This is a genomic window from Bacillus sp. N12A5 (assembly GCF_026790125.1).
Lineage (GTDB): Bacteria > Bacillota > Bacilli > Bacillales > Bacillaceae > Bacillus.
Map to the genome: position 1 here is coordinate 1 of NZ_JALAMR010000019.1, position 47172 is coordinate 47172.

The 47172-nt window shown below is 45.9% G+C and carries 42 protein-coding genes and 3 pseudogenes; 27 read left to right on the forward strand and 18 right to left on the reverse strand.

The features are described 5' to 3' along the window. The first annotated feature begins 180 nt into the window (after positions 1 to 180). Together thrS and MOC09_RS17865 are read left to right on the forward strand one after the other, a co-directional pair. Positions 181 to 2097 (forward strand): threonine--tRNA ligase, encoded by a 1917-nt coding sequence (gene thrS, locus MOC09_RS17860; protein WP_268371352.1) that lies wholly within the window; start codon positions 181 to 183, stop codon positions 2095 to 2097. 119 nt (positions 2098 to 2216) lie between these two features. Beyond that, positions 2217 to 2636, forward strand: coding sequence for a MarR family transcriptional regulator (locus tag MOC09_RS17865; RefSeq protein WP_268358942.1), 420 nt, complete (start codon positions 2217 to 2219; stop codon positions 2634 to 2636). A 39-nt stretch (positions 2637 to 2675) separates the two neighbouring features. On the opposite strand, the gene MOC09_RS17870 is transcribed toward MOC09_RS17865, so the two are convergent. Next, positions 2676 to 2864, reverse strand: coding sequence for a 2-hydroxymuconate tautomerase (locus MOC09_RS17870; protein WP_003222038.1), 189 nt, complete (start codon positions 2862 to 2864; stop codon positions 2676 to 2678). Between the two features lie 108 nt (positions 2865 to 2972). On the opposite strand from MOC09_RS17870, the gene MOC09_RS17875 reads away from it, so the two are divergent. The 3 genes from MOC09_RS17875 (at position 2973) to MOC09_RS17885 (ending at position 4738) form a co-directional block, all read left to right on the forward strand. Next, positions 2973 to 3632, forward strand: a complete 660-nt coding sequence (locus tag MOC09_RS17875; RefSeq protein WP_003243167.1) for a site-2 protease family protein — start codon at positions 2973 to 2975, stop codon at positions 3630 to 3632. 13 nt (positions 3633 to 3645) lie between these two features. Next, a complete protein-coding gene (locus MOC09_RS17880; protein WP_268358944.1) occupies positions 3646 to 4164 on the forward strand; it encodes a YwhD family protein in 519 nt (172 codons plus the stop codon). Positions 4165 to 4303: 139 nt separating this feature from the next. Beyond that, positions 4304 to 4738 carry a hypothetical protein gene (locus MOC09_RS17885; RefSeq protein ID WP_268358946.1) on the forward strand — a complete coding sequence of 145 codons (435 nt, stop codon included), beginning with the start codon at positions 4304 to 4306 and terminating at the stop codon, positions 4736 to 4738. A 27-nt stretch (positions 4739 to 4765) separates the two neighbouring features. Here MOC09_RS17885 and MOC09_RS17890 read toward each other — a convergent pair whose 3' ends face one another. Then, positions 4766 to 6841, reverse strand: coding sequence for a transglycosylase domain-containing protein (locus MOC09_RS17890; RefSeq protein ID WP_268358947.1), 2076 nt, complete (start codon positions 6839 to 6841; stop codon positions 4766 to 4768). A gap of 201 nt (positions 6842 to 7042) precedes the next feature. Here MOC09_RS17890 and speE point away from each other — a divergent pair, with 201 nt between their 5' ends. Then, on the forward strand, positions 7043 to 7873 hold the full coding sequence (speE, locus tag MOC09_RS17895; RefSeq protein WP_003227543.1) for a spermidine synthase: 831 nt from the start codon (positions 7043 to 7045) through the stop codon (positions 7871 to 7873). A 60-nt stretch (positions 7874 to 7933) separates the two neighbouring features. Beyond that, on the forward strand, positions 7934 to 8806 hold the full coding sequence (gene speB, locus MOC09_RS17900) for an agmatinase (RefSeq protein WP_268371353.1): 873 nt from the start codon (positions 7934 to 7936) through the stop codon (positions 8804 to 8806). An 85-nt stretch (positions 8807 to 8891) separates the two neighbouring features. Here speB and MOC09_RS17905 read toward each other — a convergent pair. The 3 genes and pseudogenes from MOC09_RS17905 to rapF form a co-directional block, all read right to left on the reverse strand. Next, positions 8892 to 9307 (reverse strand): annotated as a pseudogene (locus MOC09_RS17905) (YbaK/EbsC family protein). Between the two features lie 96 nt (positions 9308 to 9403). Next, on the reverse strand, positions 9404 to 9523 hold the full coding sequence (locus tag MOC09_RS17910) for a PhrC/PhrF family phosphatase-inhibitory pheromone (RefSeq protein WP_024713860.1): 120 nt from the start codon (positions 9521 to 9523) through the stop codon (positions 9404 to 9406). Continuing rightward, complete coding sequence (gene rapF / locus MOC09_RS17915) at positions 9507 to 10652, reverse strand: response regulator aspartate phosphatase RapF (RefSeq protein ID WP_268367185.1); 1146 nt, start codon at positions 10650 to 10652, stop codon at positions 9507 to 9509. Before rapF ends, MOC09_RS17910 begins: the two co-directional genes overlap by 17 nt. Before the next feature lie 230 nt (positions 10653 to 10882). Here rapF and MOC09_RS17920 point away from each other — a divergent pair, with 230 nt between their 5' ends. Genes MOC09_RS17920 through MOC09_RS17930 form a run of 3 tightly spaced genes read left to right on the forward strand, consistent with a single transcriptional unit; the run spans position 10883 to position 15050 of the window. Next, positions 10883 to 12238, forward strand: a complete 1356-nt coding sequence (locus MOC09_RS17920) for a YncE family protein (RefSeq protein WP_268371355.1) — start codon at positions 10883 to 10885, stop codon at positions 12236 to 12238. Positions 12239 to 12271: 33 nt separating this feature from the next. Next, on the forward strand, positions 12272 to 13645 hold the full coding sequence (locus tag MOC09_RS17925; RefSeq protein WP_268359956.1) for a YncE family protein: 1374 nt from the start codon (positions 12272 to 12274) through the stop codon (positions 13643 to 13645). A gap of 40 nt (positions 13646 to 13685) precedes the next feature. Then, on the forward strand, positions 13686 to 15050 hold the full coding sequence (locus MOC09_RS17930) for a YncE family protein (RefSeq protein ID WP_268359957.1): 1365 nt from the start codon (positions 13686 to 13688) through the stop codon (positions 15048 to 15050). A gap of 5 nt (positions 15051 to 15055) precedes the next feature. On the opposite strand, the gene MOC09_RS17935 is transcribed toward MOC09_RS17930, so the two are convergent. From MOC09_RS17935 to sboA, 9 genes are read right to left on the reverse strand one after another with little or no spacing between them, the layout of a single operon-like run. Next, positions 15056 to 15757, reverse strand: coding sequence for a bacteriocin biosynthesis protein AlbG (locus MOC09_RS17935; RefSeq protein ID WP_268359958.1), 702 nt, complete (start codon positions 15755 to 15757; stop codon positions 15056 to 15058). Next, positions 15754 to 17034 (reverse strand): M16 family metallopeptidase, encoded by a 1281-nt coding sequence (locus tag MOC09_RS17940; RefSeq protein ID WP_268371358.1) that lies wholly within the window; start codon positions 17032 to 17034, stop codon positions 15754 to 15756. The genes MOC09_RS17935 and MOC09_RS17940 overlap by 4 nt, the downstream gene beginning before the upstream one ends. 4 nt (positions 17035 to 17038) lie before the next feature. Next, complete coding sequence (locus tag MOC09_RS17945) at positions 17039 to 18199, reverse strand: M16 family metallopeptidase (protein WP_268371387.1); 1161 nt, start codon at positions 18197 to 18199, stop codon at positions 17039 to 17041. Then, positions 18189 to 19499, reverse strand: coding sequence for an antilisterial bacteriocin subtilosin biosynthesis protein AlbD (gene albD, locus MOC09_RS17950; RefSeq protein ID WP_268371360.1), 1311 nt, complete (start codon positions 19497 to 19499; stop codon positions 18189 to 18191). Before albD ends, MOC09_RS17945 begins: the two co-directional genes overlap by 11 nt. Next, on the reverse strand, positions 19492 to 20211 hold the full coding sequence (locus MOC09_RS17955) for an ATP-binding cassette domain-containing protein (RefSeq protein WP_268359961.1): 720 nt from the start codon (positions 20209 to 20211) through the stop codon (positions 19492 to 19494). Before MOC09_RS17955 ends, albD begins: the two co-directional genes overlap by 8 nt. Next, positions 20208 to 20369 (reverse strand): antilisterial bacteriocin subtilosin biosynthesis protein AlbB, encoded by a 162-nt coding sequence (gene albB, locus MOC09_RS17960; RefSeq protein WP_003222006.1) that lies wholly within the window; start codon positions 20367 to 20369, stop codon positions 20208 to 20210. The genes MOC09_RS17955 and albB overlap by 4 nt, the downstream gene beginning before the upstream one ends. Positions 20370 to 20381: 12 nt before the next feature. Beyond that, on the reverse strand, positions 20382 to 21728 hold the full coding sequence (albA, locus tag MOC09_RS17965) for a subtilosin maturase AlbA (protein ID WP_268359962.1): 1347 nt from the start codon (positions 21726 to 21728) through the stop codon (positions 20382 to 20384). Positions 21729 to 21752: 24 nt separating this feature from the next. Then, positions 21753 to 21905 (reverse strand): bacteriocin-like protein SboX, encoded by a 153-nt coding sequence (gene sboX, locus MOC09_RS17970; protein ID WP_268371361.1) that lies wholly within the window; start codon positions 21903 to 21905, stop codon positions 21753 to 21755. Next, entirely contained in the window at positions 21862 to 21993 is a 132-nt protein-coding gene (gene sboA, locus MOC09_RS17975; RefSeq protein ID WP_003222002.1) for a subtilosin A, read from the reverse strand. The genes sboX and sboA overlap by 44 nt, the downstream gene beginning before the upstream one ends. A gap of 312 nt (positions 21994 to 22305) precedes the next feature. Between sboA and MOC09_RS17980 the strand changes: the two genes are divergently transcribed. The 4 genes from MOC09_RS17980 to fnr all read left to right on the forward strand — a co-directional run bounded on the left by MOC09_RS17980 (position 22306) and on the right by fnr (position 26538). Beyond that, on the forward strand, positions 22306 to 22734 hold the full coding sequence (locus tag MOC09_RS17980) for a DUF1934 domain-containing protein (protein WP_268371363.1): 429 nt from the start codon (positions 22306 to 22308) through the stop codon (positions 22732 to 22734). Beyond that, positions 22731 to 24401, forward strand: a complete 1671-nt coding sequence (gene argS / locus MOC09_RS17985; protein ID WP_268371366.1) for an arginine--tRNA ligase — start codon at positions 22731 to 22733, stop codon at positions 24399 to 24401. Before MOC09_RS17980 ends, argS begins: the two co-directional genes overlap by 4 nt. A 134-nt stretch (positions 24402 to 24535) precedes the next feature. Then, on the forward strand, positions 24536 to 25723 hold the full coding sequence (narK, locus tag MOC09_RS17990) for a nitrate transporter NarK (RefSeq protein ID WP_268371368.1): 1188 nt from the start codon (positions 24536 to 24538) through the stop codon (positions 25721 to 25723). A 98-nt stretch (positions 25724 to 25821) separates the two neighbouring features. After that, positions 25822 to 26538 (forward strand): fumarate/nitrate reduction transcriptional regulator Fnr, encoded by a 717-nt coding sequence (fnr, locus tag MOC09_RS17995; RefSeq protein ID WP_268371370.1) that lies wholly within the window; start codon positions 25822 to 25824, stop codon positions 26536 to 26538. Positions 26539 to 26571: 33 nt separating this feature from the next. Here the strand turns inward: fnr and MOC09_RS18000 are convergent, their stop codons facing one another. Then, positions 26572 to 27291, reverse strand: a complete 720-nt coding sequence (locus tag MOC09_RS18000) for a YwiC-like family protein (RefSeq protein WP_268371373.1) — start codon at positions 27289 to 27291, stop codon at positions 26572 to 26574. 143 nt (positions 27292 to 27434) lie between these two features. Between MOC09_RS18000 and arfM the strand changes: the two genes are divergently transcribed. The 9 genes and pseudogenes from arfM to MOC09_RS18045 form a co-directional block, all read left to right on the forward strand. Continuing rightward, positions 27435 to 27911, forward strand: coding sequence for a Crp/Fnr family transcriptional regulator ArfM (gene arfM, locus MOC09_RS18005; RefSeq protein ID WP_268359968.1), 477 nt, complete (start codon positions 27435 to 27437; stop codon positions 27909 to 27911). A 213-nt stretch (positions 27912 to 28124) separates the two neighbouring features. After that, positions 28125 to 31811: a nitrate reductase subunit alpha gene (locus tag MOC09_RS18010; protein WP_268371376.1), complete on the forward strand. Its 3687-nt coding sequence runs from the start codon at positions 28125 to 28127 to the stop codon at positions 31809 to 31811. After that, a complete protein-coding gene (gene narH, locus MOC09_RS18015; RefSeq protein ID WP_268371378.1) occupies positions 31801 to 33264 on the forward strand; it encodes a nitrate reductase subunit beta in 1464 nt (487 codons plus the stop codon). Before MOC09_RS18010 ends, narH begins: the two co-directional genes overlap by 11 nt. A gap of 25 nt (positions 33265 to 33289) precedes the next feature. Then, positions 33290 to 33844, forward strand: a complete 555-nt coding sequence (gene narJ, locus MOC09_RS18020) for a nitrate reductase molybdenum cofactor assembly chaperone (protein ID WP_268359971.1) — start codon at positions 33290 to 33292, stop codon at positions 33842 to 33844. After that, a complete protein-coding gene (gene narI / locus MOC09_RS18025; protein WP_268359972.1) occupies positions 33841 to 34512 on the forward strand; it encodes a respiratory nitrate reductase subunit gamma in 672 nt (223 codons plus the stop codon). The genes narJ and narI overlap by 4 nt, the downstream gene beginning before the upstream one ends. Before the next feature lie 82 nt (positions 34513 to 34594). Next, positions 34595 to 34945, forward strand: a pseudogene (locus MOC09_RS18030) (YitT family protein); the annotation flags it as partial. A 102-nt stretch (positions 34946 to 35047) separates the two neighbouring features. Next, the gene (gene cls, locus MOC09_RS18035) at positions 35048 to 36550 is read left to right on the forward strand and encodes a cardiolipin synthase (protein ID WP_268359973.1); all 1503 of its coding nucleotides are present in this window, start codon (positions 35048 to 35050) and stop codon (positions 36548 to 36550) included. A gap of 88 nt (positions 36551 to 36638) precedes the next feature. Then, positions 36639 to 38366 carry an ABC transporter ATP-binding protein gene (locus MOC09_RS18040; RefSeq protein ID WP_268359974.1) on the forward strand — a complete coding sequence of 576 codons (1728 nt, stop codon included), beginning with the start codon at positions 36639 to 36641 and terminating at the stop codon, positions 38364 to 38366. A gap of 9 nt (positions 38367 to 38375) precedes the next feature. Then, a pseudogene (locus tag MOC09_RS18045) lies at positions 38376 to 38546 on the forward strand (dihydrofolate reductase family protein); the annotation flags it as partial. Positions 38547 to 38643: 97 nt separating this feature from the next. On the opposite strand, the gene MOC09_RS18050 reads toward MOC09_RS18045, so the two are convergent. The 3 genes from MOC09_RS18050 to cls (MOC09_RS18060) form a co-directional block, all read right to left on the reverse strand. After that, positions 38644 to 38916 (reverse strand): hypothetical protein, encoded by a 273-nt coding sequence (locus tag MOC09_RS18050; RefSeq protein ID WP_268359975.1) that lies wholly within the window; start codon positions 38914 to 38916, stop codon positions 38644 to 38646. 80 nt (positions 38917 to 38996) lie between these two features. Then, a complete protein-coding gene (uvsE, locus tag MOC09_RS18055; RefSeq protein WP_268371381.1) occupies positions 38997 to 39959 on the reverse strand; it encodes a UV DNA damage repair endonuclease UvsE in 963 nt (320 codons plus the stop codon). A gap of 12 nt (positions 39960 to 39971) precedes the next feature. Further along, positions 39972 to 41162 carry a cardiolipin synthase gene (gene cls, locus MOC09_RS18060; RefSeq protein WP_268359977.1) on the reverse strand — a complete coding sequence of 397 codons (1191 nt, stop codon included), beginning with the start codon at positions 41160 to 41162 and terminating at the stop codon, positions 39972 to 39974. A 153-nt stretch (positions 41163 to 41315) separates the two neighbouring features. Between cls (MOC09_RS18060) and MOC09_RS18065 the strand changes: the two genes are divergently transcribed. The 4 genes from MOC09_RS18065 to pyrG all read left to right on the forward strand — a co-directional run bounded on the left by MOC09_RS18065 (position 41316) and on the right by pyrG (position 47122). After that, positions 41316 to 43433, forward strand: coding sequence for a heterodisulfide reductase-related iron-sulfur binding cluster (locus MOC09_RS18065; protein WP_268371383.1), 2118 nt, complete (start codon positions 41316 to 41318; stop codon positions 43431 to 43433). Further along, positions 43430 to 44569, forward strand: a complete 1140-nt coding sequence (acdA, locus tag MOC09_RS18070; protein ID WP_268359979.1) for an acyl-CoA dehydrogenase AcdA — start codon at positions 43430 to 43432, stop codon at positions 44567 to 44569. The genes MOC09_RS18065 and acdA overlap by 4 nt, the downstream gene beginning before the upstream one ends. A gap of 182 nt (positions 44570 to 44751) precedes the next feature. Beyond that, positions 44752 to 45273, forward strand: a complete 522-nt coding sequence (gene rpoE, locus MOC09_RS18075) for a DNA-directed RNA polymerase subunit delta (protein WP_268359980.1) — start codon at positions 44752 to 44754, stop codon at positions 45271 to 45273. 241 nt (positions 45274 to 45514) lie between these two features. Further along, positions 45515 to 47122 carry a glutamine hydrolyzing CTP synthase gene (pyrG, locus tag MOC09_RS18080; protein WP_268371385.1) on the forward strand — a complete coding sequence of 536 codons (1608 nt, stop codon included), beginning with the start codon at positions 45515 to 45517 and terminating at the stop codon, positions 47120 to 47122. Positions 47123 to 47172: the final 50 nt, after the last annotated feature.

The window sequence follows — 47172 nt, forward strand, 5'->3', positions numbered from 1 at the left end:
TTGGAGCAGCATTGGGGAACTGAAGTATCCAATGCCGTCTATGCTGCGTTACAGCACCGAGCCGACAATATATCGTTTGTCGGGAACTTGGGTGGAACCACGGGTCATCACACACTCGTCCCTTTCAGCGGGACGGGTGTGTTTTTTTATATATAACGATTGATAAGGAGTGTTTTAAAAATGAGTAAACAAGTGCACATTCAGCTTCCGGACGGTCAGATGAAGGACTTTCCGAAAGGCATCACTATCAAAGAAGCGGCTGGTTCTATCAGTTCCAGCCTGCAAAAGAAGGCGGCTGCGGGCCAGGTCAACGGCAAGCTTGTGGATCTCAGCTTCAAGCTGGAGGAGGATGCTGAGCTTTCGATTGTCACACTTGATTCGCTAGAAGGCCTGCAGGTGCTCCGCCACACATCAGCACACGTGCTGGCTCAAGCGGTGAAACGGCTATACGGCGACGTGTCCTTGGGCATAGGTCCAGTGATTGAAGACGGCTTCTACTATGACATGAAGCTGGATCGAAGCTTGACATCAGGAGATTTAGAGGCCATCGAAAAAGAAATGAAGAGCATTATAAATGAGAACCTTGAACTCAAACGAATGGAGATTTCTTATCAAGAGGCTGAAGAGCTGTTTGCCAAAAAAGGCGAGCCGTTTAAACTGGAGATGTTAAAGGATATTCCGCGCGGAGAGGTTATCACACTGTACCAGCAGGGAGAGTTCGTTGACCTGTGCCGTGGGCCGCATCTCCCTTCTACAGGGATGATCAAGGCGTTCAAACTAATAAGAGTATCAGGCGCTTATTGGCGCGGAGACAGTGAAAATGAAGTTCTGCAGCGGGTATACGGGGTTGCGTTTCAAAAGAAAAAAGATCTCGATGCACATCTGCATTTGCTGGAAGAAGCGGCAAAACGAGACCACCGCAAGCTGGGTAAACAGTTGGAACTGTTTATGTTTTCTGAGGAAGCGCCGGGGATGCCGTTTTATTTGCCGAAAGGGCAGATTGTCCGCAATGAGCTGGAACGTTTCTCGCGTGAGCTGCAAACCAATGCCGGCTATGATGAGGTGCGTACGCCATTTATGATGAATCAGCGGTTATGGGAGCAGTCAGGCCACTGGGATCATTATCGCGACAATATGTATTTTTCAGAAGTCGATGACACAAGCTTCGCAATGAAGCCGATGAATTGTCCCGGCCACATGCTCATCTTTAAAAACAGCCTGTATTCTTATCGGGATCTGCCGATTCGCATGGCGGAATTCGGGCAGGTGCATCGCCATGAATACAGCGGTGCCTTAAATGGAATGCTTCGCGTCCGGACGTTTTGCCAGGATGACGCCCATATTTTCGTTCGGGAGGATCAGATTGAGAGTGAGATCAAAGAAGCAATACGGCTGATTGATAAGGTATATCGCACATTTGGCTTCGAGTATTCAGTTGAGCTTTCAACACGCCCGGAGGACTCATTAGGCGATGACAGCCTTTGGGAAGCCTCGGAGAGTGCCTTGGCACACGTCCTTGAGGAGCTTGGCCTGTCTTATGAGATCAATGAAGGCGATGGGGCGTTTTACGGACCGAAAATTGATTTTCACATAAAAGATGCCCTCAAACGGAGCCACCAATGCGCGACAATTCAGCTTGATTTTCAAATGCCGGAAAAATTTGATTTAACATATATTAATGAACAAAATGAAAAGGTTCGTCCTGTTGTCATACACAGAGCGGTATTCGGCTCGATTGACCGTTTCTTCGGCATTTTGATTGAGCATTATGGCGGGGCTTTTCCAGTTTGGCTCGCACCGATTCAGGTTCAGATCATACCGGTATCGCACGTTCATTTGGACTATTGCAGAAAGGTACAGGCGGAGCTGAAACAGCTGGGGATAAGAGCAGGCATTGATGAGCGCAATGAGAAGCTGGGCTACAAGATCAGAGCGTCACAGGTGCAGAAAATTCCGTACGTGCTGGTGCTTGGAGATCATGAAGAGGAGGAAGGTGCGGTAAACGTCCGCCAATTCGGCCATCAGCAGAATGAACATGTTCCTTTTCAGACATTTAAAGAAAAACTTGTCAAACAGGTGAAAAATCGAGACATGTAGGAGAAAAGCAGCAAATTTTCATTTTGCTTTTTTGACTTTCCCTATTCGGAATCAGTAAAATAATAAGTAAATCATATCGTTCGTATGTTATGAATGCATCTCGAAATGGGGAAATCTACATGGACCATGACAAACTGGAAGCAAATTTGCTGGATCACGCACTTACAAAATATTTGAAAAGCACGAAGCAATTAGATGAAGCCACCGTTCCGAAACACGTAAATAATGTAAGAGGATTTATTCTGCGGATCATATACAGACATGGGAGCTGTACCATAAAGGATATTCTGAAGGAGGTCACTCTGTCTCCCTCTGCCACGACCACGGCTCTGAATCATTTAGAGCAGGAGGGGTTTATTGAGAGATCCAGAAATAACAATGACCGCCGCACAGTTTGGATTACGCTTTCTGCATCGGGCCGGGCAGCGGCTGAGCAAATGATCGAAAACCGCCAGGGGCTGATTGACGACATGTTTGAACGTTTGACAGACGAAGAGAAAAAGGCGTTATTGGCGATTATTGCAAAGCTGACCCAATAGGGATAAAAGCCGGTGCGCGAAGCGCCGGCTTTATAGAGATTATTCCATATCGCTCAGGCGTTTGCCTGCAACGGCATAATGGTCTTTTCTCATTTCTTCTATAAAGACAACAATTTTTTCTTCAGAAGCACCGGTTGTTTCCTTTACGGCTTCTGTTACTTTCTCGACAAGATTGCGTTTTTGCTCGTCTGTACGGCCTTCGAGCATTTTGACAGTTACGTATGGCATGGGTGCTGAATCCTCCTTTATCTCGTTTCCTCTCTTTAGAAAAAGAGGCTTCTTATAGTATACTGAATAAAGTAAATTCTTGCATTTTGAGAAAGAGGGATATCTCACTTGGACCGTTTTTTATATTATCCGTTATCTTTAATGCCATACCTCGTCATCACGCTAATTGTGTCGTTTACGATGCACGAGCTTGCCCACGCTTATGTCGCATACAAATTCGGTGACGATACGGCGAAAAAACAAGGAAGACTGACGCTGAATCCCATTAAACACCTTGATCCGTTCGGAACCATTTTGATTTTGGTGGCCGGCTTCGGGTGGGCGCGCCCCATTCCCGTGAATCGACGCTTCTTTAAGAAGCCTCGGCTTGCCGGTGTGCTCGTATCTATAGCCGGGCCCGTCAGTAACCTGATTCTTGCGTTTATTGGTTTCTTTTTGTTAGTGTTGATGCATGCGTACGGAATGGAAATGCTTGCGGCGTTCAGCACGGGGCTGGATCAGTTTTTTTCTATTTGGATACAGCTGAATCTTGTCTTGTTTTTATTTAATCTGCTGCCGCTTCCTCCGCTCGATGGCTATCGAATTATAGAAGATCTCGTTCCGCCGGGCGTGCGTGCCAAAATGACGCAGGCGGAGAGCTACGGCTTTATCGTATTTTTGGTGCTGTTTGTGACACCGCTAGGATCTTACGTGCTGTGGCCGATGCTCAATGCAGGAAGAGATTCGATTTTAAAGCTGTTTTCAGCGATATTTCAACCGCTTTTGTAGGAGGTAGAACTTCATGGAAGAAAAAAAGAAAAAATCAATCGGGTTTAATATTATCAAAAGTGATCCGACAGACGGACACGGCGGTTTTGGCGTAGGGGCACTCAGCCTTGACAACATTTCTCCCGTATTCGTTGATGTAGACGAAAAAGAAGCGTTCGTAGACATCGGCGCCATGCATGCCCGCAGCACCGTTGAAAAAGGAATTAAATTTTTGCCGAACAAAGAAGAAGTTCCAAACGGCAAACCATACTGGCTTGTGTGGGTAACGATTGACAGAAAAGAAGAGGGGCCTTATTACGCTGGTGTGACAGCCTGTGAAATGACGGTCGACAGAAGCATCAGAAGAGGCTACAAATCACTGCCTGAGCATGTGAATCTGATGGATAAATCCATGAAACGGAAAATTATCATTGATAAAATGGACGACAGCTCGAAGCGTGTACTAGGCGAGTTTCTGAAAAAACACGATCAGGGCCTATGGGACCGGTCCTCAGATGAATTAAAAACAGGCCTGCTTCCGGAAGACAATTAATTTGTGAACTTTCTATGAACTTTTAGAAAATTTGAACTATTTGTTGTAAACATTGAGTAAACTGGTGATACAGAAATGAGGACATGGAAAATCCCGAGCCGAAACAAGACTCGGGGTTTTTCATTTTTAGGGGGATATGATGTACGAAACCATTCGAGTCGGCGATTGGGTGATAAAAGCCGATGTAGAAGAAACGAGTAAGCAGTATAAGAAAGATATAGAGGATATGTGTGAATGCGGTAACTGTCTTAACTACTATGAGGCAGTGAATGAACTGCCGGTTCAAAAAGCTCAAGTATTAGAGGGTTTAGGTCTCATTCCGTCCAAATGCACAGATATAAATTACCATGGGATAAAAGATCATTTGCACTTTTATATAGCGAGTTATTTTATTGTAGGCAGTATTGTTGAGGGGAGACTAGAAATGAACCCGAAAAAGATTGATTTCTCATGGCATATTTCATTTTCAGTGCCGCATCACCAAATTTACATTCCTAAAGGTTTCCCAAAGCCAATTATTCAGCTTGATTGTGTTACGCTTCTTCCATGGGTCATTGACCAACCATACGAATAACCCGGCCTCCGAGCAGCCGGGTTATTTTTAATGAGTCCGCCCCAGCCATTTGTCCCACCATTTTTTCTCGGAAGCGGGTTTTTCTTTGGCTGGAAGCCGGCCTTTTGTTTGTTTAGCGGGTTCTGCCCCGTAGCAGACGTTTGATGGCTCAGTGCCTTTGACAAAATACGTGTAATGCTTGGCGGCGCAGCCGGGGCCGGATGTGTAGCCTGTTTCTGGATCAATGTACACGCCGGTTACGCCTTTTGGCGGTTTGAACGCAGTTTCCGGTTCACCTTTGAGCGCATCCTCCATGAAGTCCGCCCAAATGGTTTTGGCATAGCTTTTTTCTTCGACTGAGTCGATGGTGCTGTTTTTGTCATACCCAGTCCAAACGCCTGCGGCCAGCTTCGGGTTGAAGCCGATCATCCAGCTGTCTGCACTGGTGGTTCCTGATTTTCCCGCGTACGTTCTTGTCAGGCGGTTGGCGATCGTCCGTCCGGTTACTGATGTATAGCCGTTTAAATCCGTATCAAACATGCCTGTCATCATATTCGCCGTGACAAAAGCAGCTTTTTCATCAAGCACCTGTTTATGCTGACTCGGGTTTTCGTACAGGACATGGCCCGCCGCGTCCGTAACTCGCGAAATAAACGTCGGTTCGATTTTCTTCCCGCCATTTGCAAGCATGGCGTAAGCGTTGACCATTTCAATCGGACGCACGGGTTCGGTGCCGAGCGCCAGGGACGGCAATGCTTGAAGCTGCGCAGTAATGCCGAATTCCTTTGCCGCCTGCACAAGCTTGTTCATGCCGAGAAAGAGATGGGTTTTCACTGCGTAAATGTTGTCGGAAAGCGCCAGCGCCTGCAGAAGCGTAATCGGCTTGTTGGCGTAGTATCCGTTATAGTTGCTGGGAGAATAGGTATCTCCTTTTGCATCAATTTGAAACTCAGTTTCTTCGCTTTTCATCAAAGTGACTGGCGTAAATCCGCTCTGAATCGCTTTATAGTACAGTAACGGCTTGATCGTCGATGCAGGCTGGCGTTTCGCCTGGGTCGTCCTGTCAAACGGGCTTTTTTGATAATCCCTGCCGCCGACAAGGGCGAGAACGTTTCCTGTGCGGGGATCAATGGCCGAAAACCCGACTTGAATGTCAGAGCCGGCGTTGACGGTTTCGGTAATGGTCTCCTCGGCGATGCGCTGCATCCGTTTATCTACCGTTGTATAGACGTTTAACCCGCTCGTTTCAATTTGCTCCCGCGTCATGCCGAGCTTTTTCTCCAGCTCTCTCATCGCATTGTCATAGAAATAAGGGGCTTTCCTCTTGGAAACTTGTTTATTCAAAGGCTGATAGGAAAGAGGTTCCTTGATCAGTTCATTCGCTTTCTTATGGCTGATCATCCGCTGCTTTTCCATCATCCGCACAATCGTTTTCTGGCGCTCCTTGGCCTTCGTTTCATTAACATACGGTGAATAGCCGGATGGGCCTTTCGGGATTCCTGCCAAAAGCGCCGACTCCGCATCCGTCAGGTTTTTCGCATGCTTGCCGAAATACAGGCGGGAAGCGGCTTCAATGCCGTAGGCGCCGTGTCCGTAGTAAATCGTATTTAAATAGCCTTCTAATATCTCGTCCTTAGAATAGTTCTGTTCCAGACGGATCGTGTAGAACGCCTCATTCCATTTCCGTTTCCACGTTTTGTCGTGTTCAAGGTATAAATTTCTGGCATATTGCTGGGTGATGGTGCTTGCACCCTGAACCTTGGCAAATGCTTTCAGGTCAGCAAGCGCCGCGCCGGCCATGCGTTTATAATCAAAGCCGTGATGATCGTAGAAATTCTGGTCTTCAATCGCCACTGTCGCTTTTACGATCGTCGGATTCATGTCCTTTAAGGGGACCCAATAGCGCTTTTCGCCGTAGTTCGTTTCCCCGAGCTTTGAGCCGTCACTCGCATACAAAATTGTGGATTGCGGCACTTGCACCGAGGGAGCGCCCTGGTATTTGGCTATCAAAATGACAGTCATAAACACGGCAGCTGCCGCCAACGCCGCAAAAGCCCCTAAAAAGATAAAGGCGCGAACGGTTTTCAGCGTCAGTCTCAGCCGTTTATTTGTCATTGCATCCACAACGGGTTCCCCCTTTTTTTATGTTTCTACTATTATGAGAAAAAAAGATCATTTTTAAACATCACAGAACAGGACGCATCTTTACTTTTTCCCTGCCATCCTCTATACTTTTTCCTTAGGTGAAAATGAGATTTCAACCGAGAATAAAAGCTGATAAGACGCTTACAATAAATGAATACAGCCTTGAAAGGGAGATGACAATTGAGCGAACTTTGGTACACAGAGAAGCAGACGAAAAACTTTGGCATTACGATGAAGGTTAACAAAACGTTACATACAGAACAAACGGAGTTTCAGCATTTAGAAATGGTGGAAACAGAAGAGTTCGGCAACATGCTGTTTTTGGACGGCATGGTGATGACATCTGAAAAAGACGAATTCGTTTATCACGAAATGGTGGCGCATGTGCCGTTATTTACGCACCCAAATCCGGAGCACGTTCTTGTAGTCGGCGGCGGTGACGGCGGCGTCATCAGAGAAATTCTGAAGCATCCGAGCGTGAAAAAAGCGACACTTGTTGATATTGACGGCAAGGTCATCGAATACTCTAAAAAGTTTCTTCCTTCAATCGCAGGCAAACTCGACGATCCGCGTGTTGACGTGCAGGTAGATGACGGATTTATGCACATTGCAAAATCTGAAAATCAATACGATGTAATCATGGTAGATTCAACTGAACCTGTAGGGCCGGCTGTAAACCTGTTTACAAAAGGATTCTACGCGGGAATCGCGAAGGCGCTGAAAGAAGACGGCATTTTCGTCGCTCAGACGGACAACCCATGGTTTACGCCGGAATTAATCACAAATGTACAGCGCGACGTGAAGGAAATCTTCCCGATCACGAAGCTGTATACGGCGAACATTCCGACATACCCAAGCGGTTTGTGGACATTTACAATCGGCTCGAAAAAATATGATCCGCTTGCAGTGGAAGATAGCCGTTTCTTCGATATTGAGACAAAATATTACACAAAAGATATTCATAAAGCGGCGTTTGTTCTTCCGAAATTTGTGAGTGATCTGATTAAATAATGTTGGTATGGCGCAGGAGCGAATCTTGCGCTTTTTTACAGGAAAGCGAGGGTATTATAGATGAGATTTGATGAAGCTTATTCAGGAAAAGTATTTATTGCGAGCCGTCCCGAGTGGGAGGGAGCGGACGCCATCCTTTACGGCATGCCGATGGACTGGACAGTCAGCTATCGCCCGGGCTCACGCTTTGGCCCAGGCAGAATCCGCGAGGTGTCAATCGGCCTTGAAGAATACAGTCCGTATTTAGACCGTGATCTGGCAGATCTGAACTTCTTTGACGCCGGCGACATTCCGCTGCCGTTCGGAAATCCGCAGAGAAGCCTTGATATGATTGAGGAATATGTGGACAGCATTTTAGAAAAAGGGAAATTCCCAATGGGCATGGGCGGGGAGCACCTCGTGTCATGGCCTGTCATTAAAGCAATGCACAAGAAATACCCAGACCTTGCGATTATCCATTTTGATGCACATACAGATCTTCGCGTTGATTATGAGGGAGAACCGCTTTCTCACTCAACGCCAATCCGTAAAGCCGCAGAATTGATCGGACCGCACAATGTGTATTCATTAGGAATCCGTTCCGGCATGAAAGAAGAGTTTGAATGGGCGAAGGAAAACGGCATGCACATCTCAAAATTTGAAGTGCTTGAACCGCTGAAAGAGGTGCTTCCGAAGCTGGCGGGCCGTCCGGTTTATGTCACAATTGACATTGACGTATTAGACCCTGCACACGCACCGGGTACAGGTACGGTTGACGCCGGCGGCATCACGTCTAAAGAACTGCTTGCATCTATCCATGAAATCGCTCGCTCAGAGGTAAACGTGAAGGGCGCTGATTTAGTGGAAGTCGCACCGGTATATGACCACTCAGAACAAACGGCAAACACAGCCAGCAAAATCATCCGTGAAATGCTGCTTGGGTTTGTGAAATAAAAAAATCCAGACCATGTCTGGATTTTTTTTATTCCCAGTCTTTGCACACATTAATCCATGCTTTTAAGAAAGAAAATTCAGATAACTATTCTGGTGTTAATTCAATAGCAGAGTTTCTGCTGCCGCAAGCAGGGAAAACAGTCTTAAACCGTTTCAGCGATACATCGAAATAACTCTCCAGATTATGAGCCAATCCAAACGGGCAAACTCCTCCAATTTCATGGCCTGTCTGCTCCAGTACTTCATCAGGAGAGAGCATTCTTGCTTTAAAGCCAAATGTTTGCCTGAACTTATTGTTGTCGATCTTGGCATCTCCGGCTGCCACAATCAGAATCGCCTGATCTCCTTCTCCTCTGAAGGACAGTGTTTTGGCGATCCTTGCCGGGCTCACGCCGATCGTCTCAGCCGCTAGTCAACTGTCGCGCTTGACGTTTCGAATTCCATGACATCCTGTTCCCGATGCCGCTGTTTAAAGTGGGGTTTTGCACTTTCCAGAGACATAACACCTTGCCATCTTCCGTTATGATGTATTGAAAAATCATAGCATGATTGGAAGACTGGGCAAAGAGAGGAAAAAAAACCGCCGATGGACGGCGGTTAAATCATTCCTCGTTGTGCAACTTCAATTTGGTGTGCAGGTGCGTTTGCAATATTCGTTGCGATGAAAACAGTGCTTAGGGCCAGGCAAGAGAGTAATAATTTAGACTTCAATTTCATACAATTTCACTCCTCCTTGAATAAGTTGCCTTACTTGTTCCACCTTCAAAAAATAAGCAGAAGCTTTTTGAAAATTTTTACGTTCATGATAATATTTTGCCACATCAATAGCGAAATCTTCAAGATCAGCGTACAACATTTTACTTTCGAGAAAATCAAAAAATCCTTGAATTGCTTCTTCATCCGGGCCTGATAAGTATAAAGATTTCAAAAATTCAAACTCTGATAAATATATTGCATCTTCGGCCTTTTGAGAATAAGCCATTCCCTTACTATGATATTCACGGGCTTTATCCATTTTTCCTAATTTATAATGAATCTGTGTAATTAAAAAATATGCTTGAGGCAAGGAAGGAAGAATGTTTGATTCTTCAAAAACAGATATTGCTCTTTTGAAATAAGTTATGGCATCCTCATACTGGCTTTGGCTGTTTTTACAAAGCCCGATATTGTACAAAGTTCTTCCCATTAATTGGGGCTGATTTTCAGCTTCTGCCATAGAGTAAGCTTTTTGAAAATGTGAGATGGCATCCTCATATTGTTTTAAATCTAAGAAATTGGTGGCAAATAAAGAATGACACTGCAGCAATCTTATATTATAAGCTTCGTGTTCTTTGTATATTTCATATGCTTGCCGTGCATAGTCCATTGAAAAATATGTTTGTTTCATATAGTAATAAGATTCAGACATTTTGAAGAAAAACTCAGCTTTCTCTATCCGATCCTTAACGAATATCAACTTGCTTTCGGCCTTTTTGAAAAATTTAATAGCCGACAGATATTCCCGCTGATCCAGTTCATACATGCCCCTGAAGAAATTAAAGTAATAATCAAGGACTCCAGTTAAACGAGCCTGTTTTTTATCAATCTCAAGCAGCAGATCAGACAGTCTCGGCTGTTCCTCGATCCGCATTTTTTCTAACGGCTCAAGGTACTCAAGCATCAGGTTGTGCCGGAATTCCATCAGTGAATAGTACAAATGAAGATCTTGATCTTCTTCCATTTGATCCAGCTCTTGCTTGATTTCTCTTCGCAAATATTCTGCATCGGGTATGCTGAATCGGCGTATGTACATATACCATTCGTTAATCTTTTCTCCAACGGAAGAAGAAGATATGACACCTGTCACGTTTGTAAATCCCTCCCTTCATTATTCTATATATGTCATATTTTATCATTATCATTCTTATGAGAAGCGCAAAAAAACCGCAATCTTTTCTTTCGTTACACCGCATGCTAGAGGAAAAAAATTCAAAAAACCACTTATGTCCCCGGTGATGTGTACAAGCAAACACATCCTCCCTCCATATTCTGTTGTATCTGCGTGAGCAGTGTATGTCTGAAAAAGGAAGTGAAGGGATGAGAATAAGCAAGCTTTCCTTTAAAGAAAAAGCAGGAGCTGCACAAGAAGAATGTTTATGTTTTTGTGAGGAAGAAGCAAGCCGTGAAGCCATGTTTCAAGCGCCGATTGAATTGCCTGAGGGGTTTGTCGTTGATCCGGCTAAAGCTGTTGCAAACGTCACATGGAATGCGGACAGCCTTTCTTGTGTCAGTGAACGTTGCTTAATTGAGACGGGGCCTGAGCCTGATGAAATCGGTGTTCAATTTGCAGTCCGCCTGCAGGGAACCGTCACGCTTCTTGTCAGTGTCTCACCTGTGCGAAATCAATATGGACAAGGGGAGGGGGCTGTTTCTGTCATTCACAATGCAGAGATTGATCAAGTCGTCTATTATTCTGATGAACCGAATGATTGCCCAAATATCAGTGACATCACGATCGAGAACCTTGTTGTCGTCCCGCCGTTTTACGGTAGTCCTTTATCGGTGACGGGAACAATTGTGCTTGTTCCTGAGCCGGAGCCTGTTTATGCGTTTACAGCGAATCCAAATGATCAATCAGTTTCTGTGATTGATACAAACACTCATACTGTTGTGACAACGATTGCTCTTCCGTACGAGCCGACAGGTATTGAGATGGCCCCGGATAAAAGCTCTGTGTTTGTCTTGCATTTTAACAATAATATGATTTCTGTCATCGATTATGACACATTGACTGTTACTGCATCCATACTGCTAGATGAGCCGCCTGAAACAATTAAATTTGGGCCTGAGCACGATTTCGCTTATGTTCTCGCCGGTAATGCCATTTATGTGATCAGAATGCAAACCTCAACTGTAGAAAGGTCTATTCCTGTTGAAGGGTATGATATTGCAATTGATCCTAATGGGTTGTTCGCTTATGTTCTTGATTTTGGTTTAGTGCAAAAAGTGGATTTATCTACCGGTGACGTTACAGGAACAATTGAACGAGAGCTTATTGTCAATTCTATAGAAACAAAGCCGCCGGAGCGGTATGCCTATGTATTAGAACAAGATCTCTTCTTAAATTATTTGACGATTATTGATTTAGATACGTTTACGATCAGTAGCACCCAAGAGCTGGAGTATGAGGGTGAGTATCAAATGTTTAAGAGCGCTTCAGGATTGTATTTGTTTGATGGTTTCACTCACAATCTATATTCCGTCAGTCCAAGTGGTGCAGGCGTAATAGGAAATCTTCCGCAATCGGCAAGAGATTTTGCGTTTACCCCGAATGGTGAATTTCTGTATGCAACTCGTTTTATAGAGCAAAGCATCATTGTTTACAACACGGATGACTATTCTGTGGAAACTGTCATATCGCTTGGCGTTTCACCGAGTGATATTGCGATTTAACCAACTATTCATTTCTAAAAGGGATGTGAAATCATGAAAAAGAATGATCTTTCTGTTTTACAGGAAAATTGTTTCTGTTTTTGTGATGAAGAAGTCAGCCGTGAAGCGCCATTTCAAGTGCCGATTGAAGTTCCGGAGGGGTTTGTCGTTGATCCTGCGGAAGCAGTCGCTGCGGTTACATGGAGTACAGATCATCTTTCCTGTGTCAGTGAGCCTTGCTTAACAGAGATAGGACCTGGTACTGAGGATATTGGGGTGATCTATGGAATGCGCCTTCAAGGAACCATCACGCTTCTTGTCAGTGTATCGCCTGTACGAAATCAATATGGACAAGGGAACGGGTCTGTATCAGTCATTCACACGGAAGAAATTGATCAAGTCGTTTATTATTCGGATGAATCTAACGATTGCCCTGATTTCAGCAACATTACCATAGAAAATCTCGTCGTCGTTCCGCCGTTTTATGGAAGCTCTTTAACTGTGACGGGCACAATGGTTCTTGTCCCTGAGCCGGAACTTGGATCTTATGCGTTTACAGCTAACCAAAGCAACCAGACGGTAACAGTCATTGATACGAATACTCACACTGTCGTAAAAACAATTTCTGTTCCTTATACACCATATGAGCTTGGAGTTACACCTGATAAACGATACACCTATGTTCTGCATCATAACTATGATCTCGTAACTGTAATTGATAATACCACATTAAGGGCATCAGCATTCATCCCGATTGAGGGCAGACCGTTTCAAATCGCTTTTGATCCTGCCGGTGCATTTGCATATGTATTAACCAATTTTTCTGATTCTATTTTTGTCATTAATACCGAAACAAAATCAGTAGATCGTGTGATTGACAATGTTGCTGTTCTGCCAGCAAGTATTGCGATCGATACAACTGGACAGTTTGCCTATGTAGTGGATAATGCAAGCGGATCTATTCATAAAATTGATCTAGCAGCCGGTTCGAGCGCAGGAGTTCTGACTGGATTGTATTCTCCTAATAACATGGCGATAGCGCCAAACAATCAATTTGCTTATGTGACGACAAGAGAACCAAACGATTTGAACTTGAGTTACGTTAGTGTGATTGATTTAAATACGTTTGCGGAAAAAGCTTTACTTAGCGACTTGTTCCTTGGAAGTCCGAAAATGATCTTTTCATCTGACAGCACACGAGCATATTTGCTTGTTCCAGGACAGCTCTATGTGTTTGATACAGCCAGTTATACAGAGATTGCCGATGCCGATCTTCTTGGTACCAATGATTTCGCGCTCACACCTGATCAGGCATTTATATATACCACGCAGCCGGAGCAAAACACAGTAACCGTCTATCGGACTGACGATTTATCTGTTGAAACGGTGATCACTGTCGTAGGCGGGCCGATGGCCATAGGGATATAAAGATTTGAATTGAAAAATGCCTCTAAGGAAGTGAAGGACTATGAAGAAGGGTGTTAAAGGAAAAGCGGGGATAAATCAGGAAGGTTGTCTATGTTTTTGTGAGGAAGATAGCAGCCGTGAAGCGCCATTTCAAGTTCCTATTGAAGTGCCGCTGGGTTTTACTGTTGATCCGGCTGAGGCAGTTGGAAACGTGACATGGAATACTGATAATCTTGCATGTATCAGTGAACCTTGTTTAACCGAGGCGGGGGTTGTATATGGCATTCGCCTTCAAGGAACGATTGAATTATTGGTTAGTGTTGAACCCGTACGGAATAAGAATGGACAGGGAGAGGCCGCAATCTCTGAGGTTGAGACAGTGGAAATTGATCAAATTGTTTATTATTCCGGACAGGCTGAGGACTGTCCGGATCTGAGCCAAGTTACAGTAGAAAATATAGTGATTGTACCGCCTTTTTACGGAAATCCACTGACCGTAACGGGAACATTCATTCTAGTGCCGGAGCAGGAGAAACGTTCTTACGTGTTTACTGCCAATACTGGAGACAGCACAGTTTCGGTTATTGATGCAGAATTAAACACTGTTGTAAAAACGATCCCATTTGCTGCTGTGCCGACTCATTTAGGCGTTACTTTTGATAAAGCATACACGTATGTCCTCCATGGGAATACCGACCTTGTCTCAATAATTGATAACAAAACACTAACGATTATAAATACCATTACTGTTGGAGGAGGGCCAAGAAAGATTGAATTTGATTCAACAAATGAGTTCGCGTATGTGATGGCCGCTGGCTCTATTTATATAATTAACATGGCCTTCCAATCGGTGATTAATGTCTTCCCAGTACCCGGTGCCTCAGACTTTGCGCTAGATCCAAATGGACAGTTTGTCTATATCGCCAATACAAGTAGATGGTCGGTCGATCAATATGATGTGAATACAGGCCAGTTGGCAGCAAGTATCATGAATACATTTGAATATCCAAGCTTAATTCAAACTCCTTACGCTGGTAATTTTGCTTACGTGATGAATAATGAACTGTGGCCGAAAAATGTAACGGAAATCAGTTTGTCACCATTAAGCAGGGGAGACGACTTTGACCGCCTATTTGACACCCTGAGGACGATTGTATTTTCTGCGGATAGCACTAGAGCCTACTTTTTAGAGACTTATAGTGAACCGTTTCTCATTGACAATTTACATGTCGTTGATACAGCTACCCAAAGCATCATTGCAAACGTGTCATTTCCTAATGCCTTTGATCTAACAGTTACACCAGACAATCAGTATATTTACGCGGCACAGCCCGGCGACAATACCGTGACCGTGTACCGCACGAGTGATTATACAGCCGTGACGGTGATTCCGGTTGGCGCGGGTCCGTCTGCGATTGCGATGTAGCTATTTTATAGATCAAGAGAAGCGGTGCTGCGATAAGAGAATCGTTTATAAATCAATGATCCGATTTGCTGGATGGCAGCCAGGATAATCAGAAACAGCAGTTCACTTATAGAGAAACTGAGCATCCACCATATCCCCGCTCCTGTCAGCATGACCACAAGCACTTTCCTGAACAGGCTGCCATGCTGGAAAAGCTGCATCAAGTACGTTCGCATATAAAACAATAAATATAAAATCAGAAGCACCGCAAGCCCTGTTGAAATGGCAGGAGGCGTGTGAAAACGGAAAGGGACGGCTTTGACGATTTCGAACATGCAGCCGAATATGATGACTTGGCATAAGACAGCAGCCACTACGTATGCTTGCCGGACGTTTTTATAGCTGTCACGCAGCGATTTGACATCGTCGGCGTAGCGGCTGCACAATCTGTGATGCTGGAAGTCACAGCAGCTTTGATGAGACTGTGTGAGTTTCTGAAAAGCTGCTGTCATGTTTTTCACGGCTTGGGTGACAAAGTGAAGATAAAGAAAAGCGGGCAGCATCAGGACGGAAGCGATACAAGCCAGCAGTCCAAGCCGCACAGCATCATTGTTGATCATCTGTACATATTGGGCAGCGGCTTCGGCAGCGGCCTGAAACCAGCCGAAGGAATAAGCCGCCATTCCCATGAGCAGCAATAACACGGTAAAGACAGTGCTTTTTCTCATTGTCCGATCGCCTCTTTCTGTGGAACGTGAATGACCGCTTTTTTAGAAGATGCCAATGCATCAATGAGAGACAAGAAATCCTTGGTATTCATATCTTGAATGATGCGGTACATGTCGAGAAACGAGCAGCCGCACCTGTCACACTCGGCCGCCCATTCAAAGCATTTGCGCACATAATCGCTGTCATAAATAATGGCGTCCGTCAAAGCATCCTTGCCATATTGGAGCCAGGCCGCAATTTGTTCTTTCTGCTGTGTGACATAGTAGGAGGCGACGTCGATATAAGCCGGAGAATGGTTCCCTTGACAGTGAAGGATCAAAAAACCGCCATCCTCATAAAGGTGCGCTTCAGCCGACAAGCGATCAATTTCCAGACGGTATGTTTGCTGAATCTCTTGGAAAAACGGCGAACCTGCTTGAAATAGAATGCGAGACGCGATATCCCAATAAAGCTTTAACGTTAACAGATCATTTTGTCCGGGGAATGCGCCGATTTGCAGTCCGGTCCATGTGTCTTGAGGCTTCTCTTCATCACCCAGCACCTCTTTTTGCGAGAGGAAAGGAGGGCATGCGGATATGGTTTTTTGCTCTGCTTTCTCATCTGGCCGCTTTTCGAGCCGTAGATCAGAAGGCAAAAGGGTTTCCGAATCTTCTGAGCCCCCAATCAAAAACAGCGTCATCCGCTGAGGCTGATAGGCAGACTTGTAGGCTTCCTGCAAGGTTTGAATGGTGAACGCCTCAATATCTTTTTTTCTGCCTGCGGGAAAGACAGCAGCAGGTGAGGCGGGAGAAAGCATGCTGATCAGCTGATAATGGTAAGAGAGCTGTTGATTGAGGTGTGCGGTTTCAATTTCACTTGTAATCACAGCTTTTTCCTGAGTGACAACCTTTTTATCAAATGAGTGGTTCCATAAAGCATCAAGCAGGATGGGGATCGTCTGTCTGAGCCGATCTGGCAATGAAGTAAACATGAAATTGGTGTCGGTGTAGGTGGTAAACGCATTTAAAAGCGCACCATGCGCAAAGAAATCACTGTACAGATTGCGCCCATTATGCCAGAAGAGAAGATGCTCTAAAAAATGTGCTGTGCCATACGGAAGCAGCGTGTCGCCTGATTCTGTCTGTAAACAGACATCCCGGCTTCCGAAATCGGTTTTTACATTGCACAGCCGCAGATTTGCGCGGGGAAATTTCAATCTGAATATTTTCAGCCCGCTTTCTGTGTATCTGATATCGGTTCGTTCATCCAGCTGTTGAAAAAAAGCTTTCTTTTCCATCTCTTCATCCCCTTACTACATGAGCTCCGATATAATCGATAGACGCTATGAATCGCAGTACATCACGGCACGTAACCGCCGAGATGCCATCCAGCAGGTCCTCTTTCGTGCAGGAGAAGCGGCGCAGGGTTCCCATATAGGCCAAAAGCCCTTCGGGAGAATCAAATTGCAGCAGCATTTCATTGCGCAGAAATTGTTTTGCCTGTTCCAGCTCCGGCTCATCTACGTGAAAATGCGCGACAGCTTCCAAAATGCGCGGGGGTATCTCTTTCTCATGAAGCTGATCTGTACATATTGAAACAAGCAGCAAATTGTTCATGATGTCGTAACGGGTGATGGCATGATAGACGGCCAGATCCTTCTCGCGGAAATGCTTGAATAAAGCGGAATGTCCGTATTTTCCGAGCAATCCGTCTATCAGCTGTATTTTGATATAATCGCTGGCATCTTTCATCTCTCCGCAGTCAAATCCGAGTGTCATGACGGAAGGGCCTGCTGGGCTGCGTGTCTCTGTTTCAAAAACATGCCGGTTTACGGGTATTCTTCCGGCTGTCACAGCGGACGTGTGCGGAGCATGTCCAGGAACATCGCATGCTTGTACATGTCCTAATATGTTCAGCTGTTTTTGCTGGGACAATAAATCAATGATGAAGTCGGTTGCGTCGAGAAAGCGTGTAGGGCGGATCGCCTGTATCCTGTCTTTTCGGCCAAACATGGCTGTGCCGTACATCGGGTTTCCGAAGGCCTCCTCCGCTAAGCGGGCTGCCGAATAGGAGAAGGGATCAGCGAATTTCTTTTCGATTTTCAGAAGCAGCTCATTCCTTGCCTTTTCAACCGCTTCGGCTGAAAGAGAGGAAGGGAAGGACATGTCTGCAAATGTTTTCATCAGGACGTCAACATGAAGATTCTTGTTATATAACGGGTGAATCAAGCGGGTTCCGCAGGTTTTCAGCTGCTGGTCAAAAAAGAGATTCGCTGAATACATAAAACGGCTGCCGGCGGCATAACCAAAAGCGTCAATGATTTGCTGCTTCAGGTGTGCTGCGGCGCCGTAAAAATAAATCGTTTCTTCTTCAGGTTCCGCCGCGCTTTCGATCGGCTTCAGAAAGCTCGCGGCGATTGAGATTGTTGAAAATTGATGAGTCTTCAGCAGGTTAACTTCCAAGCCGTTCTCTTTTGCTTGTATCAAAGAAACCACCATCCTGTTTTTGCAGGTAATAGACTATGATCAGCCCGGCAATCGGAATGACCGCCAAGGAGACAGCGGTGCCGGCTAATGTGGCTAAGAAAAGAGGAAGACAAAATAGATAAGACCGGTATTTTGAGAATCCGCTCCAGAGCTGCTGCTCCGTCTGCCAGCTGAAGGACGGCCTTTTTTCATCTGCGGTTAACCGGATAAACGCTCCCGCCAGCAGCAATTCCATACACTGCACAAAAGTGAGAGCTGAAATGGGGTGGCCGCTGATGAAGCCCGCAACCATAGCGACAAGGAGAAACCCGCCAGCTAATAGGCCTGAATAAAAGCGATATTTCGCCCAAAACAACGTTCTCCATTTAATCGGAAGCGTGATGAGCAGCATCCGATCGTTTTTTTCAATCGAGTATAAAAGGGCGATCGGCGAGCAAATCAGCAAAAGGGCGGAAATCACAATATAAATCACTTGCTGATTGAAGATGCCGGTGTTCATCATCTGGAACGAAAAGAAGCCGCTGAATGCCGCCATTACGACGTAATTTAACAGCATCGCTTTAGAGGAAATAAATCGGTTCCATTCTCTTTTGTAAAATGAAAATTCTGATCTCCGCAAAAAAGAATGCATCTTGCTTTGCTGCGGAGGCGCCTGCAGAAAGACAGGAAAGTCAATGATCACCGCCCACAGTATATGAGCCGTGCAAAGCGGGATCGTGACGGCCGGCATAAAAGCGGCGCTGAGGCATACACAGGCGAATACGGCCGCATGCAGCAGGAACATCCAGCTTTTCTTTTTGGCGAAATAATTGCTTAGCACAACTCCAAATATAATCGAGTAAACGGTAAAAAACGAAAATCTGCCGAGCCAAAATAATGTTTGTGCCCCAGACAGCGTTCCGTTTCCAAATAAGAACAGCGGTAAAATAAAAAAGAATAATGTTCTTCTCAAACAGGTGTCGACAAACAGAACGACACTCTGGGCGAGCCAAAAGCTCCGTGAAGAAATCGGCAGCAGGCAGCTCAGCTTCATATAAGATTCCTTCCATTGAGATGTCACGGATAGAAACACCATATATGCGTTCATCAAGAGAAGTGCGAGTATGATATATGTTTTTCCCAACACCGATTCGTCAATGCCGGCCTGGCGGATCAGCCCGATTTCAAATACGGCCAGTATCACAAGGCCTGCGGCAATGCGGATGGCGTCCTTTTTCCCTTGCGGGCTGTACAGCTGTTTGAACAGCAGAGACATGATGGGGAATAGGTTATTCATGGCCGATCACCTCAAAAAATTCCCGCCGCAGATCAGTTTCCTCTTCAATCTGGATGACCTTTTGGATCTGTTTGTTGTGAAGAATGGCTGCATAATCACAAAATCTCTGTACCACATCGAGCAGATGGGAAGAAAACAAAATGGTTCCGCCAGCTTTACAGTACTCGCGCATTTTCTCATAAAACACTTCTATCGATTCCACATCCAAACCGACGAGCGGCTCATCCAAAATAAACAGGGGAGCCCGCAGCAATAAGCCTGTCATCAACACAACCTTTTGCCTGTTTCCCAAGGACAGCTCCGAAATTCTCCTGTTGGTGTATTTGGAAAAATGAAAGGCCTCAGCCAAACTGGTAAACTGCTGTTCTGAAAAATCCTTTTGATAAAGCGAATGGACGAAAGACACATAGTCCTTCGCCGTAATTTCAGTAAACAGCAGCGGATAATCAGCGGCGAAGTAGCGGTGAATCTTCAGCTGATCTGATGTTTTTTGCGGCATGCCGGGCTCTGCTTCAATGCCGCACAGCGAAAAGCGCCCGCTAAAATTGCGGTTCACCCCTGTCAGTGTATTGATCAATGTCGTTTTTCCGGCGCCGTTTACCCCAAGCAATCCGTAAACGGCGCCTTTTTCTAAATGTAAATCCACGTGTTCCAAGATGACGTTGTCCCGTTCATACCACACGGACACATCACGTATATCCAAAATGCTCATCGCGAGTCAGCCTTCCGCGCGCGCATCCCGAAAAGAATGGCAATGGCAATGAAGATCAGCGTAAATAAATAATCGCTTTTGACAAAATAGACGACTGCGCCGATGACAAAGATAAATGAAAGGATATACAGTAAAATTCTTCTTTGTGCAGGTGACAAATCGTTTCCCTCCTAAATAAGCTGGACCACGTCTTCTAATTGTTCATTTTTCGCCCAGGAGCAAATGTTTTTCCGGTGATATTTGTTAGAGTTCAGTCCTTTTAGGTAACAGCCCCCGCAATAACCGCTGAACGGGCATTTGTCTTTCATGCAATGCTCGCTGAACCGCGGTGCCTGCGCTTGCCACAGTTTATGGACGAGAGGGGAGTTAAAGATGCTTTCATATGAATCATGAAAGATATTTCCCAATGAAAATTCCTTTGGAAAGAGTGCGCACGGACGTACTTCACCGAACGGGCTGATTACGATGGATTTCCAGCCAGCGCCGCAATTTGCCGCGCGTTTTCTCTCGTAGGGAATAATTGGAATCAGATCTTTAAACTCATCAATGATATTTTGCTCGTACTCCATAAATTTGCGGTGCTGCTCGGCATCTTTCGTTGGGTGGACGATATCTCTGCCTCTTCCGAAATCATCAACCCAATTGTAAGAGAACGCCTTCGCCCCGAGATCTCGAACCTTTTGGGCCATCTCGTGGATTTCCCACATGTTTTTTTCAAAAACGGACATGGCGACTCTGACAAATATACCGTGGTCACTCAACAATTTTATCGTTTTACAAGTTTGGGCAAAAGAGCCTTTTCTCCCTCTAAAGGAATCGTGGACCTCAGAATTGACACTATCAAGGGAAATGCCGACAATGATTTTTTGCTTGTATGCCTTCAAAAGCTCCAGGCTCTCTTTTCGCATGAGTGTTCCATTTGTTAAGACAGCGACCTTTTTGAACTTTTTACACACATAGTCAAGAATCTCATTGGCGTTCGGATGGACAAAGATTTCTCCGCCCGTGATTTCACATGTCAATACTCCGTTATCAAACAGCATATCAGCCGTTTTCTTAAATTGCTCAATCGATACGGTGCCGAGCGCTTCCGGCGAGCTTTCCAAATAACAGTGGGCGCATTTCAAATTGCAGCGGTGCGTCAGCTCAAAGGTGGCGTGCAGCGGCATTGGAAATTCATTGCTTCCGCTCGTGGTAATTGTATGGCGGTCGGCCCGATTTCCCAGCTGGATGACCTGCTTGTTCAGGAGCATGTTGAGCATGTCATAATACCAGTCTTTATGGTCTTCCGGTGATTCATCGTACACAGCGCATTGTTCTGCTAAAATCTGTTTAGCCGTTTTTTGCCCATCCATTCGCATGCAAAGCTCATAAGCCGTTTTGTTAAGATCCAAATACTCAAAGTCAGAAATCGAAACATTATCACGCAAGTAGTCGATTTCTAACACGCCGCCCTCAGGAAGCTGGTGAACTCTTACACTTTCATTAATAAATGGAAACATCTGCTCTATAAACAAAATACCATCCCCTCTGCATATGATTCAAATGAAAAACGGTTGTGTATGTATAACCAAGAGGTAGATTTTAGTAAAAAAGTGTAATTTACTTAAAAAGGGCATAGTAGAATGACTATGCCCTTTTGGGAGATCCTTACCCCCATAGACCGAATAGACCTGTTGCACCGGCAATTTCAAAATCAGGGATAGGACCGTCCACTAGACAAGCGGCTCCGATCGAGCATGTTGCACAACCTTTGTTTTCCACAATGACAGCTTTTTTCATAATTGAATCCTCCCTTTTTTTGTTTTTTCTAGCAGATCTATGTTGTACTTTTATGATAAAACTATTAAATTACCAATTCAATACATATATTTTGAAGAAAATGTGAAATGAAAACGGTAGATTTCGGAAAAGTGTAACATTTCCTAAGGGTAATTAGTGATATCATTTTCTCTTCTATTAAGGAAATGCTTTTTATGAGGTTTATCTTCAAATCTGATGAGCAATGATGGTAAGATAGAAGCAGTTGAAGTTTACAAACCGAATGATTATACTATTCAAGTCAAAGTGGAATGATGAAAAGGACGTGTCAGAATGAAGCAGGAGACACCGATAACACTCCATGTGAAGTCTGTGATCGAGGATGACGGTAATCAGGAAGTCATCGAATTCCGCACCACCGGATTTTACTATGTAAAACAAAATAAAGTGTATCTATCTTATTATGAAGAACACGACTTAGGCAAAGTAAAAACGATTGTGAAAGTGAGCGAAGGCGAAGTGCTGGTCATGAGGTCAGGCGCTGTCAAAATGAATCAGCGTTTCGTAACGGGAGCTGCCACAATTGCTAAATATAAGATGTCATTTGGTGAGCTTGAGCTGAAAACAAGCACAAAATCGATACATTCTGATCTCGGTAAAGAAAAAGGCCGTATCAGCATCGCATATGACATGCATGTCGGAGACGAGCAGCAGCATTTACATAATATGACGATCACGTATGAGGGAGGAACTCACGCATGAACATTGCGGAACAAATGAAGGACGTGCTGAAAGAAGAAATCAAAGCGGCCGTTCTGAAAGCGGGACTGGCTGAAGAAAGCCAGCTTCCTAATGTCGTTTTAGAAACACCGAAAGATAAAACACACGGCGATTACTCAACAAATATGGCGATGCAGCTGGCGAGAGTCGCAAAAAAAGCGCCGCGCCAAATCGCTGAAGAAATTGTCGCTCATTTTGATAAAGGAAAGGCCTCGATTGAAAAACTGGATATCGCCGGCCCGGGTTTTATCAATTTCTATATGAACAATCAATATTTAACAAAGCTGATTCCGTCTGTATTGGAAGCAGGGGAAGCATACGGGGAAACGAACATCGGAAACGGTGAGCGCATCCAGGTAGAATTCGTATCAGCGAATCCGACGGGAGACCTTCACCTCGGCCACGCGCGCGGTGCAGCTGTCGGTGATTCCCTGTGCAATGTTCTTTCAAAAGCGGGCTATGATGTGAGCCGCGAATACTACATTAACGATGCCGGAAACCAAATCAACAACCTGGCGCTTTCTGTTGAAGTCCGTTATTTTGAAGCGCTCGGCTTGGAAAAACCGATGCCTGAGGATGGCTACCGCGGCGAGGATATCATTGCAATCGGAAAGCGTCTCGCTGAGGAATACGGCGACCGTTTCGTCAACGAAGAGGAAAGCGAACGCCTCGCGTTTTTCCGTGAATACGGCCTGAAATACGAGCTGGAAAAGCTTCGCAAGGACTTGGAGAACTTCCGTGTGCCGTTCGATGTGTGGTATTCCGAAACGTCACTGTACCAAAACGGAAAAATCGACACGGCGCTTGAAGCGCTCCGCGAAAAAGGCCATGTCTATAAAGAAGACGGCGCGACTTGGTTCCGCTCCACGGCGTTCGGCGATGATAAAGACCGTGTATTGATCAAGAAGGACGGCACGTACACGTACCTGCTGCCTGATATCGCATACCATAAGGACAAGCTTGACCGCGGCTTTGATAAGCTGATCAACGTTTGGGGCGCCGATCACCACGGCTACATCCCGCGTATGAAAGCGGCAATCGAAGCGCTGGGCTATGAAAAAGGAACGCTTGAAGTAGAAATCATTCAGCTCGTACACCTTTACAAAAACGGCGAGAAAATGAAAATGAGCAAACGGACGGGTAAAGCGGTAACGATGCGCGACCTGATTGAAGAAGTCGGCTTGGATGCCGTTCGTTACTTCTTTGCGATGCGCAGTGCGGATACGCATATGGATTTTGACTTAGATCTTGCTGTATCAACATCTAACGAAAACCCTGTGTATTATGCACAATACGCACATGCCCGTATTTGCAGCATGCTTCGCCAAGGGGAAGAGCAGGGACTTAAGCCGGCGGCGGATCTTGATTTCAGCCATATTCAATCAGAAAAAGAATATGACCTGCTGAAAACGATCGGCGGCTTCCCAGAGGCAGTGGCGGAAGCGGCGGAAAAGCGAATTCCGCACCGTGTCACAAACTATATTTATGATCTGGCTTCTGCTCTGCACAGCTTCTACAATGCAGAGAAGGTCATTGATCCTGAAAATAAAGAGAAGAGCCGCGCACGCCTGGCTTTAATGAAGGCAACGCAAATTACGCTGAACAACGCGCTTCAGCTGATCGGCGTATCGGCTCCGGAAAAAATGTAATTGATGACGAAAGGGCAAAGTCTTCGGACTTTGCCCTTTTTTATGAGGAAAACGTGTGATGTAATTCACAATCCTGTTTGCTGAGTTTTTGTATGATAAGACTGATTATTGAATCATTGAAAGGGGCAAGCCAAATGATCAACCGTCAACACATTCAATTATCGTTACAGTCATTAAGCTTGGTGGCAGGGTTTATGGTTTGGGTTCTGATTTCATCACTTATTTCCCAAATCACATTAGATATTCCTTTAAGCAAAGGCGAGATTTCTTTGGTGACGGCGATTCCCGTGATTCTTGGATCGCTACTCCGCATTCCTTTAGGGTATTTGACGAACAGGTTTGGCGCGCGGCTGATGTTTATGATCAGCTTCATCCTGCTTTTGCTTCCGGTGTTTTGGATCAGTATCGCGGATTCTTTGTTTGACTTAATCGCGGGCGGTTTTTTCTTAGGGATCGGGGGAGCGGTATTCTCCATTGGAGTGACATCCCTTCCGAAGTATTATCCGAAAGAAAAGCACGGTGTCATCAATGGGATTTATGGAGCCGGAAACATCGGAACCGCCATTACCACATTTGCGGCGCCTGTTATCGCACAAACTGCGGGCTGGAAAGCAACCGTGCAGATGTATATGGTGCTGCTGGCTGTCTTTGCATTGCTGCACGTATTGTTTGGAGACCGGCATGAGAAAAAAGTGAATGTTTCCGTAAAAACTCAAATCAAAGCCGTTTATCGAAATCATATTCTGTGGTTTTTAAGCTTGTTTTATTTTATTACGTTTGGCGCCTTTGTCGCCTTCACCATCTATCTGCCGAACTTTCTGGCGGGGCACTTTGGGCTGAATCCAGCGGACGCCGGTTTGCGGACGGCTGGCTTTATTGCCGTCTCCACGCTGCTCAGGCCTGCGGGCGGATTCCTGGCTGATAAAATGAGCCCGCTCCGCATCTTGATGTTCGTATTTGCGGGGCTTACTTTATCAGGCATCATCTTATCATTTTCGCCGACGATCGGCCTTTATACGTTTGGGTCATTAACGGTGGCAGTCTGCTCAGGCATAGGAAACGGGACCGTTTTTAAACTGGTGCCTTTCTATTTTTCGAAGCAAGCGGGAATTACCAACGGGATTGTGTCTGCTATGGGCGGATTAGGAGGTTTTTTCCCTCCGCTGATACTGGCGAGTGTCTTTCAGGCAACAGGCCAATACGCGATCGGCTTTATGGCGCTTTCAGAAGTAGCGTTAGCGAGCTTTGTTCTTGTCATATGGATGTATTGGCAGGAAAGAATGAAAACGCACATGGAGAGAAACAGTCAGAGCGTCAACTAGCAATGGCATTCACAAGATTGTTAGTTTTTTCTGGGTGGGTGCAAATCAATTCACGTTACAATAAACATACGCAACGTGACTTTCTTCGAGGTGAGCTCATGAATTTTCTCTCTGTCCGACCATCTGATAGTGACTTTCTTTCCAGCAGTCTGCATGAATTGCTGGAATCAATCAGCACGAAAAGAAAAATGGAAAAACACACGTATTTGTTTCGAGAAGGAATGGATGCAGAAGAGCTTTATCTGATTCAATCGGGACTCATTGAAATCGGCAAGCTGACGTCTGACGGAAAAGACCTGACGCTTAGAATCTGCCAAAAAAACGATATCGTCGGGGAATTAACACTTTTTACTGAGGAACCGATATATATGCTCAGTGCAAAGGTGCTAGAGGATGGCGAGGTGCTCGTCATTAATAAAAACAAGCTGGAAAAGGAATTAATCCAAAACGGTGCTTTGACATTTGAGTTTATGAAATGGATGAGCACCCATCTCCGGAAAATACAGTCCAAAATCAGGGATCTGCTGCTTCACGGCAAAAAGGGTGCGCTCTACTCCACTCTTATCCGCTTATCAAACAGCTATGGGGTGGAACGAAGCGACGGCATTCTGATTAATATTACGCTGACAAATCAGGATTTGGCAAAATTTTGCGCAGCAGCAAGAGAAAGTGTCAACCGCATGCTGGGAGATCTCCGCAAACAAGGGGTTATTTCGATAGACGAATCCGGAAAAATTATTTTGCACAAGCGGGATTTTTTACGATGCGAGATTGAATGTGAAAACTGTCCGCTGGAGATTTGCAATATTGACTGAGAAAACCAAGGGCCGCTGGCGGTCCTTGGTTTTTCATCTTGTGATAAAGAGACACATGACGGCGAAAAAGACGCAGGCATTCACAATTTCCAGAATGCCGACCGTTTTGACAGGCCAATTCCTTCCGTGAAAAAACCATGCCCGCAAACTGCTTGGGACAAAAGCAAGAAATGCCCATCCTGCTCCGAGAAGAGCCGCTAGAAAGGGGAGCAGCAGGTGATATCCCCATGACCAGTATGCAAATGCCCTGTTTTTTCTCTCCCGTATCACCGACTTCACATAAAAGGAACTCCCGATAAAAAATAAAGCGGATTGCATGAATATAAACCAAGCCCAGCCGTCGAGTGTTCCAGTCCCCAGCCAGCAGCTTGCAAGCCCGCCTGAACAAAAGAACAAGACACCCGCAATATCATTCACTAGCGCCCGTTCGTTTTTTCGGCGGGCATAATACATATGGATGAGAAACAGCGGCAATAAAGAAACGCCAACCCAGAAGAGCGGCGGCTTATGAAAAACAGAGACAATCAAAAAGCAGCAGGCCGGAAAACCGTAAAACCATATCCACTTTTGATAGGGTTTGATTTGTTTCTTTTTCAAGGCGAGCGAAACGGGATAAACCGCCAAGTAAAGGAAAAGCCAGCCTAGGAAGAGCGGAATATGCCAGAAAACAGGGCCTCCCTTGACCATCCCGAGCAAAAATGGAATCAGCAGCATCGCCCATGCACCGTGCTGCTTCGGAATTAGCGCCTTCATCAAAATCCTCCTTTTTTATTTTATTATAAATGCTGTCATCCTCCAGATGAGTGACATTCATCATACAAGCTGTGAAATACATCACTGCTGTACAGGCTCAATCGGGCTACACTAAAGCTATCCTTAACACAGGAGGCTTTCCTATGAATCAGTGTGACTATTTATTTTTTCTGAAACAACTTCCCATGTTTAATGAAGTGCCTCAATCCATTGTCGAAACCTTGCTGAAAAATGGGACATTTATCTGCGGCTTATGTGATCAGTCTCCATCCTTTCTTCATTCTCAATCCGTCTATATTGTATTAAAAGGAAGTGTCCGTTTTATGGACAGCAGGCTCCCTGAAGGATCGAAAACCGTTGCGCTGTGGGAAAAAGGCGATGTGTTTCCGATTGATGAAAAAGGCGGGCTGTATTTATCGCCATTTATCTCAGTCAATGCCTCTCCTGATATTCTAATACTCAATATCCCTTATTACATATTTAAGAAAATGATGTCTTACAATGCGCAGCTGCAAATGAACTTTTTGGCCATGCTTCAGCAAAATGTCTTTTGTTCCTATCAATTATTTTTGCGGTACCTGCATACCTCACAGGATGAAAACGCCGAGCCCGGTTCCTAATGAGAACCGGGTGTTTTGATCTTACATGACAGGCGGCTAATGAGGAGGCCTTCCTGATCGCCGCGTTCATTACATCCTGTGAAAGTTCTTCCTTCTCCCATGTGTGAACATTTTGTGAAAAAAGCAGAGTGTGTGACATAGTTCACAAGGAAACACGCTGTCTCTGTTTATAGTGGAACTTAGCATCACCTGACTCGGAAGGAGTGAACTCTTATGAAGAAAAAGAAAATGAGTCCGTTGTTTAGGAGATTACATTATTTCTCTCCTATCGAACACCATTCAAATAAACATAGCCAAACCACCCGCGAAGATCGCGATTGGGAGAATGTATACAGAAACAGATGGCAATACGACAAAGTCGTTCGCTCCACCCATGGCGTCAATTGCACGGGGTCTTGCAGCTGGAATATCTATGTGAAAAACGGCATTGTCACATGGGAAGGGCAAAACCTAAATTATCCATCAACAGGCCCCGATATGCCTGATTTCGAACCGAGAGGCTGTCCGCGGGGGGCGAGTTTTTCATGGTATATCTACAGCCCGCTTCGTGTGAAATATCCATACGTGCGCGGTGTGCTGATTCATTTGTGGCGGGAAGCACTGCAGACGCATCAAAATCCATTAGAAGCCTGGAAATCGATTGTGGAAAACCCTGAAAAAGCGAAGTCCTATAAACAGGCAAGAGGAAAAGGCGGGTTTGTGCGTGCCGAATGGCCGGAGGTGCTGAAGCTGATTTCAGCCTCTCTGCTGTATACAGTGATGAAATACGGGCCAGACCGGAACGTCGGTTTTTCTCCGATTCCGGCTATGTCCATGATCAGCCATGCCTCAGGCTCCCGGTTTATGTCGTTAATCGGCGGCCCTATGCTCAGTTTTTATGACTGGTATGCGGATCTTCCCCCGGCATCCCCGCAAATCTGGGGTGACCAGACGGATGTTCCGGAAAGCAGTGATTGGTACAATTCGGGCTATATCATCACATGGGGCTCCAACGTTCCATTAACGAGAACGCCTGACGCGCATTTTTTGGCGGAGGCCCGCTATAAAGGCGCTAAGGTCATTTCGATCAGTCCGGATTTTGCAGAATCCTCAAAGTTTGCGGATGACTGGCTGAGTATCCGCCAAGGGACTGATGGGGCGCTTGCGATGGCCATGGGTCATGTCATTTTGCAGGAATTTTACGTGAACCAAGAAACTGAACGTTTTATTGAGTACGCGAAGCAATACACCGATTTTCCATTCTTCGTCACCCTGTCAAAGGAAAATGGCGTATATACAGCGGGCCGGTTTCTTCATGCGAAGGACATCGGGCGGCAGACAAAGCATGATCAGTGGAAGCCTGCAGTCTGGAATGAACAGACAGGCGCATTTGCCATACCGCAGGGGACAATGGGCTCGCGCTGGGATGGGCAGCAGAAATGGAACCTGCACATGATTGATGAAGAAACCGGGGAACCGATTGAACCCCGTCTCTCTGTGCTGGGAATAGAAGACGAAATCGGCACGGTGCACATCCCGTATTTTTCAAATGACGGAAACAAAGTGCTTGATCGGGATCTTCCTATTAAAAAAATGCACCTGAACGGTGAAGAGACGTACGTTACGACTGTGTTTGACTTGATCCTGGCTAACTACGGCGTGAACCGGGGCATCGGCAAACGATCAGCTGTCTCCTATGATGATCCTGAGCCGTTTACGCCTGCCTGGCAGGAACAGATGACAGGAATCAAAAAAGAAGCTGTCATTAAAATTGCCCGAGAATTTGCCCAGAATGCGATCGATACAGACGGCCGGTCCATGATTATCGTAGGAGCGGGGATTAACCACTGGTTCAACTCCGACACAATCTACCGGGCAGTGTTAAATCTTGTTTTACTGGTAGGCGCCCAAGGCGTAAACGGCGGAGGCTGGGCCCATTATGTGGGGCAGGAAAAGCTCCGTCCTGCTGAAGGATGGCAGACGATTGCAAATGCAAAGGACTGGGAAGGCGTGCCTAAACTGCAAAACGGCACCTCATTTTTCTACTTTGCGACAGACCAGTGGCGTTACGAGGACCAGCCGATCAGTGACCTGGCTTCACCGATCGCTGCGTCATCCCGCTACAAGCACCACGCCGATTACAATGTGCTGGCGGCGCGGCTAGGGTGGCTTCCGTCATACCCGACTTTTAATCAAAACGGCATCGATCTGTACAAAGAAGCTGAAAAGGCAGGGGCGGCAACACCTGAAGACGTAGGTGCGTACGTGGCCTCACAGCTCCAAGAGAAAAAACTGAAATTCGCAATTGAAGATCCTGACAATGAAGTGAATTTTCCTAGGAATCTCTTCGTATGGCGAGCGAATCTGATCTCCAGCTCAGGAAAAGGGCACGAATATTTTCTCAAGCATTTGCTGGGGACGACGAACGGTTTGATGAATGACGACAGCGACAGCATCCGTCCGGAAGAAATCAAATGGCGGGACCAGGCACCGGAAGGAAAGCTCGACTTATTAATCAATCTTGATTTTCGAATGGCTGGTACGGCGCTATATTCCGATATCGTGCTGCCGGCGGCGACATGGTATGAAAAACACGATCTCAGCAGCACGGATATGCATCCGTTTATCCATCCTTTTGCTCCGGCCATCTCGGCTCCGTGGGAATCGAAATCAGACTGGGATATTTTTAAGGCTCTGTCAAAAGCCGTTTCCGATCTGGCAGAAGAAGTCGATATGGAGCCGGTGAAAGAAGTGGTCGCGACGCCGCTCCTCCATGACACCATGCAGGAATTAGCCCAGCCGTTCGGCAAAATCAAGGACTGGAGCAAGGGCGAATGTGAGGCCATACCGGGAAAATCGATGCCAAATATCCAAGTTGTTGAACGGGATTACAAGCACATTTTTCATAAAATGACCGCGCTCGGTCCTAACGCCGCTTTAAAGCCGAGCGGAACAAAAGGAATGAGCTGGTCGATAGCCGATGAATATGAATCACTCAAAAAGAGACTGGGAGACATCACCTCGGACAGCGTCGCAAAGGGATGTCCAAATATAAGTGATGCAAAGCAGGCAGCAGAAGCGATTTTAACCCTATCATCCACTTCGAATGGAAAGGTCGCCGTCAAAGCATGGGAATCACTTGAAAACATCACAAACCTGAAACTGAAAGACCTGGCGGAAGAGCGCGAGGAAGAATGCTTTACGTTCGAACAAATTACAGCCCAGCCGAAAACGGTTATCACGTCTCCGGCATTTACCGGCTCAGAAAAAGGCGGACGCAGGTACTCGCCGTTTACGACGAACGTAGAAAAATTAATCCCATGGCGAACACTGACTGGCAGACAATCCTATTATGTCGATCATGAACTGATGATGGAATTCGGTGAAACGATGGCGACATTTAAACCGATCCTCCAGCATCGTCCGTTTCTGAGCAAGCGGCCTGATCAAGAGGGGAAAGAAATTGTCCTCAATTATTTGACGCCGCATAATAAATGGTCTGTCCACAGCATGTATTTTGATTCCCTGCCAATGCTGACGTTGTTCCGCGGCGGGCCGACGGTGTGGATGAATAAAGATGATGCAGAGGACACGGATATCAAAGATAACGATTGGATTGAATGCTTTAACCGAAACGGTGTTGTCGTCGCGAGAGCGGTTTTGTCTCACCGGATTCCTAAAGGAATGGCGTTTATGCACCATGCCCAGGATCGCCACATCAATGTGCCCGGCACGAAACTGACAAATAACCGCGGAGGCACCCATAACAGCCCGACAAGGATACACGTCAAGCCGACGCAGATGATCGGGGGCTATGCCCAGCTCAGCTACGGCTTTAATTATTACGGTCCAACAGGGAATCAGCGCGACCTGAACGTCGTCATCCGCAAGCTGAAGGAGGTCGATTGGCTTGAAGATTAAAGCGCAAATCGGTATGGTCATGAACTTGGATAAATGCATCGGCTGCCACACGTGCAGCGTCACCTGCAAAAACACGTGGACAAACCGTGCCGGTGCGGAATATATGTACTTTAATAATGTAGAAACAAAGCCGGGCATCGGCTATCCGAAGCAATGGGAGGACCAGGACAAATATAAAGGCGGCTGGACATTGAAAAAAGGAAAGCTCGAGCTGAAATCCGGCCCGAAAACGAATCGGCTTGCAGGCCTTTTCTATAATCCGAATCAGCCGACGATTGATGATTATTATGAGCCTTGGAACTATGATTATGAAACATTAACAAACAGCCCGCAGAAAAAAAACCAGCCAGTGGCTCGCCCGAAATCGTCCTTGACCGGAGACTTTATGAATATTGAATGGGGACCGAACTGGGAGGATGATCTCGCAGGCGGCCACATAACGGGGCTTGAGGACCCAAACGTGCAAAAAATGGAGGAATCGATCAAAACAGAATTCGATGAAGTCTTTATGATGTATCTGCCGCGTATTTGTGAGCACTGCATCAACCCGGCTTGCGTTTCCTCCTGCCCGTCCGGCGCCATGTACAAACGCGAGGAAGACGGCATTGTGCTTGTGGATCAAAACGCATGCCGCTCATGGAGATATTGCGTTTCTTCCTGTCCTTATAAAAAAGTCTATTTTAATTGGCAAACGAACAAAGCGGAAAAATGCACACTCTGCTTTCCGCGCTTGGAGGCGGGACTGCCGACCATCTGCTCTGAGACGTGTGTAGGCAGAATCCGCTACCTCGGCGTCATGCTGTATGACGCGGACAAAGTGGAGGAAACAGCATCTGTTGAAAATGAAAAAGATCTCTATCTTTCCCAATTGGATGTTTTTCTTGATCCGAATGATCCTGAAATTGCCAAACTGGCAAAAGAACAAGGCATTCCGGCTGAATGGATAGAGGCCGCGCAGCAATCGCCGATCTATAAAATGATCATCGACTGGAAGATTGCGCTGCCGCTTCACCCTGAGTACCGCACACTGCCGATGGTTTGGTACATTCCGCCGCTGAGCCCGATTATGAATCTCTTTGAAGGAAAAGGCAGCCGGCAGTCCGCGGAAGATATTTTTCCGGCTATCGACCAAATGAGAATACCGATAAACTATTTGGCGCAGCTGTTAACGGCCGGTGATACGGATCATATTCGGTCAACATTAAAGAAAATGTCTGTCATGCGCCAGTATATGAGAGCGGTCCAGACGAATAAAACCGTCGACCCGGCACTGATCTCCAGTATCGGCTTAACAGAACAGCAAATTGAAGACATGTATCGGCTGCTTGCAATCGCCAAATACGATGACCGCTTTGTGATTCCAAGCAGCCACCGGGAAGAAGTGTCAGATTTATATGCTGAACAAGGGAGCTGCGGCTTGTCATTTTCTGGCGGCCCAGGCTCTTGCTTCTAACTTTTGATAAATGAGGTGTAACAAGATGAACACCACAGACCGGCAAATCACGTTTTCTGCTCTTTCCTATCTTCTTTCTTATCCGGATGAAGAGTGGAGAGCCGAGCTTCCCGATTGGAAGGCTCTTATCCATGAAATGAACAATCAGCAAATGTGTGAGAAGCTGTTGCACTTTTTCGATGCGACAGCCGGCTTTTCTCAGGAAGCTCTGATTGAACACTACGTCTATACGTTTGACTTCGGGAAAAAAACGAATATGTATGTCACCTACTTTAACTCAGGCGAGCAAAGGGAACGAGGCATTGAGTTGCTGCATTTAAAAAACACATACCAGCAATCCGGCTTCCTGCCGACAGAGAAAGAGCTGCCTGATTACCTGCCGCTTATGCTGGAATTTGCCGCGATTGCGGAAATTGAAGCAGCAAGAAGTGTGTTTGAGAAATATTTGTCCAATGTGAGGGAGCTGGCATCCCGCCTCGAAAAAAATGACAGCATCTATGCGGAGCTGCTGCACGTGCTGCTGGCCGCGCTGGGAAACATCGGCGTGCGTGAAAGCATTGAAGGGGCTGTTCAGGCATGAGCGGACAGATCCTGTGGGGCGTGATGCCATACATTGTATTGACGATTTTTATCGGCGGCCATATTTACCGCTATCAGCATGATCAATTTGGCTGGACGGCGAAATCAAGCGAGCTGTTAGAAAAGAAAAAACTCGCGGCGGGCAGCACCCTTTTTCACTGGGGCATACTGTGTGTCGTCGGCGGCCACATCATGGGAATTCTGATCCCGGTAGGCGTGTATTCTGGAATCGGCATTTCAGAGCATGTGTATCATAAAATGGCGATTGGCGCAGGCCTCCCGGCGGGAATTGTGGCCTGTATCGGACTTATCATCCTGACGTACAGAAGGCTGTTTGACAAAAGAATCCGCAAAACCAGCTCGCCTGCGGATATTCTTATTCTCATTCTGCTGCTGTTCATGATGCTGTCGGGCGTTGCGGCCACGTTTCTCAATATTGATTCGAAGGGATTCGATTACCGGACAACAGTCGGGCCGTGGTTCAGGGAAATCGCTTTGTTCAGGCCTGACGCCTCTTTGATGGAGAGTGTCCCGCTATGGTTTAAGTTTCATATTGTTATCGGATACGTTGTTTTTATTCTGTGGCCGTTTACGAGATTGGTTCACGTGTTCAGCCTGCCGCTCAAATATTTGACCCGCAGCTATGTCGTATATCGAAAACGCTCGTAAAAATCCCCCCTGAAAGAGGGGGATTTTTTTATCTTGGTGAAAAAATAAAAACGCAAGATATTTTCTGCCAAGGCAATGGCTCTCTTTTTCGCCGCTTGCCGGGGCAATTTGCGGCGGGGCGCTGATTGGATTCGGCCTTTCGCTCATGTTTTATCATCAGGCTTCACTCGGCGGCGCCAATATTCTTGCTTTATTTCTGCAAAAACGGTATGGATGGAACCCCGGGACAGTTCATTTTCTCTTCGATTTAGCCGTAGTGCTGGCCGGCATCTTTTCCGTCGGCTTGCTGATAGGGGGCTGCTCCTTAGTGTCGATTGCGGTCACGGGCCTGATCGTCAGCTACTTCAAAAATAAAATCAAAAGCGGCCACTCCCTCAAGCCTGGTTTGCTCCAGAACCTCACATCCGGCCAATCACAGGAAGCCTCATCATAAGCCTTTCCGCCTTAGACGGAGAGGCCATTCTTCTGCAAAGGTTTACACATTAGAAAAAAGAGGTAATACGAAGGTAATCGAATCAGAATGGAGAGAGTATGGATGCTGAAACGGAGACTGGAGTTTTTCTTTTTATATATGATGCTTATCGGGGCATATGTCATATGGTTTTTTCCGGTTTCCAGGCTTGAATTTTACGGGGGAGTGCTTTGCTATACAAGCATTATTTTGTTCAGCATCTATTCGTTAATTCTTGAGAACCGCACCTCGCAGCACACGCTGTTATGGATTCACATCCTTGTCTTTTTTCCAATCGTCGGCTACATGTTTTATCTGTTTTCCGGACAGCTCTATGTGAAGGGGAAGCTGTTTAAGACAAAACGAATGTACAACAGGGAAAAGCTCAGAAAGCTGTTTGACATGGAGGAAACGCCGGAAGTGACAGGGCTTAAGGACAATCAAGAACGGTTCTTTACGTATTCCATCAGGGCTGCCCATATGAATATCAATACGAAAAGCAATATCAAAGTGCTGAAAAACGGCGAGGAAACCTTCCCGGACATTTTCAAAGCGATGCGGAAGGCGAAATCCTATATACATATTGAATACTACATGTTTAAATCAGACATGCTCGGCCGCGGCATGATGGACATTATGATGGAGAAAGCGCGCCAGGGTGTCGAGGTGCGGTTTTTATATGACGCTGCAGGAAGCATCAAGCTGGCAAGAAGAGATATCATGAAAATGAAACAAGCGGGAGTGGACATTGTTCCGTTTTCTCCGCTGAAATACGGATTTTTTAATCAGAAGCTGAATTTCAGAAATCACCGGAAAATCGTGATCATCGATGGAAACATCGGTTTTGTGGGCGGATTAAATGTCGGGAAGGAATATATCAGCAGAGATCCGCACATCGGGTTTTGGAGAGATACTCACCTGCGGCTGGAAGGAGAAATTGTGCAAACGCTTCACGCTATTTTCATGCTGGATTGGGAATATGTCTCCAACGAAGTGTTAATTGATCAAGAAGAGTACAATAGGCCGGTTCCTGTTGAGGGAGGGGGCATTTATCAAATTGTCGCAACAGGCCCTGACATGAAGGAAAGCATGAGCGACCTCTATTATGAAATGATTTCCTCAGCACAGAAATCAATATGGATTGCCACGCCCTATTTTGTCCCGAATGAGTCCATACGCACGGCGCTAAAAGCTGCGGCGACAAAAGGCGTAGAGGTAAGGATTATGGTGCCGGAGAAGAATGACAGCTTTTTAACGGAATACGCATCGAGATCCTATTTTCCAGAACTGCTTCTTGAGGGCATTGAAGTCTATTCCTATCAAAAAGGCTTCATGCATCAAAAAGTCATCATCGTGGATGGAGATCTCGCCTCGGTTGGCACCGCGAATATGGACATGCGCAGCTTTCAGCTCAACTTTGAAGTGAACGTATTCTTCACGGATACGGAAGCCATTCGTACCCTTGAAGACCATTTCGAAGAGGATATGCTGGATAGTGACAAACTCAGCCCAGTCGGCTTTTATAAAAGAGGAATGGCTGACCGGACAAAAGAATCGTTTGCCCGTCTGTTTTCGGGGGTTCTGTAAGAAAAAAGAAATCTGATCTTTCAAAACTGCCGGTGTATAGTATAATTGAGAAAAATTATCAGTTATTTATGCATTGGGGGAAGATAGGGTGCTTCGGCAATTTTTTTCGTATTATAAACCATATAAAACGTTGTTCTTTCTCGACTTTTTCTCGGCGATTGCGGGAGGCTTAATGGAGCTGAGTTTTCCTTTGATCGTCAATTATTTTATTGATACCTTGCTTCCTGGAAGAGACTGGGGACTGATTATCGCCACCTCAATCGGCTTATTTGCGGTGTATGCGCTCAGCTCGGCTCTCCAGTATATCGTCACATACTGGGGGCACATGCTTGGGATCAATATCGAGACTGATATGAGAAAGTCGCTTTTTGACCATTTGCAAAAGCTATCATTTAAATTTTACGACAACAACAAGACAGGAACGCTGATGTCGAAGCTGACGAACGATTTAATGTACATCGGCGAAGTTGCCCATCACGGACCGGAAGATTTATTCATTGCCGTCATGACCATTCTCGGGGCGTTCGGGGTCATGCTGTTCATTAACTGGCAGCTGGCATTATTAACGTTTATCATCATGCCGATTGTCATTTGGCTTGCGCTTTATTTCAACAAAAAAATGACCAAAGCATTTACAACACTGAACAAAGATATCGGAGACTTCAGCGCGCGTGTAGAAAATAATATCGGCGGCATTCGGCTCGTGCAGGCGTTCGGCAATGAAGCGTTTGAAAAGGAACGCTTTGCCGTCAACAATCAGCGTTTCCGTATCACAAAGCTTTCCTCATACAGAATCATGGCGAAAAACGGTTCAATCAGCTATATGCTGACCCGGTTTGTCACGCTGTTTGTCCTCTTGTGCGGAACGTGGTTTGTCATTCGCGGCTCCTTATCGTATGGGGAATTCGTGGCGTTTGTGCTCCTGACGAATGTGCTGTTCAGGCCCATTGACAAAATTAATGCCATTATCGAAATGTATCCGAGGGGCATCGCCGGTTTCAAAAGCTATATGGAACTGATGGAAACAGAACCGGATATTCAGGATTCTCCTGATGCGAGAGACGTATCCGGCCTAAAGGGCAATATCCGCTATGAACATGTTTCATTTGGCTATGATGACCATCACAACGTCCTCAAAGACATTAACCTGTCCATTCAAGCAGGGGAGACGGTTGCGTTCGTCGGCCCGTCAGGCGCGGGAAAATCAACGCTTTGCAGTCTGCTTCCGCGCTTTTATGAAGCATCGGAGGGTGACATTACCATCGACGGCATCAATATTAAAGACATGACGCTGTCTTCGCTGCGGGGGCAGATTGGTGTCGTGCAGCAGGACGTTTTCTTATTTTCGGGCACGCTTAGAGAAAATATCGCCTACGGCCGTTTAGGCGCATCGGAAGAAGACATTTGGCAGGCTGTGAAGCAGGCGCATCTGGAAGAGCTTGTCCATAGCATGCCTGATGGATTGGATACCATCATCGGTGAACGCGGCGTGAAGCTTTCCGGCGGGCAAAAACAGCGGCTGTCCATTGCACGGATGTTCTTGAAAAATCCATCGATCCTGATTCTGGACGAAGCGACCTCGGCCCTTGATACAGAAACAGAAGCGGCGATTCAAAAGGCACTTCAAGAATTGTCGGAGGGGCGCACGACGCTCGTCATCGCCCACAGGCTGGCGACGATCAAAGACGCAGACAGAATTGTGGTGGTTACAAAGAACGGGATCGAAGAACAAGGACGCCATCATGACCTGATTCAAGCCGGCGGTCTTTACAGCAGGCTGCATCAAGCGCAATTTGGGCAAATGGTGCAGCAATAGGAGGGAAATATGGATAGGAAAAATGTGCTGTACATTGCGGTTTCGTTGGACGGGATGATCGCAAGAGAAGATGGAAGCATTGATTGGCTGGATGAATTTGAAGGTGAAGGCAATAACGGGTACATTGCGTTTTATCAGACTGTAGATACCGTCATCTTAGGCCGGAGCACATATGAACACAAATGAAAAAAAGCTGCGCTTAAAATTCGGACAGGCGGTTTATGTAAGACCATAACAAAAAGGATAGACAAGATGTCTATCCTTTTTAATATGTAAGTTAAAGCGCTTCTCTTTCAGCAGGCTCGATAATATTTTTGAATTTTTCAACCAGCTGTGACGCTTTTGTTCCTTCCACTACAATCAGATATTCTTTTTCATTATGAGCCATGCGGAACGTTTCAAGCTCAATTAAGCTTTTGATTTTGCACATTGTTTTCTTTGAATAAATATAAACCTCGTGGCTACCGGAATGGCACATTTTATAAAGATGAATCAAATTTCTTAAAGTAAATGCCTGCGCGGCTACTTTCAGAGACTTGATGTTTTTCATGATCTTTCTCCTCCATCGATTGTTGTCTTATATAGCGTATGTTCCCAGAGCGGACGAACTGTAAACCTAATTTTGCACATTTATGATTTCCATTGGAGAGCCCCGCCGCCGATGCGTTTGACACCGCGGATGGAGCTTAACTCATCCATCAGGCGGAAAAGCGCCTTGTCTTTCTGCTTTGCTTCGATCATGAAATCTATATTCGTTCCCCATTGCCTAAAGCGTTCTAACAGCGGCAGCAAAAAGTTGGCGTCAACATAATCGGCATGGCTGCGTATGGCTTGCTCCGATTTTGGGGAAGACAGGTGAACCTTTGGCTGCAGCCCGATTCGCTCCCACGTTTTGATCATCCGGGGCAGTGCTTCATTCAGGTCTGCGTGATCATCTGGGTTGGCGTAAAAATGATGAAAGTCAAAGACAAACGGAACATTCTCTTGCTCACAGACCTGAAGCGTTTCTTCCGTCGTATATGTTTTATCGTCATTTTCAAGCGTCATCCGCTGTTTGATCTCCTCCGGCAGCTGCTTCATATTTTGATGAAATTGAGCAGTGGCGGTTTCTTTATCTCCGTAAGCGCCGCCAATATGAATGTTGATAACAGAGCGATCAGCAATGCCCATGGCTTCAAGCATACGGTAGTGATACGCCATATCAGTTACCGCATTTTGTGTGACGGACTCCTTCGGGCTCGTAAACAGGGTGAATTGATTGGGGTGAAAGCTTGTTCGCAGATGATGTGTTTTAACAAGCTCTCCGATCTCCCGAAACTCCTTTTGAAACGGCGTCACAAAATCCCACATTACATCGGGATGCGTGGCCAGCGGCACAATCGAACTGGAAAAGCGGTACAACGGAATGTCGTGGCCGATGATATAGTGAAGGGTTCTCATCGTATTGCGCAAATTGGCTTTTGTCACAGTCAGAAGCGCTTCTTTTCTTTCATCCTTTGCAAGCTTGGAATAACGTGCGAATGTCAATGTTTTAGCGGGAGACGCATCCCAAAGGCTCATCGCGTTTGAAACGAACCCGAATCTGAAAATCATAGGAACTCTCCTTTATAAAAAATAAGATATTGCTCTGCCAATCCATTCAGCCGGGCGCTGCCTGAATGTGCGTTTTTTGAAATTCTCCTTTGTCAGCAGCTCTGACCTTTTCATATCCTCTTCAATCGTCGCATAGACTTCTTTTGTAAATGCCTCATTATCGATTTCAACATTCACCTCTTCATTTAAAAAAAAGCTTCGCTGATCAAAATTGGCGGTGCCGATAATGCTGAAATGATCATCAATGATCAGGGCTTTCACATGATAAAACCCTTGGTAAAAACGGTAGATGAGACAGCCGGCATCCAAGAGCTCCGAATAATACGTGAAAGCTGCTTCTCTGACCAACGGATGATCTGATTTCATCGGTACAATTATGGTAACCGCTACACCGTTTTTTCTTGCTTTAACCAAGGCCTGCTGAAGCGGTTTTGTCGGAATATAATAAGGTGTGCAAATGGTAATGCGCTCTTTTGCCTGCGCGATATTTGCCAAATACGTTTTTTCAAGTGAATAACCGTCAGTCGCATAAATCTTATGAGAGATATTCCCTTGCGAAAGCTCCGGCCAAACATCCGGACTCAGTTCAGCAGATCCGGTATTTCGTTTCAGGTCGGCTGTAAATAGCGTCTGAAGATCGCGGACACCCTCTCCCTTCATGCGCAAATGATAATCCTCCCAATTGCCGAACTTCGCCTTCTTCCCAAGGTATTCCTCACCGATGTTAAAACCGCCGATATACCCGATCTTCCCGTCTATCACAGCAATTTTCCGGTGATTCCGTTTTTGTATATGAAAAAAGACAAAAGGAAAACGAGGTTTGTTAAGAAAATGAACATGAACCCCGGCATTTTTCATCGTTTTCAGTGCCGGTTTTTTTATTTTTTGGCTGCCTGACCAATCCAGCAGCAAATAGACGGAAACGCCCGATTTAGCTTTTGCCTTCAGCAGCGTAAACATATTGTGGCTGACTTCATCGTTTTTCATAATAAAAAACATCACGTGAACAGAGGAAACGGCCCGGCGGATGTCTTCCATCAGCCGATCGACAAGATCAGCGCCGCAGTGGATCAATTCAATATCACTCTTCTTTTTTGAAAAAACAGGCTCGTACGCGTTTTTTTTATAAACGGCGCGTCCCAAGAAGATATCAAGCAGAATGAAAGCCAATAGTATGATGAGAATGACGAAAAATATCTTCATCCCGGCACTCCTTTCGTAGTAAAGGTAGTGTGCCCGAACAGCAGGAATTTAATTATTGACTGAACACTCATTCATTATTTATCATTAAGATAATCTTAAACAGATTCGAGGGTAGGGGATCGCGGTCTTTATCAGTAAAAAGGGGGAATTGAAATGAGCGGCTTTCTCATCGCAAATGCTTTGTTATTTCTGGTTGTAACCGCTTACGCTGTCTATTTGTTTGTTTACTTGGTCAAAACGAGACTGGCCTATATCAGGCTCGGCCAGAAAGAACAATTTGATAAACGGATTAAGGAACGGCTCCAAGCCATTTGGGTGAATGTATTCGGGCAGAAAAAACTGCTTAAGGACAAGAAAAGCGGAATGATTCACGTTATGTTTTTCTACGGATTTATATTGGTTCAGTTCGGAGCGATTGACTTTATCATCAAAGGACTGGCTCCCGATCGGAATCTGCCGCTTGGCCCTGTCTATCCCGCCTTCACCTTTTTTCAGGAAATCGTTACGTTTCTCATTTTAATCGCTGTGGGCTGGGCATTCTACAGACGTTATATTGAAAAGCTCGTCAGGCTGAAGCGCAATTTCAAAGCAGGGCTTGTTCTCATTTTTATCGGAGGGTTAATGCTGACGGTTCTGCTTGGAAACGGAATGAATCTGATCTGGCATGAGCACGGGCTTTCGTGGAGCGAGCCGATTGCTTCATGCATCGCGTTTTTGCTTGGCGGAGTCGGGAAAACCGGCGCAGCGGTCATTTTCTATATCGCATGGTGGGTGCATCTTCTGTTTTTGCTGAGCTTTTTAGTGTACGTGCCTCAGTCGAAACATGCCCACTTAATCGCCGGACCTGCCAATGTCTTTTTCAACAGAATGGAATCGGCAGGAAAGCTTGAGAAAATCGATTTTACCGACGAAACGAAAGAAAGCTATGGAGCGGGGAGAATTGAAGATTTCAGGCAGTCCCAGCTGCTTGATTTGTATGCGTGTGTCGAGTGCGGCCGCTGCACCAATATGTGCCCTGCAACAGGCACCGGAAAAATGCTGTCGCCGATGGACTTGATTTTGCGTCTCAGAGACCATCTCACGGAAAAAGGCGCCGCCGTCACCTCACGTTCGCCATGGGTGCCCGCGGCAGCGTTCCGGCATACGAGAGGCAATCAGCTGGCTGCAGCGTCAGCGGGCAGCGGATCGCAGGAAGCTGCCGCCGCGCTGGATTACAATCCGAGCTTAATCGGCGACGTCATAACAGAGGAAGAAATTTGGGCGTGTACGACTTGCCGGAATTGTGAGGATCAATGCCCGGTCATGAATGAACATGTAGATAAAATCATCGATCTCCGCCGCTATCTTGTACTGACAGAAGGAAAAATGGACAGTGACGCACAGCGCGCCATGACGAGTATCGAGCGGCAGGGAAATCCGTGGGGCCTCAATCGCAAGGAGCGAGAAAATTGGCGTGACGCCGCCTCCGATGCTGAGATTCCGACTGTAAAAGAAATGAAAAAAGAAGGAAAAGAATTTGAGTACCTTTTTTGGGTCGGCTCCATGGGGTCTTACGACAACAGAAGCCAGAAAATCGCGGTCTCCTTTGCTAAGCTGCTCAATCACGCGGGCGTGTCCTTCGCGATCCTCGGAAATAAAGAAAAAAATTCAGGAGACACACCGCGCCGCCTCGGAAATGAATTTTTGTTCCAGGAACTGGCTGAAAAAAATATTTCTGAATTTGAAAAAAATGATGTCAAAAAAATCGTTACGATTGATCCGCACGCATACAATTTATTTAAAAACGAGTATCCGGATTTCGGCTTTGAAGGCGAGGTTTATCATCATACAGAAGTGCTGGCCGAGCTGGTGAAGAATGGGAAATTAAAGCCGCAGCACCAGCTTCATGAGACGATTACCTTCCATGATTCGTGCTACTTGGGCCGGTACAACGAAGTTTATGATCCGCCGAGGGAGATTTTAAAAGCCATTCCAGGTGTAGAGCTGATTGAAATGGAGAGAAACAGGGAAACCGGCATGTGCTGCGGCGCCGGCGGGGGATTAATGTGGATGGAGGAGGAAACGGGCAACAGGATTAACGTCGCCAGGACAGAGCAAGCGCTCGCGGTCAGCCCATCGGTGATCAGCTCTGGCTGTCCGTACTGTCTCACGATGCTTGGAGACGGCACAAAGGCGAAAGAAGCCGAAGACCAAGTCAAAACATATGACGTCGCCGAGCTTCTGGCTCAATCCGTCTTAGGTGCTGATATGATTATGGGGGAGAGACCATGAATTTTTCATTATCAGAAGAACACGAGATGATACGAAAATTGATGCGTGATTTTGCGAAGCATGAGGTAGCCCCGACAGCGGCAGAACGCGACGAACATGAACGCTTCGACCGCGAGCTGTTTCGGGAAATGGCAAATTTAGGGCTGACGGGAATTCCGTGGCCTGAAGATTACGGCGGAATCGGAAGTGACTATCTGGCCTATGTCATCGCGGTGGAGGAGCTGTCGAAAGTGTGCGCATCCACCGGTGTGACGCTTTCTGCCCATATTTCACTTTGCAGCTGGCCGCTGTTTGCCTTTGGGACGGAAGAACAGAAGACAGACTACTTAACACAGCTGGCCCTTGGAGAGAAAATCGGCGCTTTCGCTTTAACAGAAGCAGGTTCAGGTTCTGACGCAGGCGGCATGAAAACAACTGCTGAACGAATCGGTGATGACTATGTATTAAATGGTTCAAAAGTGTTTATCACAAACGGCGGGATTGCGGATGTTTACATTGTTTTTGCAGTCACCGATCCCGAGAAAAAGAAAAAAGGCATATCCGCTTTTATAGTAGAAAAAGATTTCGAAGGTTTTTTGACAGGCAAGAAAGAAAAGAAGCTGGGCATCCGCTCGTCTCCCACAACGGAAATCACGTTCGAAGATTGTGTGGTGCCCGCAGAAAACCGTCTCGGAGAAGAAGGGGAAGGCTTCAAAATCGCGATGAAGACGCTTGACGGAGGCAGAAACGGCATAGCTGCACAAGCCGTGGGTATCGCTCAGGGTGCCCTCGATGCGGCGCTTCAATATGCAAAAGAGCGAAAGCAATTCGGAAAATCAATTGCCGAGCAGCAAGGTATCGCTTTTAAACTCGCGGACATGGCTACAATGATAGAAGCTTCAAGGCTATTGACCTATCAGGCTGCCTGGCTGGAATCATCAGGCCTTCCATATGGAAAAGCTTCCGCCATGTCCAAACTGCTGGCGGGAGATACGGCGATGAAGGTGACGACCGAAGCCGTGCAGATTTTCGGCGGCTACGGCTATACAAAAGATTACCCGGTTGAACGCTATATGCGTGATGCAAAAATCACGCAAATCTATGAAGGCACTCAAGAAATTCAAAGACTTGTCATCTCCAGAATGCTCGCGGATTGACGCAAATCATCTATCAGTCGGATCACTCTTGTAAAATTATTTAAATTAACGCTGTTAAGGGTAGCATATTCTGTTTTATTTTGTTTATAATGAGAGGTATGGTTTGTATAAGAACGATACAAAATCGCTTTCATTATTGATAAAACAGATACATATAAGTAATAGAAAGGGAGTGTCCGACCTTGGGTATCAAACAATATTCACAGGAAGAGCTAAAGGAAATGGCTTTAGTTGAAATCGCTCACGAATTATTTGAAGAACATAAAAAACCAGTTCCTTTTCAGGAGCTTTTAAATGAAATCGCATCTTTGCTCGGCGTGACAAAAGAAGAGCTTGGAGACCGCATTGCTCAATTTTATACAGATTTAAATATTGACGGCCGCTTCCTGGCGCTTTCTGACCAAACGTGGGGGCTTCGCAGCTGGTATCCGTATGATCAGCTTGACGAAGAAACTCAGCCGACAGTCAAAGCGAAAAAGAAAAAAGCGAAGAAAGCAGTCGAAGAAGATCTTGATCTTGACGAGTTTGAAGAGATCGATGAAGACGACCTTGATTTGGATGAAGTTGAGGAAGAACTCGATCTTGACGCTGACGATTTTGACGATGAAGATCTTGATGAAGACGACGACGATCTTGAGATCGAAGAAGATCTGATTGATGAAGATGATGAAGACTATGATGATGAAGAAGAGGATATCAAATAGTATAAGATTTCATCTTCAAAACGATCTTGACTTTCATAGTCGAACTATGTAGTATGTATTTTGGGCTCTTCAAAAACGAAGAGAGAACATAGTACGTTATGCTCCCTTTCAAGAAATTGAAAGGGAGCTTTCTTATTTTCACCCCTCATTTTTCTTATAAATCATTTAAAAGGCTAAATGATTTTTTATAAAATAGTACATTTTAAAAATGTAGCTAAGAGCGAAGAGAGGAGCAAACGAAATGACGAAATATATTTTTGTAACTGGGGGAGTTGTATCCTCACTTGGAAAGGGTATTGTAGCAGCTTCATTAGGACGTTTGCTGAAAAACCGCGGAATGAACGTGACGATTCAAAAATTCGATCCATACATCAACGTTGACCCGGGAACAATGAGCCCGTACCAGCACGGTGAAGTATTCGTAACGGATGACGGCGCTGAAACAGACTTGGACCTCGGTCACTATGAGCGTTTTATCGACATCAATTTGAATAAATTCAGCAACGTGACAACAGGTAAAATTTATTCAACAGTTCTTAAAAAAGAACGACGTGGAGACTACCTTGGCGGAACTGTACAGGTCATCCCGCATATCACAAACGAACTGAAAGACCGTGTTTACCGCGCGGGAAAAGAAACAAATGCAGATGTTGTCATTACAGAAATCGGCGGTACTGTCGGAGATATCGAATCACTGCCATTCCTTGAGGCGATCCGTCAAATGAAGAGCGATATAGGCCGTGAAAACGTAATGTACATCCACTGTACGCTTGTACCTTACATTAAAGCTGCGGGCGAATTGAAAACAAAACCGACACAGCACAGCGTAAAAGAATTGCGCAGCTTGGGCATTCAGCCAAACATTATCGTCGTTCGTACAGAAATGCCGATTTCTCAAGATATGAAAGATAAAATCGCGCTATTCTGCGACATCGATACAAAAGCGGTTATCGAGTGTGAAGATGCGGACAACCTATACTCCATTCCGCTTGAGCTTCAAAAACAAGGGCTTGATAAGCTTGTTTGCGAGCACATGAAATTGGAGTGCAAAGAGGCGGAAATGTCCGAGTGGAAAGAGCTGGTGAATAAAGTCAGCAACCTGTCTCAAACGATCACGATCGGCCTAGTCGGGAAATACGTTGAGCTTCCTGACGCATACATCTCTGTTGTCGAGTCTCTCCGCCATGCGGGCTATGCGTTTGACACGGATGTAAAAGTGAAATGGATCAACGCGGAAGAAGTGACAGAAAGCAACATCGAAGAGCTCACGAGCGGAACGGACGGCATCATCGTGCCGGGCGGATTCGGAGACCGCGGTGTTGAAGGCAAAATCGTCGCAACAAAATACGCGCGCGAAAACAACATTCCATTCTTGGGCATTTGCTTGGGCATGCAGGTTGCGTCTATTGAATACGCACGAAACGTATTGGGCTTAAAAGGCGCTCACTCAGCGGAAATTGATCCGTCAACACAGTACCCGATCATCGACCTTCTTCCTGAACAGAAGGATGTTGAAGATCTTGGCGGAACGCTTCGTCTCGGCCTTTATCCTTGTAAGCTTGAAGAAGGCACAAAAGCTTTTGAAGTGTATCAGGATGAAGTGGTGTACGAGCGTCACCGCCACCGCTATGAGTTCAACAACGAATTCAGACAGCGAATGGAAGAAAAAGGCTTCGTATTCTCAGGCACAAGCCCTGATGGACGCCTTGTTGAAATCATCGAGCTGAAAGACCACCCTTGGTTCGTGGCTTCTCAGTTCCACCCAGAGTTCAAATCAAGACCGACAAGACCTCAGCCTCTATTCAAAGGCTTTATCGGTGCGTCTGTCGAAGCTGCAAATCAGAAGTAATAAAAAAGACTTGCCGTTTGTCAAAAGCGTGATATTATCCCCTCTAAGTA

What these genes read in the sequence shown, in the direction of transcription:
- MOC09_RS18010 (WP_268371376.1), top strand. Translation starts at nt 28,125, where the DNA reads ATGAAGAAAAAGAAAATGAGTCCGTTGTTTAGGAGATTACATTATTTC.
- MOC09_RS17920 (WP_268371355.1), top strand. Translation starts at nt 10,883, where the DNA reads ATGAGAATAAGCAAGCTTTCCTTTAAAGAAAAAGCAGGAGCTGCACAA.
- MOC09_RS18000 (WP_268371373.1), bottom strand. Translation starts at nt 27,291, where the DNA reads ATGAAGGCGCTAATTCCGAAGCAGCACGGTGCATGGGCGATGCTGCTG.
- MOC09_RS17870 (WP_003222038.1), bottom strand. Translation starts at nt 2,864, where the DNA reads ATGCCATACGTAACTGTCAAAATGCTCGAAGGCCGTACAGACGAGCAA.
- speB (WP_268371353.1), top strand. Translation starts at nt 7,934, where the DNA reads ATGAGATTTGATGAAGCTTATTCAGGAAAAGTATTTATTGCGAGCCGT.
- MOC09_RS17910 (WP_024713860.1), bottom strand. Translation starts at nt 9,523, where the DNA reads ATGAAATTGAAGTCTAAATTATTACTCTCTTGCCTGGCCCTAAGCACT.
- cls (WP_268359973.1), top strand. Translation starts at nt 35,048, where the DNA reads ATGCTGAAACGGAGACTGGAGTTTTTCTTTTTATATATGATGCTTATC.
- MOC09_RS17925 (WP_268359956.1), top strand. Translation starts at nt 12,272, where the DNA reads ATGAAAAAGAATGATCTTTCTGTTTTACAGGAAAATTGTTTCTGTTTT.
- narJ (WP_268359971.1), top strand. Translation starts at nt 33,290, where the DNA reads ATGAACACCACAGACCGGCAAATCACGTTTTCTGCTCTTTCCTATCTT.
- albD (WP_268371360.1), bottom strand. Translation starts at nt 19,499, where the DNA reads ATGAATAACCTATTCCCCATCATGTCTCTGCTGTTCAAACAGCTGTAC.
- acdA (WP_268359979.1), top strand. Translation starts at nt 43,430, where the DNA reads ATGAATTTTTCATTATCAGAAGAACACGAGATGATACGAAAATTGATG.
- sboA (WP_003222002.1), bottom strand. Translation starts at nt 21,993, where the DNA reads ATGAAAAAAGCTGTCATTGTGGAAAACAAAGGTTGTGCAACATGCTCG.
- MOC09_RS17880 (WP_268358944.1), top strand. Translation starts at nt 3,646, where the DNA reads ATGGAAGAAAAAAAGAAAAAATCAATCGGGTTTAATATTATCAAAAGT.
- MOC09_RS17980 (WP_268371363.1), top strand. Translation starts at nt 22,306, where the DNA reads ATGAAGCAGGAGACACCGATAACACTCCATGTGAAGTCTGTGATCGAG.
- narI (WP_268359972.1), top strand. Translation starts at nt 33,841, where the DNA reads ATGAGCGGACAGATCCTGTGGGGCGTGATGCCATACATTGTATTGACG.
- fnr (WP_268371370.1), top strand. Translation starts at nt 25,822, where the DNA reads ATGAATTTTCTCTCTGTCCGACCATCTGATAGTGACTTTCTTTCCAGC.
- uvsE (WP_268371381.1), bottom strand. Translation starts at nt 39,959, where the DNA reads ATGATTTTCAGATTCGGGTTCGTTTCAAACGCGATGAGCCTTTGGGAT.
- thrS (WP_268371352.1), top strand. Translation starts at nt 181, where the DNA reads ATGAGTAAACAAGTGCACATTCAGCTTCCGGACGGTCAGATGAAGGAC.
- MOC09_RS17955 (WP_268359961.1), bottom strand. Translation starts at nt 20,211, where the DNA reads ATGAGCATTTTGGATATACGTGATGTGTCCGTGTGGTATGAACGGGAC.
- MOC09_RS17940 (WP_268371358.1), bottom strand. Translation starts at nt 17,034, where the DNA reads ATGGAAAAGAAAGCTTTTTTTCAACAGCTGGATGAACGAACCGATATC.
- argS (WP_268371366.1), top strand. Translation starts at nt 22,731, where the DNA reads ATGAACATTGCGGAACAAATGAAGGACGTGCTGAAAGAAGAAATCAAA.
- narK (WP_268371368.1), top strand. Translation starts at nt 24,536, where the DNA reads ATGATCAACCGTCAACACATTCAATTATCGTTACAGTCATTAAGCTTG.
- MOC09_RS18065 (WP_268371383.1), top strand. Translation starts at nt 41,316, where the DNA reads ATGAGCGGCTTTCTCATCGCAAATGCTTTGTTATTTCTGGTTGTAACC.
- MOC09_RS17935 (WP_268359958.1), bottom strand. Translation starts at nt 15,757, where the DNA reads ATGAGAAAAAGCACTGTCTTTACCGTGTTATTGCTGCTCATGGGAATG.
- pyrG (WP_268371385.1), top strand. Translation starts at nt 45,515, where the DNA reads ATGACGAAATATATTTTTGTAACTGGGGGAGTTGTATCCTCACTTGGA.
- MOC09_RS17930 (WP_268359957.1), top strand. Translation starts at nt 13,686, where the DNA reads ATGAAGAAGGGTGTTAAAGGAAAAGCGGGGATAAATCAGGAAGGTTGT.
- MOC09_RS17865 (WP_268358942.1), top strand. Translation starts at nt 2,217, where the DNA reads ATGGACCATGACAAACTGGAAGCAAATTTGCTGGATCACGCACTTACA.
- MOC09_RS18050 (WP_268359975.1), bottom strand. Translation starts at nt 38,916, where the DNA reads ATGAAAAACATCAAGTCTCTGAAAGTAGCCGCGCAGGCATTTACTTTA.
- MOC09_RS17885 (WP_268358946.1), top strand. Translation starts at nt 4,304, where the DNA reads ATGTACGAAACCATTCGAGTCGGCGATTGGGTGATAAAAGCCGATGTA.
- cls (WP_268359977.1), bottom strand. Translation starts at nt 41,162, where the DNA reads ATGAAGATATTTTTCGTCATTCTCATCATACTATTGGCTTTCATTCTG.
- arfM (WP_268359968.1), top strand. Translation starts at nt 27,435, where the DNA reads ATGAATCAGTGTGACTATTTATTTTTTCTGAAACAACTTCCCATGTTT.